Below are 53,774 nucleotides of genomic sequence, written 5' to 3'. Positions count from 1 at the left end.
CGACCATGATCGCGCCGTCGAGATCGGCGCGCGTGAAGACGCGACCGACGCGCGCGACTTCTGCCCTGCGCTCGGCCAGCGCATGGTCGAGGTAGATCAGCATGATCACCCCAGTTTCCGCCGCGACCCCGGCAAGAGCGATGAACCCGACAGCGACCGCCACGGACGTGTTGAAACCCATCCACCACATCAGCCAGACCCCGCCGACCAGCGCGAAGGGCAAGGACAGCATGACGATCAGGGTTTCGGTCAGGCGGCGGAAGTTCAGGAACAACAGCAGGAAGATCACCGCCAATGTCACCGGGACAACGATGGCCAGCCGCGCCTTGGCTCGCTCCAGGTATTCGAACTGTCCGCTCCAGCCCAGCGAATAGCCGGGCGGCAGGGTCACTTCCCCAGCGACGGCGGCCTGCGCCTCGGCGACATAGCCGCCGAGGTCGCGACCGGAGATGTCGACGAAGATGTAAACCGCCAGTTGGCCGTTCTCGGTGCGGATCGAAGTGGCGCCACGTGTCCGTTCCTCGGCAGCAACCTCGCCCAGGGGTACCGTGCCGCCGCCGGGGAGCGCCACCTGCACCTCGCGCGCGATGGCGTCCGGATCCTGCCGCAGCGCCGCCGGGTAGCGCAGCGCCACGTTGTAACGTTCGCGCCCCTCGACCGTCTGGGTGATGGCCTCGGCGCCGAGCGCCATGGCGATCACTTCCTGCACATCCTCGATCGACAGGCCATAACGCGCCAGCCGCTCGCGGTCGGGCTCGATGTCGAGGTAATAGCCGCCGATCACCCGTTCGGCATAGGCGCTGGTCGTGCCGGGAACGGCGCGCAGCACCGCCTCGACCTCGCGGGCGATGCGCTCCATCTCGGTCAGGTCCGTGCCGAAGACTTTCACTCCTACCGGCGTGCGGATGCCGGTCGCTAGCATGTCGATGCGGGCGCGGATCGGTTGGGTCCAGGCGTTGGAGACGCCGGGGAACTGCAGGGCCGCATCCATCTCGGCGCGCAAGCTGTCCATCGTCACGCCGGAGCGCCATTCGTCCTTCGGCTTCAGCTGGATTATGGTCTCAAACATCTCGGTGGGCGCAGGGTCAGTTGGGGTCAGCGCGCGACCGGCCTTGCCGAAGACAGTTGCCACTTCGGGGAACGACCGGATGATGCGGTCCTGCATCTGCATCAGTTCCGCCGCCTTGGTGACCGAGAGGCCTGGCAAGGTGGTGGGCATGTACATCATCGTGCCCTCGTCCAGCGCGGGCATGAACTCGGACCCGAGCTGCCGTGCAGGCCAGGCCGTGGCGACCAGCGCGACCAGGGCCAGGAGGATGGTGAAGACCCGCGCCTTGAGCACCCATTGGATGACCGGGCGGTAGATCGCGATCAGGACCCGGTTCACCGGGTTGCGGTGTTCGGCTACGATCCGCCCGCGCACGAAGATCACCATCAGGGCGGGCACCAGCGTCACCGATAAGAGCGCCGCCGCCGCCATGGCGAAGGTCTTGGTCGCGGCCAAGGGGCCAAAGAGCCGCCCCTCCTGTCCTTCCAGCGCGAAGATCGGCAGGAAGGACACTGTGATGATGAGCAAACTGAAGAACAATGCCGGGCCGACCTCTGACGCGGCTTCAATCAGCACTTCCACCCGCGGCTTGCCGGGTTCGGCTCGCTCCAGGTGCTTGTGGGCGTTTTCGATCATCACGATGGCGGCGTCGATCATCGCGCCGATGGCAATGGCGATGCCTCCAAGACTCATGATGTTGGCCCCGATGCCAAGCAGCCGCATGGCCGTGAAGGCCATGAGCAGCCCGACCGGCAGCATGATGATGGCCACCATAGACGAGCGGACATGCAGCAGGAATACGAACGTGACCAACGCCACGACGATGCTTTCCTCCAGCAAGGTTGTCCGCAGGGTCTCGATGGCCGATAGGATCAGATCGGACCGGTCATAAACGGTGACGATCTCCACCCCTTCGGGCAGGCTTTGCGCGATGGTGTCGATCTCGGCCTTGGCATTGTCGATCACGTCGAGCGCATTGGCACCGACCCGCTGCAGCACGATGCCGCTGGCCACCTCGCCCTCACCATCCAGTTCAGCGATACCCCGGCGTTCATCGGGCACAACCTCGACCCGCGCCACGTCGCGCAAGAGGACTGGCACGCCCCCTTCTGCGCGGATCGGAACCATTTCCAGATCGGCAATGCCGTCGAGATAACCCCGCCCGCGCACCATGAACTCGAACTCGGAAAGTTCGACCGTACGGCCGCCGGTGTCCATGTTGCTGGCGGCAACGGCTTCGCCGATTTCGGACAGCGTGATGCCAAGCGCCCGCATCCACACCGGATCGACGGTGATCGAGTATTGCTTGACAAAGCCGCCGACACTGGCGACCTCGGATACGCCATCGGCGCGACTGATGCCGAAGCGCATCACCCAGTCCTGCAGGGACCGCAGTTCCGCAAGGCTCAGGTTCTCGCCTTTCAGGGCGTATTGATAGACCCAGCCCACACCCGTTGCGTCGGGGCCAAGGGCGGGCGTCACCCCATCCGGCAGGCGTGCGGCGGCGGCGTTGAGGTATTCCAGCACGCGCGAGCGCGCCCAGTAAGGGTCAACGCCATCTTCGAAGATGATGTAGACGAAAGAGATGCCGAAGAACGAGAACCCCCGCACGACCCGCGACTGCGGAACGGTCAGCATGGCCGAGGTCAGGGGATAGGTGACCTGATCCTCGACCACCTGTGGCGCTTGCCCGGGGTATTCGGTCAGCACGATCACCTGCACATCCGACAGGTCGGGGATGGCGTCGATCGGCAGCGTGCGCAGCGACCAGAGGCCCGCCGCCACGGTGAAGACGGTGGCGAAGAGAACGAGTGCCACGTTGCGGGCCGACCAGGCGATGATATTGGCGATCATTGGTCGGCCTCCGGCGCGGCCAGCGCAGCCAGCGCCGCGTTCAGGTTGCTTTCGGCGTCGATCAGGAAGGTGGCGGCACTGACCACCCGGTCGCCCGCTGCCACGCCGGTGACGATCTCGATCATGCCGCCGCCCCGGCGGCCGACCGTCACCGGTTCGGGCCGGAACCGCCCCTCACCCAGATCGAGGATCACCACCTGCCGGTCGCCGGTGTCGATCACCGCCCCTTGCTTCACGCAGGACCCGCCGGGACCGATTGCGCGCGGCAGTGCCGTCTGGGTGCAGATCCCCTACCCCTGGGTTCTGGGCGAGGCGCATCATGTCGCCCTCGTGACCAACACCGGCACCGTCTTTGGGCACGAGATCGCCGTGGCCGTGCCCACCCCGCAGGCGTCAGGGGGGCAGCTTCGATTGCAAGCGCTGGTCGGCGCGCTTGTGGGCCTTCTGCCAGTTGCGCTTGGTCTGATGTTCTACCCGGCCATGCGCGGCTTCGGCACGTCCGGCATGAACTTCGTGCTGGCGCTGACCGTCGGCATGCTGGCCTTCCTGCTCTTGGACATGATGGGCGAGGCCACCGAACTCGCGGCTGAGGCAGCCGCGCTGTTCCAGGGGTCCGTCATGGTCTGGCTGTCGGCGCTGGCGAGTTTCCTTCTCCTCATGGCCATCGGGCGATGGCGCGGACGGCCCGAGGGGCTGGCGCTGGCCTTCTACATCGCGCTCGGTATCGGGCTGCACAACTTCGGCGAGGGGCTGGCCATCGGCGGCGCCTTCGCCGCAGGGGCCGCGGGCTTGGGTACCTTCCTCGTCCTCGGCTTCGCGCTGCACAATGTGACCGAAGGCATCGGCATCGCAGCACCCATGTTGCGCATCCGTCCGCCGCTCTGGAGCTTTGCCGCGCTGACCTTGCTTGCCGGCGGCCCGGCAGTGCTCGGCATCTGGGCCGGCAGCCTCGCCTACGCCCCGCAATGGTCTGCTTTCGCGCTTGCGGTCGGTGCGGGCGCGATCCTGCAGGTGATGGTGGAGGTCACGGCCTACCTGCAACGCCAGAACAGCGACCGGCAGGCGATCCTCTACTCTCCCGCTGTCCTCGGCGGCTTCCTAGGCGGGATCGCCTTCATGTATGTGACGGCGGCATTGATCAAGGTTTGACCGTCGGCGAAGCGGCGCAGCTGAGCATTTTTCGCGCGCTCAGCCAGTTGTGGCAGGACGGTTTTCCGTGGCGGTGCAGATCGGGCGACCTTCCGCCGTGCGCAGCGGCAGCATTGTCGTCTCAACCGGGCCGACGTGCTCGTACCAGTAGCAGCCGTCTTCGGGCAGCAAAACCACCGCGCGAAGGTTCTGGTAGGGTGCAGCTATCGCCATCACACCTTCGGGCAGCTCCTGCAGGAAGCGCGACGGCTCGTCGCCGACCCTGCCGACCGGTGCTGTGCAGGCTGACAGCATCATCAAGGAGACCGCCAGCACAACTGAGCGCCCCGCGACGACGGTGCGCGAGATACTCCCATGCTTCGAAAGTCCCAATGTGATTTGCGTTTTCTTTCCCGGGATCATGTTCAGGCCGTCAGTTCCACGTTGCCTTCCTCGGCCGGATACAGATGCGCCGTCACCCCGGTCTCAACCTGGTCGTAGAGATCGATGATATGCGGCATTACCATGCGCACGCAGCCGGAACTGGCCCGGCTGCCGATGGACCGCGGCAGCGGCGTGCCGTGGATGCGCAGATAGGTGTCACGGCTGCCAAGGAAGAGGTAAAGCGCCCGCGACCCGAGAGCATTGCCGGGACCGGGATCCATGCCGTCGGCATACTGCGCGTAGATCTCGGGTTCGCGCTCGATCATCTGTGGTGTGGGAGTCCACCTTGGCCACTTGGCCTTGCGGCCAACCGTGTAGGTGCCCGGCTCGTAGAGCCCCGACCGCCCGATGGCGACGCCATAGCGCATCGCAGTGCCGTCTGACTGGATGTGGTAGAGATAACGCGCGATCGCATCGACATGGATGTCGCCAGGCGTCAGCCCGGCGCGCGCCTCGACGCGGACCGGAAGCAGCCGCGGATGCAGGCCCCATGGATTGGTCGTTGCCGCGACGTAGCCCGGCGGTGTCACCTGCGCATCCCAAGCTGCCCACTGTCCCTGCAGATCGGAGGCGGCGAAAGCTGGGGTCACAAGTGGCGCGGAGAAGAGGGCGGAAGTCATCTTCAGGAAATGCCGTCGGGTCGACATGTTGTCCGCTTTCGGTTCAATTGAGGGCAGCACGCTTGCCGAGCACGACAAACAATGCACAGAACGTGACAAAGGCCCTTAATGTCCACTCAAGTCTGCGTGAAGAAGCTGCGGCCGGAACAAGAAAAAGACTAAAGACGCCTCCCGCCCGTTTGCCGCGAGAATCGTCACCTTGCTTTGTTGACGTGGATGATCGGTGACGATGGATTGACGGCGGGACTAGCTGGTCTTTGGACGCCGGCGTGTCACTTCAATCGCTCTTCTGCCCGTGTTCGGGCTATGTGCCAAAGGAGCAAAGGGAAAGGCGGTCCTGCCGACTCTTCGTTCTCGTTATGTCACGGTGCTTGGTCCCTTCGCAAAGGAGCTCGCTGGTCGAAAGGAAAAAGCCGCGATGGTGGAAGATCTGACAAGAGCGTGAATGTGAAGAACCGCCATTGCACCTCAACCCACTTGAGCAATTAGCGTCATCGCTCAGGTTCGGAGGGCACGGCTGTTGATCGACCTTGATGGACTTTTGCGCGTCGGATCGGAAGGACCGCGCGCAGCGATCTGGCTACCAAGTGGATTGATCTTTGGTGCCGTCTTTGTCTTGGCGCTGCCCCCCTTCTCGCTCCTGCCCTTCGCGTTTCTGTCCCTTGCGGCACTTTCACTGCTTTTGCGTGGGGCGACTGGCACATCTTCCATCCTCATTGGTTTTGTCTTCGGTCTTGGCCAGTTCGCACCGGGGCTGTTCTGGATCACCGAAAGCTTTCAGGTCGAGGCCGACCGGTTCGGCTGGCTGGCACTGCCTTCGGTTCTCGGACTTGCGGCGGTCCTGTCGGTTTTTCCCGCGCTGGCCTGCGCCCTAGCGGCGCGGCTAGAACGTGCGGGCCTGCCACTAGCCCTGTCGCTAGCAACCTCCTGGACAATCGCTGAATGGCTACGTGGTCATGTGCTGACAGGTTTTCCCTGGAATCTTGCCGCCTATGCGCTGGCCGACTGGACCATTCTTGCCCAAGGAGCCTCGGTCCTGGGCAGCTACGGACTGGGGTTCGTCCTCGTTTTTGCGGCAGCCAGCATTGGACATGCGATTGGCGGACCATCACGAGAAAGCCGTCGGGCAAATCTTGGGCTGGCTGCGGCAACGATGCTGGCCTTGGCAATCTTCGGCAGTCTTCGCGTTGCGCTTCTGTCGGCGGACACCGGCCAAGGACGAGAGGTTCGCATCGTTCAGCCGAACATCCTGCAAAGCGCGAAGTGGGACCCGGCGGCGCGCAACGCCAACATCGCGCGGCTCCTGCTCCTCTCGGCTCGGCCCGGTGCGTTCGACCTGCTCTTATGGCCCGAAACGGCGTGGCCGGGGTTTCTCGCCGAAGACCCGGGGGCGAGAGCGATGATCGGCTGGCTCCTGCCGGATCGCGCTGTGCTTCTGACCGGCAGTCCGGAGCGGGAGGCCGCTGGGATCGACGCAATCTATCGCAACGCGGTCCTGGCCATCGGTCCGGACGGCACCGTCCTGGCACGCTATGCCAAGCATCACCTCGTCCCCTTTGGCGAGTATGTACCCTGGCGCAGCGTGCTGCCGTTCCAGCGGATCGTTCAGTCCCTTGGCGACTTCACGCCCGGCCCCGGACCCCGGACGCTTGCTTTCGGTCCCTTTCCGTTTCCCGGCGTTGCGATCTGCTACGAAATCATCTTTCCCGGGCATGTGGTCGATGACGCGATACGGCCCGACTGGATCTTCAACGCGACCAATGACGCTTGGTTCGGCACCTCGATCGGACCATGGCAGCACTTCGCCTCGGCCCGGATGCGTGCGGTCGAAGAGGGCTTGCCGCTGGTTCGCGCGGCCAACACCGGAATTTCAGCCGTGGTCGACCCGTTCGGGCGCGTCACGGCTCTCCTCGATCTCGGCGAACAGGGGATCATCGACGCACGCCTGCCGAGGCCGCTTCGCGCAACCCTCTACGCCCGTTTCGGGGACTGGATGCTGCTGGAAATGCTGGTCGCAAGCTGGACCGGATATGGCCTTCTGGGGCGGAAAAGCGCCACGAGGCTACGAAAAGGAAACACAACATGATCGGACCCGTTTTCGCCTTGGTAGGCTTCGTCTGGGGCGTATTGGTTGCTCGCAAGCGCTGGGGCACGCGGCTCGACTGCCTGCAGTATGGAGCGGGATACGGAATAGCCTTCGGCCTCGCCGGGACTCTCATAGGTATCGCGCTGGCGCGATTTCTGGTCCCGCACGGATAGGCGAAAGCCCGCCTGCCAGATCTGGACGCGGTAGTTGCGACTTGAACCTCTAGTTGCTCAAGGTTCTAGACCGCCCACGACGAAACCTGGGACTATTGAATGCGCCTTCGGAACCTGCAGATCATCCTCTGGGCCGCAACCATTGTGGCGACCGTCGCGTTTCTCGCGCTGCGCTGGTCATCTGCAGGGATGCAGGACGAAGCCGATGCGGCCTTTTCCCCGTCCTTCTCGCTTGCGGACAGCGAGGGCGCGCAGCGGATATCGGAAGAGTTTCGTGGCAAGTTCCTGCTGGTCTTCTTCGGCTTCACGAGTTGCCCGGACGTGTGCCCCACTACCCTGTCCGAGGTCGCGCAGGTGATGGATGATCTCGGGCCGGATGCGGCGAAGGTGCAACCCATCTTCGTTTCCGTCGACCCGGAGCGGGACCGGCGGCTCGGCCTTCGAGAATACACTGAGGCCTTTCACCCTGCGATCCTCGGGCTTGCGGGCACCGATGCGGACATGGAGGCCGCGGCGGAGAGCTTCAAGATCTACTTCGCCCGCAAGGACGACACAGAGGTCGCGGATGGCTACACCATGTCGCACAGTCCCGGCCTGTTCCTGATCGGCCCGGACGGCGTATGGCTGCGGCAGTTCGCGTACGGCACGCCCGCCGCCGACATCCTTTCCGACCTCAGATCGAGATTCTGACCAATGAAATCCTTGTTCCTTTCCACAGCCCTGCTCCTCGCCGCCCCAGCCGCCTTCGCCTGCGAGGCGTTCACCGTCGGTGACCTGACCATCGAACACGCCTGGTCCAAGGCGACCATCGGTGCGGAGCGCCCGGCTGTGTTCTATGTCGAGATCACGAACGGAGGGAGCACCGACGACGCCCTGATCGGCATTACGACGCCGACCGCGACCATGCCGATGCTTCACGAGACCGTCGTTACCGACGGCATCGCCTCGATGCCCCACGCGATGTCGATCCCGGTTCCGGCGGGCGAGATTGTGGCGCTGTCACCCGGCGGCTACCACGGCATGCTGATGGGGCTCGGCACAGCGCTGAAGGAGGGTGACCGGTTCCCCGTCACCCTGATCTTTGAGAATGCGGGCGAAGTGACCGTCGATGTAGACGTGCTGTCCCTGCGCGCGGCGGGTCCGGATTGCAGCGACGCCGGGCAGTGATCCTGGGCCTCGGGGCCTCAGGCGCGGCTGTCGCCTTTATGCTGGCGTCGGCGCGTGGCGGACACGTGACCGGCAGCGCGGGAACGCCTTGTTGCCCCTGCCTGTCGGCGACATGGACTGGCAGCTCACCGATCACCGCGGACAACCCGTTGGGCCTTCAGACTGGATCGGCCGCCCCGTCATGTTCTTCTTCGGCTTCACCTGGTGCCCGGACGTCTGTCCGACGACACTGAGCGACATCTCGCTCTGGCTCGAGGAACTGGGGCCCGACGCCGACCGGCTCATCGTGGCCCTGGTCACGGTCGATCCCGACCGCGATACGCCAGAGGTCCTTGCCGACTATCTCGGCAACTTCGATCCGCGCATCATCGGGTTGACAGGGTCCGCCGAACAGGTGGCGAAGGCTGCCGCCGATCTTCGGGTGAAATACGCGCGCGTGCCGCGGGACGATGGTGACTACACGATGGACCACACCGCCGGTGTGTTCCTGTTCCACCCGGACGGACGCTTTGCCAGCATCATCGACTTCCACGAGGATCGGCGCTTTGCCGTTCCGAAGATACGCCGAACCCTCAGCTGAAAGGTCATTCTGCCAGATGATCCGCTCTGCCCTCATCGTCCTTGCCGCCGCCTCTCTCGTACCTTTGCAGGCTGCGGCCGACCCGCCGACCGCGCATCTTCCGACCGCGTTCGATGCGACGATTGCCTCCGGCGATACGCTCGACAGTGTGCTTGGTCGCGCAGGTGTCCCTGCGGGGATCCGGGCAGAGGCCGCCTTGGCTCTTGCGGGGGTCTACGACCTCACCGACTTGCGGCCGGGCCATCGCATCGAGTGGACGGCCACATCGGGCGATCCGGCGAGCCTGACACGCCTGTCGCTCTTCGTGGAAGATGGCGTCGAGATTGTACTGAGCTTCGACGGCCCGGTTGCAGCCGAGCGGCTTGAGCCCCCGATCCGTGAGGCGGACCGGCGAGAGACGCTTGTCCTTGACGGCACGCTTTACGAAGCCCTCGTGGCGCGCAACGCGCCGGAGCGCTTCGCCGTGGACCTGACTGCGCTCCTCGCAGGCCAGGTCGATTTCCGGCGAGAACTGCAGGGCGGCGAGACATTCGCGCTGGTCTGGCAGGAAGACCAGCTTCCTGACGGCAGCATCGCGGGCGAGCCTCGGCTGAACTATGCGCGACTGGAACTTGCAGACAGGGTGCTTGAACTCGTCGCCACCGAAGCCGCAGGACCCGTCATCGTGTTCGAGGACGGAGAAGCCGTCCAGCGGTCCGCCGCGCCGATCCTCGGTGCCCGGCTGTCGTCCGTCTTCGGGCGACGCAACCATCCTGTTCTCGGGGGCGTGCGGATGCACACCGGGATCGACTATGCCGCTCCGGTCGGAACCGAAGTCTCGGCCACCGGTGCCGGGCATGTGGTCTTTGCCGGTACGATCCGAGGTTACGGTCTGACCATCGACATCGATCACGGCGGCGGGGTTGTGACGCGCTATGCCCATCTGTCCGAGATTGCCGAGGATGTTCGGGAAGGCACCCGGGTCAAGGCCGGTGACAGCATCGGTGCCGTTGGCGCGACGGGCCTCGTGAGCGGCCCGAACCTGCACTACGAGGTCCGCGTTGACGGTCGGCCGGTCGATCCGACGGACCGGGAAGCCCTGCCGGAACAAGAGATTGCCTCGTCCGAGGATCTTGATGCGCTGACGACATGGCGCCGCGAGACGGGCTTTGAAGCTTTGGTAGTAGGAGATCGGGGATGAGCGGGCAGCACATCGGACGGCGCAACCTGCTGCTTGCGGCAGCGGCCAGCGTCGCGGTCCCAGGGCGCGCCGCCTGGTCGCAAGCGGAACCACCGATCCATGTCGTCAAGGGACGCGGCTGTGAATGCTGCGAAGCCTGGGTGGACTACCTGCGCGAGCAAGGCTTCACCGTGACGGACGAAGTGTCGATGGGAACGCTGCTGATCCGCTTCAAGATGGATCAGGGCGTCCCAGCAAAAGCCTTCTCGTGCCATACGGGCGTGGTCGACGGTTATGCGCTAGAAGGCCATGTTCCCGCCGCCGATATCCGGCGGTTGCTGGCCGAACGCCCCGATGCGGTCGGGCTAGCCGTGCCCGACATGCCCTACGGCTCGCCCGGGATGGGGTCCGAGGATAGCCGCGACGCTTACGACGTGCTGCTTATCCGCCGCGATGGCGAGCTTGAGGTCTATACCAGCTATCCGGCGGCCTGAGATCACATCCGTCTAGGGTCCGATCTTTGGCTGATGGTCTTCGACCAACACCGACTTATCCCTCAGAAGGCACCAACGATCTGGGCAACGGCGTCCTCGCTGTCCCACGCAAACGGGCCTTGAAGACGTCCGATCTCCCGGCTCTGCCGGTCGATCAGAAGAGTTGTCGGCAGGCCGATGAAGGCAAGGGCAAGCTGAACCCGCAGCGGCTCGGCCCAATAGAGCGGCAGATCGACGAGGCCGATCTCGTCGTAGAAGCGCCGCCCCCTTCCGATCCCCGCGTCGTCGATGCAGAGCGGAAGCACCGCGAAATCCGCGCCGCCCAGCCGGGACTGGAGCCGGTCAAGTGTCGGCATTTCTTCCCTGCAGGGCGGGCACCAGGTCGCCCAGATGTTCAAGAGGATCACCCGGCCGGCGAAATCGTCGAGTTTCCGCGTTGTGCCTGCTTCGTCGAGGATCGGCGGGGACAGCAGCGGTTGCGGGTCCTCGCGCAGCCGGAAGGGCGGGCGCGCCTCGGCGGACCCTGCAAGGAAGGGCGCGGCGAGGGCACCAAGGACGGCACGGCGTCCGATGAGTGTTGGCATGGGTCCGCTCTCTCCGGGAAAGGGCCCGGACCCGCAGGCAGGCTGCGGGTCCGGCCGTGCGTCAGGCCGACACCGCGAACTCGGTCATCATGCCGGTCGAAAGGTGCGGCATGTGGTGGCAATGCAGCATCCACCGCGCCGCCTCGCCCGCGTCCACCGCGACCGTCACCATGCCCATCGGCGGCACATGCACGGTGTCGCGGACCGCGCCTGCGATCCGGTCCATGCCGACACCCACTACCTGGAAGGCGTGGCCGTGCAGGTGCATCGGATGCGCCATCATCGACATGTTGTGGAACATGATCTCGACTCGGTCGCCGGATTTCGCAGTCACCGGCACATGGGACCCCCAAGTCTGGCCGTTGATCGTCCAGACATAGGGCATCATGGTGCCGCCCAGCATCAGCATCGGCTGCGAGGCTGGCGCGCGTTCGGGCAGCGGGGTGACGGCGCGCAGAGCACCCTCCTGCGCCAGATCACCGCTGAAGGCCGGATGGTCGGCCTCCGACATCTCGGCGATCCTGGTCACCGCCGCGCCCGGCGTGGCAAGGATGACACCCGTCCTTTCCTTGGCACCTTCGCGCAGGGCAAGGATCGGGAAGGCCCCGCCCTCGCCCGGCACATCCAGTTCGATATCCAGCCGCTGGCCCATTGCGACGCCAAAGCGGCTGCCGGGCAAAGGCCGCACCGGCTCGCCGTCCACCGCGACCAGCCGTCCCGGCAGCGCGCCAGTGTCGATCCAAAACACGGTGGCGGCCGCAGCGTTGATGACGCGGACGAGAACGCGGCCGCCCTTGTCGATCGGAACCACTTCGGGGTCGTCCAGCGTGCGATCATTGGCGAGATAGGCGTCGAAGTTGTAGTCGTTCAGGTCCATCGCCATGCCATCCATCCCCGGCATCGCCATCATGTCCCCCTGACCCATGCCACCCATGTCCATTCCGGAATGGTCCATGCCGCCCTGCCCCATCTGGCCATGATCCATCCCGGCCATCGACGCGCCGCCGGTGATCTCGGCCAGCACCTCGGCAGGTGGCTTGAACGCGAAGTCGTGCAGGAACAGCGTCACCTCCTGCCGGTCGGCAGCAATGTCCTCGGGCCGACGCACCACCAGAGGTGCTGCAAGCAGCATCATCTCATGCGTCGGGATGTGCGCGTGCATCCAGTGCGTACCCGGTCGCGCGGCGAAATCGTAGGCGCGGTTTTCGCCGGCTTGGAGGACCGGCATCGGCAGGTCGGGCACGCCGTCCTGCGCATTGGGCGGAATCTGCCCGTGCCAGTGAATGATCGTCGGCTCGGCCAGTGTGTTTGTCAGATCGACCGCGAAAGCCTGGCCCGGATCGAGGACAAGGCCGGACCGGCCAGCGCCGTCCAGAAGCCCCCAGACGGTTGCGGCTCTCCCCCGCACGTCGATGGTGCGGGTGGTGGCGGTCAGCGACAAACGACCGGACTGGGCCCGGACCCGCGCGGGAAGCATCAGTGAAGCGGCCGTGGCCGCAGAAGCGGCCAGAAAGCCGCGGCGAGAAAAGGGCGACATGCGAATTCTCCTGTATCGCGTCGTGAATTGGACAAACGGTCCCCGGCGAAGGCCGGAACCGCAGGCTCAGATCACGGCGATCTTGGGAGGCGGCCCCGGGGGCGGATTGGCCAGCGAGGCGGCAAGGATGTCGACGCCAGCCTCCACAACGGAGGACCGCGCGAGAGTTTCCGCAACCCGGTCCGGCGCAGGAAAGGTCGCTGCCGCGAACAGGCAGTGCTGCTGACAGATCAGCTGCTGCGTCAGGTCCTTCGGGCCGTCAGTCGCGGGCATGTGCGCCAGGTGGCCGGCCATCGCCATCATCTGCGCATGGTCTGCCTGAGCTTGCTGCCGTTCGCCCAGAGCCAATACGGGAAGGATTGCCGCCAGGACGTAGGCGGCGAGGATCAGGACATGCATGCGAAACGTGAGAAGCGCCATATCTGAGACATCTATCAGGATGGCCCGCTTCCGTCACCTGACAGTTTGGTGTCCCTGATCGGCCCCCCGATTTCTAAAGCTGCGGCATCAAAGCCGAGTTTCCGAATTCCCTGCCCCACTATCGCAGAGTTTACTGGAATCCGTCGCGATTGCGCAGAACCTGCGCAAAACGCGGGACAGTGAATCGATGTGGAAACTTCTGTTCGCCATGGCGGCAATCCTTGGCCTGGCATCCTGCGGTGCCGAACCGATCTGGGCACCCGAGGAGGCCGTGGCCGCCGCCCGCTACGAGCATCCCGGCCCGACCTCGGTCACGCTCTTCACGGTCCTCTCGACACGCAGCGGAGCGGGAGCGCATGCGGGCCTGCTCATCAACGGATCGCAGCGCGTGCTGTTCGATCCGGCAGGCACCTGGCGGCATCCCCGGCTGCCCGAGCGCAACGACGTGCACTTCGGGGTCACCCCGAAGATGGTGGATTTCTACATCGACTACCATGCCCGCGAGACCTACGACGTGGTTGAACAGACTATCGAGGTATCGCCCGAGGTTGCGGCACTGATCATGCAGCGGGCAATGGCCTATGGCGCGGTGCCGAAAGCAAACTGCACCATCGCGCTGTCGCGGGTGCTGGAAGGGGTGCCCGGATTTGAAAGCCTGCCGATGACCTGGTTTCCGAAACGGATGATGGAGGGGTTTGCCGAGTTGCCGGGCGTCTCCGCACGGACGATCACCGACGACGACGCCGACGAGAACCACGGGGTTCTGCTGGTTCAAGCCGGGGACCCGCGGCTGGAGTAGCATTTCGGTGATCAGTCGCCGGGTTCATCAGACTTTGCTCGCCGATCCCTGCACTTGCAGCTATGTTTCCCGTAAAGTTCCAACGAAAGGCCGACATCATGACACTGTCCCGGCGCAAGGTTCTCGCCGCCGTTCCTTGGCTGGCCGCCATTGCGGCTACCCCAGCACTTGCCGAGGGCGACGAAGCCATCCACGTCGTCAAGGACCCCGGCTGCCCCTGCTGCAACGGGTGGATCGGACATCTGCGCGACAGCGGCTTTCGGGTATCCTTCGAGGAACGCAGCATCGAAGAGCTTGCGGCGTTCAAGCGCGAGCGTGGCATTCCGGAAGACCTCGCGTCCTGCCACACCGCCACCATCGGCGACTATACTGTCGAGGGGCACGTTCCCGCCGCCGACATCCGCCGTCTTTTGGCTGAACGACCCGTCGCCGTCGGTCTCTCCGTGCCTGGCATGCCCTACGGGTCACCCGGCATGGGACCCGAGACCGAGCGCGAAGCCTATGACGTCATCCTTGTCGGGTTGGACGGCAGCAGTAGCGTCTTCACGAGCTACCCTGCAGCCTGATCCCGTTCAGTCGTGCAAGGACTGCCCAGAACCAATGACGCCTTGCGCCATTGGTTCCCGGGTCACCAGGACAGACCGGATTCGGTTGACCTCCAGGCGTTTAGCAGTGCTTCCTTGGGTACCACACCGTCCAACGGTCTGACTGCGGCGTCGAGCCTGCGAGCCGAATGATAGGCCGTCCCCGCCATTACGCCGGGCGCTGCGCCATAGGCGAGCCGGTAACGCGACACAAAACCGTCGGTTCCGTCTGCGCTGTCCCACCCATCCGGCAGTACGAACTGCCGCAAGACCGTGCTTGCCGAGGCATACGCGCGCGCGGCGTCGCTGGCCGCGGGTTCGGCGCCAATGACAATGACGACATCGGTCGGCTCGTCGGGCGTACCGAACAGTCCTTCGACCAGCCCCGCCGCATCTCGTGGCAGCGGCAGCAGTTGCACATCAACCCCACCGAGATGTCCGTCCGATGTTTCGTTGGCGTGCCCGTCCCGTTCGTCGGCCGCTAGGAGGAAACCGCGCACCGCTTCTGCCAGACTTGCGTCAACGTCCTCGCCGACGACCAGAAGGCCGACGGTGAATGAATGCGCCGAAGCAATCCCTGTCAAGGCGATCCACAAAGTGGCTGCCACGACGGAATGCCTGATCCGGCCCAAGACCGTCTCGGTGATCGTGAAAGGCCGCTGATGTCGGAAACCGAAAAGACGCGTAAGACGGATACTCATTCGGCGGCCCGCGCGGCGGCCACCACCTCGGCAAGCTGAGCCTTCTCGACAAAGCCCGGAATCAGTTGATCACCCACCACGAATGACGGTGTGCCGTTGAAGCCGAGAGCCTCGGCCAGACGTAGCGACGTGGCGATATGTTCCTCGACTTCGGGCGATTGCATGTCGACCTTGAGCTGCTCGACATCGAGTCCGACCTCGCCCGCGATCCGCAGCACCGACTGCTCGTCCAACTTCGCCCGTGCACCCATCAGCGCATTGTGCAGTTCAGCATACTTGTTCTGCTTCCGTGCAGCCAAAGCGGCCCGCGCCGCGATCGCTGATCCTTCGCTAAGGATTGGCCATTCCCTCAGAACAAGACGGATGTTTCCGTCCTCGGCCAGCAGGGCGTCGATTTCAGGCATCGCGCGTTTGCAATAGGGACAGTTGTAATCGAAGAACTCCACCACCGTCACGTCGCCTTCCGGGTTGCCGAGGACCGGAGCGTTGGGGTCGCGCTCCAGCAGGGCGCGCTCGTCAGCCAGGGTCGCGGCGGCAGCGGCGGCCTGGGCCTCTGCCTGGCGCGCCTCCAGCGTTTGGAGCGCCTCGAGCACAAGCTCCGGGTTCTCGCGCAAGGTTTCGGCGACCAGTTCCCTGATCCGGTCCTCGGTAATCTCCTGCGCCAGGGCGAGCCTGGGAGCGAAAACGAGCGTGATGGCAAGCAGGATTGACGTGACGCGCATGGGAAGAGCCTTTTGTTACGGATGTAGATCTTGAGTTTCAGGCGGTCTGCACCCTCTAGTTCCTAGAGAGGCAAGCGGAAATCGGGAGGTCGGCGGACCTGCTTGCGGCTTCAAGGCGAACCTGCTTCCAACTGGCTACGTTCAGCCTGCGCGGCGCGGATGCGGTCGGGCCAGGTTGACCGGATATAGGCGAGGACGGCTTCGATGTCGTCTTCGGTCAGCTCGTCGCCAAACCCAGGCATGCCGGAGGTGAAGTCGACCCCCATATCGTCCAGCACCGCCTGCCCCCCGCGGCGGATGTAGTCCCGCAGCATCGCGTCCCCATGATGCCAGGTGTGGCCGGTTTCGTCGTGGGGCGGCGCGGGATAGGTGCCGTCCTCCCTCGCCGACTGCCAGTCCGGCTGCCCTTCCAGATTGGCACCGTGGCAGGAGGCGCATCTGGCCGCGTAAATGGCACGCCCACCTTCGATGTCGGGCGTGTCGTGAAAAAACGCACGGGCTGGAACCGACGAAAGTACAAAGGGGGTTGCGGCGACGGCGACTCCGAGAACGCTAAGGGAGCACGCCCTTCTGAGCCAGTGCATCATGTCCGGCTCACCGTAGCCGTCGTGCCGTCCGGCGGCAGGATGCGTTCGGACAAGAGAGCCAGGTCCTCCCGCACGCGCGCCCTCTGCGATGTCGGATAGGCGTCCTCGGGGGGCAAGCCGCCATGCTGCGCAAACAGCATGATGTCGCGCGCAATTGGCGCGGCGGCCGTTGACCCGCCGCCACCGTGCTCTACCACGACCGTGACGGCAAAGCGGGGCGCATCATACGGTGCGAAGGCCACGAACAGCCCGTGATCTCGACGGTTCCACGGCAGCTCGTCCTGCGAACGGACGCCTGCGGCCCGCTCTGCTGCGGTGATAGAGAAGACCTGGCTCGTTCCAGTCTTGCCCGCCATCGCCTGCGCCGGATCGGCGATGCGCGAGGCATAGGCCGTCCCGCGCTCGTGGTTCGAGACCTCGAACATGCCCTGTCGCACGATGGCCAGTGCTTCGGCCGACAGACCGAGTGGGGCCGGATCAGGATTGTCTTGGTCCTGCCCGCCAAACGGCCGCACCAGACGCGGCAGAACGGCGGTCCCCGACGCCAGTCGCGCCGTCATGGTAGCAAGCTGGATCGGCGAGGCGAGCGTGAAGCCCTGGCCGATTGAGGCATTGATGGTGTCCCCTATCAGCCAGTCCTGCCCATACCTTTCCTGCTTCCAAGCGCGCGACGGGTTGTTGCCATGCGCCATGCCGGACAGCGGAAGGTCGTACTTCTGGCCAAGCCCCAGCCGGTCGTTCATCGCGAAGATACCGTCGATGCCGATGCGCTGCGCGACCTCATAGAAGTATACGTCGCAGGACTCGCGAAGCGCGCCGACCATGTTCACTCGGCCATGACCACCGCGCTTCCAGCAGTGGAACCTGCGGCCGGAGATCTCGACATAGCCATTGCAGGCGACAGTCTCTTCCGGGTCCATCAGCCCGGTTTCCAGCGCGGCCAGCGCATTCGACATCTTGATCGTCGATCCCGGCGGATAGGCCCCCTGCACCGTCTTGTCGGAGAGCGGGCGGAATTCGCTGTCGCGGAGCGCGCCGTAGTCGCGGCTGGAAATCCCGCGGACGAAGAGGTTCGGATCGAAGGACGGCGCCGAGGTGCAGCCAAGAAGATCGCCGCTCGTCACGTCCATCACGATCGCGGCGGCACTTTGCCCTTCAAGGCGGACGCGCATGAAGTTCTGAAGGTGGTGGTCGAGGGTGACCTGCATGTCGGGGCCCGAGGTAGCAGGGTCGAGCGCCAGCTCGCGCATCGTGCGACCGGAGACATTGACCTCAACCCGCTGGGTTCCCGGCAGGCCGCGCAGGGCGCGTTCATGGCTGCGCTCGACCCCGGTCTTCCCGATTTCAAAATCGGGAAGGCGGAGCAGTGGCTCATTGTCGGCAGCCTCGTTTTCCAGATCGTTGTCGCTGACCGGTCCCACATAGCCGACCTGATGGGCGAAATCGGGCCCGAAAGGATAAACACGGGACAGGACCATCTCGGGGTGAACGCCCGGAAGCACGGGGGAGTTCAAGGCCACGATGGAAAGCTCGTCCCAGGTGACCCGGTCCTTTACCGTAATCGGAACGAAGGCCCGCACACGGGCCGTCTGCTCGCGGACCTTGGTCAGTGTTTCCTCGTCTAAACCAAGGAGTAGACGCAGCTTCTCGAGGACATCTTCGACATCCCGTGCTTCCTCCCGCACGAGCGTGATGCGGTAGGCCTGTTCGTTATCCGCAATGACCTTCCCAGCACGGTCAAAGATGCGCCCCCTGTCAGGACGTATCAGCCGCAGGCTGATCCGGTTTTCTTCGGCCAGCAGGAAGTATTCTTCGGCATCGCGGACGCCCAGTTGCCACATCCGGAAGGCGAGAACACTGACCACCGAGGACATCGCCCCACCCAGCAGGAGGGACCGCCGGGTCGTCTTCCTTGCCGCATGAGCGAGTTCGCGTTCAGATCGGCGCATGGCTTGCCTCCTCTCCCGGCAGTTCGGACGGGGCCTTGGCGCGGATGGTCTTCAGGTAAGCCGCCGCGCGCAGACCAAGGACTAGAACTACCAACCCGACGAACCAGAGCTGTAGCGGATTCGGCGGTGGCGTTGCCTGGTGGAAGCTCAGGAAATGCATGAAGAGGAAGTAGGCGACGTGGGCGACGGTCAGCCACCACATCGGCAGGACGCCCATCTGCAAGAACTTCCAGCCGGACAGCCCCAGACGCCGCATCGCGAAATCGCTCGACGTAGCGGCAAGCAGAACTGCGAGGACGAGGGCCGCGATCCCGATGACGTTGGCAAGCCCGAAACCATGCTGGAACATGACATAGGCCAAGAGGTCGGGATGCCATTCGAACCCGAACAGCCGCATCAGATCCCATTCGACCCAGCCGACGAGAATGATTGCCGCGTGGACGATCACCAGAAGGCAAGCATGGATACCCATCTCACGCCGGAACGGCAGCAGCGGAACCGCCGCGCGTAGGAAGCGGGTCAGCGGCCCGAAGGCCATCGACAGTGCGATCAGCACCAGCGAAGCATCCCCGAAGGCGCGGTTCCAGCGGTGCATCGGGCTAAATTGGGCATGAACTGCCGCAAAGCCCAGCACGAGCCCCATCGCAAGAATGGCCACGAGCGTGTGCCGGACCAGCGTTTTCCGGGCCAGCCCACGCATCGCTGACCGCAAACCAGTTGACGCTGTCACTGCGGGCCTCCCGTCATGGGAGTTTCAACGCCGCCGACAATGTGAAGGTCAGATCGGGACTCGCGAAACGCGCGCCAGGTGCGAAAGGCAGCATAGCCCATGACGATGACCCCGGCTGCCGCGAGCCAGGGCCGGACCGGATCGAACCATGCGAGCAGCGCAGGCCCACCGAAAATCAGCATCAGCACCTTGTTGCAGGTCGGACAGGCGATCCCGAGGAAGCTCGCAAGACCGCCTGCCCCGGATGTGCGCAGCCGGCATCGGGGAACCCAAAGCGCGACGGTAACTCCGGCCAAGAGTGCCGTCAGGACAGTGGCCCCGAACTCCCACGGACCAACCGGGGTCATGCGGACGAACAGGGGGTTCGACCAGACTGCGGTAACCGTCCCGAGGACGGCGAACAGCGCGACACCTACGGCGGTGCCGTGAAGCCCCCTGCGCAGGGTATCGTCCTCTTTTACCTGTTGTGTGGGTCCGTCACTTCGCATCGAATTCGACCTCGGCAAAATCTTCGGCGAAACCGACGTTGACCACCCAACGCCCGGCCATCGGCAATTTCAGGTTCGCCCTCCAGGCCCCGGCCTCGATCAGTTGAAGCGGCGGATCAAAGCCGTCCATGTGCATCTCGACCATCGCGAAGTTCACGTCGGGTCGCATGGCCGCCGTTTCGAAAGCATCGGCATCCGGTGTGAACTGGATCTCGAGGCGGACGTCTAGGTTGCCGAGCGCATAGACCTGGACGTCGATCCGACCATCCGGAAGGACTTCCGACACTTCGGCCGTCGGCACGTTTCGATCCGCAACGGTGTCTCGCGGATCGAGCGTGCCCACCGTCGCCCAGATGAACGCGCCCACAAGGGCAAAGACGCCCAGAGCAAGCGCCACTGCGAGCACTCTAGTTCTCATTGCCCATCTCCATTTGCGAGTGGTCCATCCCCGCCATCGGGATCTCCGTGACAGAAGGAGCGGGTTCCGGGATGTCCCCGCTGCCGTCGGGGTCGAGCAGGTAGGTCGCGATGGCCTCGCGGTCGGCGTCGGTCAGGTACGAGGTGCCCTCGGCCACGACCTCGGCCATGCTGCCGCCGAAGGCATCCCCGTTGGGCAGCAGCCCCGACTGGAGCGCATAGGCCAGGTTCGCCACCGTCCAGCCGCCTTGAAGGAGATCGGCCGTCAGGATCGACGGTGCCTTGCTGCCACCGGGAAGGCTGTCGTTTCCAGCGAACCGGGCGGATTCGTCAAGGCCGCCAGCTAGCGTCCGGCCCGTATGGCAGGCCGCGCAATGGGCCGCCCCTTCGACCAGCAAACGCCCGCGGTTCCATGGCGATGATGTGCCCATCAGCGAATCCGTCTCCGGCGCGTCGAGGTAGGCAGCGCGCCAGAGCTTCAGGCCCGAGCGGAAGCTGAACGGAAAACCGACATCATGCGCAGGGGCAGCATCCGCAACCGGCGGAACAGTGCGGAACGCTTCCCACAGGTCGGCGACCTCCTGATCGGTAAAGCCTGCGTAGAACGAATAGGTAAACACCGGATAGTAGGGGTCGCCTTCCGGCGAGACGCCCTGGCGGACGGCCCTGGCGAAATCCTGAATGGTCCAGTCGCCGATCCCTGCAGTTGTGTGCGGGGTGATGTTCGGGGGCACAAAGGTACCGAAGGGCGTGTCGAGCGGCGCGCCTCCGGCGAGCGCCAGTCCCTTGGCAGCCGCGTTGGTGTGACAGGACACGCAGCCGCTGGCGCGGGCCAGATAGGCGCCGCGTTCTGCATCCCCGGGCGGGAACGCGGCGGGCTCGGGCGCGCCTACAGGCCATAGCGCCAGTACCCCGGCACCGAACCCGGCGACAACGACCGGGACAATGACCGAAAAGCGGATCAAGCCCCGCATCGTCAGTTCCGACCGGCGCGAAATTGCGAATGGCAGGACGAACAGGTAGCGCTGATCCGGGTGAAGAGGTCGTCTGCCGCCAGCGTCGTCAGATCAAACGCCAGCGTCGCCGGGTCCGATGTGCCGCGCGAAACCTGGACATCCGGGGGCCTTTCGCCGTAGCCCATCAATTCCGCTATCGTGAAGCCCCCATCTCCCTGTGGTGCCGGGGTCATGGCCATCGCCGAGTGATCCATCCCAGCCATATCTCCGGGCGGCGGCAGCGCCGGCTCAAGACCGTTCGGAGCTGCCACGGCGAGCGCGTCAGCGTAAGTCTTCAATTCCTCGGCAAGTGCTGCGAAGTCCTGCCAGTCGGACCAGATCTCCGGCCTGGCGTAGGTAACCCCTTCGAGGCTGCCTTCCGGGAACAGCGACAGCATCGTCTCGCCCGCGTGACCGGCAATGACGCTCGCACCCTCTGACACGATGAATGTGTCGTAGGGGACCGTGCCCTGCATCATCGGTGCCAGCTCAGCCACCGTGTCCCGCATCGCCGTCATTCCGTTCATCCGTTCCAGGACGACACCCGTCGCCCCGTTATGTGCCAGCGCCACTGCCGCGACTGCGGAAGCGGCAAGCGCCAAAGCGCCTGTCCATTGTGGTTTCATCTGCCTGACTGCCCTTGGTTTCTTGTTGTTGACCGATCCCGCGACCCGCCCTTCCGGCGGATCGTGAGGCTTGCACAACTGTCTGGTGTCAGGCTGACAGAGATTGAACTGTCGACAGAGCTGCGGAGAGCCTATCGAACCGTCAGACGCACGTCCGGCCTGACTGTCAGATACGGGTTCGGGGGGGAGGCAGGGTCACAGACGGGCCGCCGAAGCGGCGTTGCGACTGCGTCAGGTCCGATCGCAGAGTGATCACGATTGACAACGACAGTGCTGTGACCGGCCCCTCGGGCAGCACGAAAACAGTACAGGCGAGGCCCGGGTGGCATGCAGGTGCCTGCGCGGTCTCTTGCCCTAAGTTGCTCGCGATCTCGATTGAAGTCTCGGGATGATGATCTTCGACCGAGCCCGCCTCCGCAGCCTGTCCGAGTACCAGGCCAAGCGTCAGGACCAAGGACAATAGCCACATCGATACGAACCGCAACAACCTGTGCGAAAACAGGTCTTTGAGTGCGTTCGGTGAGGTCGAAGAACGTTTCATCTAGCTAGATCAGCTTCACTTGCGTCCCGACCGGCGTCCGGTCGAAAACTTCCTCGATATGGTCGTTGTAGAGCCCGATGCAGCCGTTCGACGAGCGGCGGCCGATCTTGCGCGTGTCGTGTGTACCATGGATGCGGTAGTATTGCCACGACAGGTAAAGGGCACGGGTGCCGAGCGGGTTGGTCGGGTCGCCGCCAGGCACGAACGCCGGCCATTCCGGGTTGCGTTCCCGCATCGACGGTGTCGGCGCCCAGCTCGGGTTCACCCGTTTCTCGACGACCTCGGTATAGCCCCGGCGGGTCAGCTCGTCCGATAGCGGGACCGAGCTTGGGTAGAGATACATCTGACCGTCGCTCGTCCAATGCTGGAGGACCTTGGCTGTCGTGTCGGAGATGATGATCCCGACCCCCAGAGCATCGAAGTGATCCCTCCACTCGTGGGTGCGGAAAGCCGAGATGTTGTTGCGGACCGGGCCCTGCGTGTCTTCCGACGCGATGGCGGCGCGACCGGTCACGAAAGGCGCGGCAAGTGCTCCGGCAACAAAAAGCCGTCGAGTGAATCGCATGTTCTGCTCCTTTTTGCAGAAGGCTTGCTTCCTTCCAACGTGGGAAGGTCAAACGGCTTTGCATCGCGGCCGGGTCACAAACAGGTGAATGCGTTGCGTTTTCGCCAATCCTGCAAGGAATTTAACCCCTCACTCCGATGTGATCAGTAGGTGCTTACGTGAGAGGGGCTATGCTCCTGCCATGCGATTGATCACCGCTCTTCTGTGCAGCTTCTTCCTGCTCGCCATCCTTTTCGGACTGGCGCATTCAGAACGATCGCCGCACGGAACGCATGCTGACGCACTTCACGCCCAGCCCCTGATACAGGATGCGCTCTGCGGCGAGGGGTCAGGACACGGGACGTGTCATCTTGTTTTCCCCGGCGAGCCATTGCTTGTCACTCTGATGGCGGTGGCCGGATCGTCGCATTTCGAGATCACGCCGGTCATGGGCTCCAGCCGCAGTTTGGACCCCCATACCCCTCCGCCGCGACGCGTCTCCTGAACGAACCCGATCCTTCTCGTTCCTCTCAGGAGACAGCATGATTTCCCGACGCTTCCTCATTGGCGGGGCCGCACTTGCGGCGCTGTCCTCGCCCACCATCCTTCGGGCCCATACCGCAGAGCCATTCGTGCTGGCCGACGAGTTCCAGCCGCGCGAGGTGCGCGTCCGCGAGCAGCACGCGCCCGGACAGATCCTCGTGTTCCCGCGAAGCTTCTTTCTCTACCATGTCTTCGACACCGAGCGTGCGATCCGTTACGGAGTCGGTGTCGGCAAGGCCGGACTTGCCTTCAGGGGGTCCGCGATCATCGAGCGCAAGGCCGAATGGCCTGCTTGGCGTCCGACGAACGACATGATCCGCCGCAATCCTGACCGTTATGCCCAGTTCGCCGATGGTGTCCCAGGCGGGCCGAACAACCCCCTTGGGGCGCGCGCGCTCTACCTTTACCGGGAAGGGCGCGATACCTACTACCGTATCCATGGCACGACCGAGCCGTGGTCCATCGGCCAGTCCGTGTCGAACGGTTGTATCCGGATGCTAAACGAGCATGTGATCCAGCTCTACGAACAGGTGCCGGTTGGAACACCGGTGACTGTGGTGTGAACGTGAGACGCCGCGACTTTCTTGTCTTCGGCGGGATCGTTGCCCTTATCTATGGTCTGCGTGCCCTTCCCTGGGACCGGCTCCCGGGCCGAGGGCCGCGCTATGCCGACATTGCGGATCTGCCGCCGTTTCGCCGCCATGAAGGGAGTGGCCAAACGTCCGGAGCAACGCCGGCATTCATTGGCCTCGATCCGCCGTCAGAAGATGCAGACCAGCGCCTCGCGCGTGCTGAAGTTGTGCGTGTCGACCCCTGCCCTGCCCTCTTTGGCACCGACGGGACACCGGGAGTCGTGCCGATTGCCTATTTCAGCGAGTTCCGCTGCCCCTACTGCCGGGCGCTGGAGCGGGACCTCGACACATTGCTGGCCGAATTTCCTGCCTCCTTCCGCCTTGTCCAACATGAACTCCCCATCTTCGGACCTCCCTCCGAGCTTGCCGCGCGCGCTTCGGTCGCGGCTGCACGGCAAGGCAAGCAGCAGGAGCTTCGCCGCCGCTTCATGCGAACACCGCTCGTGGCCGAGGAGGCCTCAGTCCTGCGCGTGGCGGCCGACGTCGGTCTCGACGCCGACCGGCTGGCCCGCGACATGACATCCCCGGAAGTGCAGGCAGACCTCGACCGGACGCGGGCACTTGCCGACATATTCGGGTTTGTCGGCACTCCGGGCTTGGTGGTGGGACGGACCGTCCTGAACGGCGCGATCCCCTATGCGCTGCTGCGCCGGATTGCAGAGGACGAAGCATCCATGCCGGACCCGGTCTGCTGAGGTCATGAACACGCCGTCGCACATGCTGATCGGGGCTGCCGTCTGCACGCGGCCACTAGCACCGGCAACCTTGATCGCAGCGCTCGCAGGAGGGCTAGCCCCGGACCTGCCGATGTTTGCGATGGTGCTCTGGGCGACCCGGGTTGTTGGCGTGCCAGAACATGAGGTCTTCAGCACGCTTTTCTTCTCAGAGACCTGGCAGTCGGTCTTTGCGATTGACCACAGCTTCTTTTTCTGGGGAGGGCTGCTCGGGTTGGCTGTCTGGCGCAGACAGATCATCCTGCGCGCCTTTGCGGGTGCCGGTCTCCTGCATGCCCTTGCGGATTTCCTGACCCATCACGATGACGCCCGCCGCCAATTCTGGCCTGTTTCCGACTGGGTGTTCCAAAGTCCAGTCAGCTACTGGGACAGTCGCTTCTACGGAGATATCTTCGGCGTGTTCGAAGCAACTTTGGCGGTCACGCTAACCGCCCTTTTGTGCGCGCGGCTGCGGCAATGGTGGGAGCGCGCGCTGGTTCTTGTCGTTGCCGGGCCTATGGTGATTCCAATCCTTCTGACGGGCAGTCTGCACAGTTTGCATGGGATGGGTTGAACAGGAAACAGCACCATGATGATCGCATTCCAAGACTCCCACCGATACCCCTATTTTCTGCGTGAGAGGGCAAGCGCGATCCCGATGAGCGTCAGGGCCATTCCTGCTATTGTTGATGGCGCGAGGCTCTCGCCCACGAACACGACACTGATCGCAACACCGATCGGCGGGGCGAGGAAGTTGAAGGCGTTCGCGGCGTTCAGCGGACAGTCCTTCAGAACTGCGATCCACAGTGTGAATGTGACCGCCGTGCCACCGATGCCAAGGACTGCCACCAGCGCAAAAAAGCTGGGGTTCAGGATCTGCGACGACCATGATTCGGTCAGAAAAGCCAGAAGCGCGAGAGGAACTGCGCCAAGCAGAAGCTGAACCGCCGCAGCCGCGACCGGATCCACATCCGAGGCAAACCGCTTGGTAAGAGCATTGCCGAAAGCGGTGCCAAGAGTTGCCGCCATGACCAACACAACACCCAAGGCCGCCGTTGAGCCGCCTGCCCAGATGTCCTGAAGTGTCATCGTCGCGATCCCCGCCAGCGCGATGGACATACCGGCGGCTTGCCTCGCTTTGAAGGGCTGGCCGAACATCGCCAAGGCGAGCAGGGCTGCGACGATAGGCTGTGTTCCTGCCACCACGGTCGCGATGCCAGGCGCTACCAAGCCTGCAGCGCCGAACATTGCGGCGAACCCGATAGTCGTCGCCGACAGGCCGGACAGCGCCACGCGAAGCCATAACCCACGGGTCTGGGGAAAGGGACGGCGCAGCATGAGGGCCAGCATCAGCAGCGCAAGCCCCGCGGTCCCGGCGCGCAATACTGCGAACTGGAACGGCGGCGCATAGGTCAGACCGACCGAGAGGAGCGGGTAGCACAGCGCCGTCAGCGTCGCGACCGCAAGCAGACTGGCGACCGTGCCGCGACCAAGCCGGCCGGGCCGGTCACCCGGCGACGGTGATGGCGGGTGCGCCGGTCCAGTAGTCGATGGCATAGGCGATTTCCCCGGTGCTGGCCGCATGAAGATGAAACAGCGGCTGGCCCTTTGCGACCGTGTCGCCGACATGAACCGCAAGGACAAGTCCGGCGGCGGGGTTTCCCGGCGCCCCGGCCAGTTTGGCCAGCCGGGCCAGACGCCGGTTGTCGATGGCGGTGATCTGCCCGGCGAAGTGTGCCGTCACCGCGCGGATCTGGGCCGCCTCGGGCGGCTGGCGCAGGCCACCCTGCACCTCGCAGATGGCGGCGAACTTGGCCCAGGCGCGACCGTCGGACAGAACCGCCCGCGCAAGATCGGCACCGGTGCCGGGCGCCGCCGCCCCGCCGGTTTCAAGCAGAACCGCCGACAAGGCCAGAGCGCGCTCGGCCAGGTCCAGCGGCGCTTCGGGCTCGCCGCGCAGGACGGCAAGAACGTCCCGCGCCTCCGGGGCTGGGCCGATGCCGCGCCCGACCGGCTGGCTTCCGTCGGTCAGTAGGCAAGCAACCTTCAGGCCCAGCCTTGCGCCCACCAGCGACAGCCGGGTCGCGAGCCCACGCGCCGCCTCGGCGGTCCGCACTTTGGCGGTCGGGCCGACGGGAATGTCGATGACGACATGGGTTGATCCGGCGGCGACCTTCTTCGACAGGACAGAGGCGATAAGCTGACCTTCGGCGTCGATGTCGATCTCGCGCTCGATCCGCACGAAGGCGTCGTCGGCCGGGCTGAGCCGGACCGCGCCGCCCCAGACAATGCACCCGCCCTCGGCTTCCACCACGCGGCGGATCGCGGGCAGGTCGAGATCGACCGGCGCCAGCGTCTCCATCGTGTCGGCCGTTCCGGCGGGCGAGGTGATGGCGCGCGACGAGGTCTTGGGGATCACCAGACCGCAGGCCGCGGCGATCGCCACCACGATCGGCGTCGTACGGTTGCCCGGCAGCCCGCCGACGCAATGCTTGTCCATGACGCGCGGCGCGTCCCAGGACAACCGGTCGCCGACCACGACCATGGCGCGCGTCAGCGCAGTGGTTTCCTCGTCATCCAGCGGCAGCGCAGCCCCGGCTGAAAGGAAGGTGGCAAGCTGGACGTCGCTCAGAAGCCCAGCCTGCACATCGCCCAGGATCGCCGTGAAATCTTTCTGCGCCAGCGCGCCGCCGTAGAGCTTGTGCCGCACCAGCGACATCGACGCTGCCGGCGGGGCGGGGCGGACCGTCGCCACCGCGCCCTCGGTCGCACCAAGGCGCATCCAGGCGTCCTCCGACAGGCCGATCTCGTGCGGGTTCAGAAGCCCCGCCTCGACCTGAAGCAGCCGTGCCGTCACGCGCCGCCCGCCGGTCGCGATCTCGACCTTGGCGCGGGCGTGAAGCCCCTCGGAGCGGCAGACATGGCAATCGGTCCGCATCAGGGCCAATGGCTCGCCCTGGCTGTGCAGCCCGACCCGGACCAGCCGCATCGGCGCCGGGGCCGGATCGCCGCCGTCCCGAAGGGTCAAAGCGTGAACTCCTGCCCCTGTCGCGCCGCATCCGCGCGCCAGCCCAGTTCGCGGCTGATCTTCACCCGCAGCGCCTCGGCCGCGTCGGGCTCGCCGTGGACAATGGTGACATGCTTCGGCGCGGCGCGGAAGCCGCCCAGCCAGCGCAAGAGCTCGCCCGCATCCGCATGGGCCGACAGCATCGGCAGGTTGGCGACCTCGGCCCGCACCGGCACCCATTCGCCGAACATCTTCACTTCGGAAGCGCCGTCGACCATCGAGCGCCCGCGCGTCCCCGCCGCCTGGAAGCCCGAGAACAGGATCAGGTTGCGCCGGTCGGGCGCGAAGGCGCGGATATGGTGCAGGACGCGGCCGCCGGTGGCCATGCCGCTGGCCGAAATCACGATCTTCGGGTAGGCATTGGCGGTGATCGCCTTCGACCCTTCGACATCGCGGACATAGGTGGCGATGGCGCAGGCGTCGCGGCAGATGCCGGGCGACAGCCGGTGGTCGTCGGGATAGGTGCACAGCAGTTCGCTGGCGTTGATCGCCATCGGACTGTCGAGATAGACCGGCAGGTCGCGGAACCGCCCGCCCTGCTTCAGCTTCCAGATGTAGTAGAGCAGGCTCTGCGCCCGCCCGACCGCGAAGGCCGGGATCACCACCGTGCCGCCGCGTGCGGCGGTGCGCGAGATCAGTGCCGCAAGCGCCTCGGCCGGGTCGGTCTGGTCGTGGCTGCGGTTGCCGTAGGTGGATTCGATGACGATATGGTCGGCCTCCTCCACCGCTTCGGGATCGACCATCACCTCGTCGCCGTAGCGGCCAAGATCGCCCGAGAACACCACCTTGCGCCCGCCCCAGTCGATGCCGGCGGTCGCCGCGCCAAGGATGTGGCCCGCGTGCCGGTAGGTCAGTTCCGCATCGCCGAGGATCGTCGTCGGCGCATGGAAATCGACATCGACAAAGGCCTTCAGCGCCTGTTCGGCCTCCTTGACGCCGTAGAGTGGCTTGGCGGGCTTGTGCTTGGCAAAACCCTTGCGATTGGCGTATTCGGCGTCCTTTTCCTGCAGGTGGCCGCTGTCGCGCAGGATGAGTTCGGCCACCGCCCGGGTGGAGGGCGTGGCGTAGATCGGGCCGCGAAAGCCGTCGGCCACCAGCTTCGGCAGATAGCCGGAATGGTCGAGATGGGCATGGGTCAAGACCACCGCGCCGATCGACCGCGGTTCGACCGGAAACGGCTCCCAGTTCAGGTCGCGCAGGTTCTTCAGGCCCTGGAACATGCCGCAGTCGACCAGGATGCGCTGGTTACCGCGGGTCAGAAGATGACGCGATCCGGTGACGGTTCCAGCGGCGCCGTGGGTGGTGAGGGTCAGCATGGGCATTCTCCTGTCAGGTTCCGGACCGCTCGGGCAGCGCCGCCAGTGCCGCCGCGACAAGCGGGGCAAGCGGGATCGCGTTCGACGGATGGGGCACGCTGTCGCAGGAGACCACCCGCGCCGCGACCGCCTGAAGCCGCGGATAGGCGTCGCCGGCAAACAGCGCGTGGACCACGGCGCAGACCGGCCGCGCCATGCCGCGCGCCGCCAGAAGCCCCGCCGCCGCGATCAGCGTGCGCCCCGAAGAGGCAATGTCGTCGACCAGCACCGGCGTGCAGGCCGCGTGGCCGGAAAGGTCCGGCAACTCGACCGACACGTCATAGTCGCCGCGCCGCGTCTTTTCCATCACCCTCCAGGGTGCACTGATACGTTCGGCGATGGCTTCCACCCATTGCGCGCTCTCCGAATCCGGCCCGATCAAGAGCGGGCGTTCGACCTCTGCCGCGATCCAGTCGGCCAGCGCGGGAGCAGCTTGCACCGTCGCCGCTGGAATGCTGTAAAGGTCGGACAGCGACGCCCGGCGGTGCAGGTGCGGATCGACCGTCACCAGCCCGTCGAACAGCGACGACACTATCCGGGCGAAAGTGTCCGATGTCACCGCCTCGCCGGGGTGGAATGCCTTGTCCTGGCGCATGTAGGCGAGATAGGGCGCGACGAGCCGGACCAGCGCAGCGCCCTGTGCCCGGGCGGCATCGGCGGCAAAGGCAAGGCGCAGGAAGTCGGGATCCGGCCCGGCGAGCGTGGCAACGATATCGACCGCGCGCCCAGCCACCGGCGACAGCAACCGCAGGTAGGTCTCGCCGTCCGGGAAGCGCCGGGTCTCGACCGCGCCAATGTCGCCGCCCCCGGCTGCGGCGAGGTCGCGTGCAAAGCTCTCGTTGCCGGGCAGCGGGAGGATCAGGGGAAGCGGCGTCATGCTGGTTGCTCCGGCCTCTTTCGTCAGGCGAACCGCCGGAAGGCGTAGTTGCGGATCGGCACGAAGAGGACGGCGATGTACCAGCCGATGAAGACCACCCAAAGCAGCCCCAGGACCGCGCTGGTGGCGGTCAGCCAGACAAAGCCCGGTATGACCGCCTCGAAGACGATGCGCATCCCCTGCGGCGGCAGGACGAGGGCTGCGAGCAGGCAAAGGACGTAGGTCGCCGCAGGAAAGCCGGACAGGGTGACGCCCATCGGCACGATGTACAGCGGCCTGAAGTCGGGACGAGTCATTTCGGATCCTCCGGTCGGTTGTGTTTCATATGTCAATGGACGCGCACGGCAGCCTGCGATTACATCCTTGCCTTCAAGCACCGATCAGACCCGGCCCGGCGCGGCGTGTCCGAAGAGTTCCGGACACTCTTCGGCGCATTTGTTGGTCAGGATGATCCAGGCGAGATGAATCGTCGCCAGACCTGCCAAGAGGCAGAAGAAGGAGATGTAGGCATAGCGCAAGAGCGTCACGTCAAAGATCACCACCACCGCCACCGTCAGCGCAAAATGCCGCATGTGCCGGTAGCGCGACAGGGCGGGCGGCGCGATGATCAGGAAGACATAGAGCGCGTAGCTGACCCAGCGCGGCAGGAACTGGTCCAGCAGCATCGAGTTTTCGTAGGCCAGCGAGTCGCGGTTGACCGTGACCACCAGCCAGTCGGTGCCGAAGCCGTGCGGAATGTAGAGCAGCAGGCCAAGCAGCAGCCCCACGCCGGTCATCGCCAGGAACCACGGACGGCGGCGGCTGTCCGGCGGCTCCAGCACCCAGACCGAGAAGGGAATCCAGAACGGCCACATGAACCAGGTGAAGAAGATGAAGCCCATCGCGCCCCAGACCATCGTGGCATGGTCGCCGCCGTTGACGCCAACCCAGACGAAGCCTTCGGTGAACTGCTGGATGCCTGCAAAAAGCGGCATCAACCCAATGGGCAGGTAGCGCCAGTTGCTGCGCGCGGCCTTGACGATGATGGCCGCCCCGCCCGCCGTGAGCAGTGCGCTGGCGGTAAAACTGACCGTTGCCGAAAGACACATGGACTTGTCCTTTCCCTATCCCGAGATCACTGTTCCGGCCGCGCCGAGCAGGATCGCACCCGCGTCCTCCATCCGGCCGATGCCCGCCAGCCTGCCGCCGGCCGCGACAAAGGCCAGCCCGGCAGCGACCTTCGGCCCCATCGACCCGGCGGGTAGCGTCAATCGTGCAGCCTCGGCGGCGGTCAGGCGCGGGATGCGCCGCGCGGCGGGCGTGCCGAAGCCTTCCTGCACGCCGTCGACATCGGTCAGCATCAGCAGGGCATCGGCCCCGAGGTTTCGGGCCAGAAGCGCGCTGGCGTGGTCCTTGTCGATCACCGCCTCGATGCCTGAAAGGCTGCCGTCGACCCGCCGCACCACCGGAATGCCACCGCCGCCCGCGCAGATCACCACCACGCCCTGCGCCAGAAGCAGGCGGATCACCTGCAGGTCGGGGATTTCGACCGGCTTCGGCGAAGGCACGACCCGCCGCCACGACGCACCATCCGGGGCGACGGTCCAGCCGCGCGCGGTCGCCAGCCGCTTTGCCTCGGCCTCGGCATAGACCGGGCCGACGGGCTTGGTCGGGCGGGCAAAGGCGGGATCGGCGGGATCGACCACCACCTGCGTCAGCAGCGCTGCGACCGGGCGGTCGTGGCCAACGGCGTTTTCCAGCTCCTGCTCGATCAGATAGCCGATCATGCCTTCGGTTTCGGCACCCAGCAGGTCCAGCGGATCGGGCGCATCGGGCCGGTAGGCCGCACCCTGCAAGGCCAAGAGGCCGACCTGCGGGCCGTTGCCATGGGTCACCACCAGATCATGCCCGGCCCGCACCAGCCCGGCCAATGCCACCGCCGCCCGCGCCGCATTGGCGCGCTGTGCTTCCGCCGTCATCGGCTCGCCCCGGCGCAAAAGCGCGTTGCCGCCAAGCGCCGCGACCACCAGCATCGCCTCAGCCCCCCAGCGTGGCGACCAGCACCGCCTTAATCGTGTGCAGCCGGTTCTCGGCCTGGTCGAATACCACCGAGGCCGGGCTTTCGAACACCTCGTCGCTGACCTCCATCTCGGTCAGGCCGAACTTTTCGGCGATCTCGCGGCCTACCGCCGTTTCGGTGTTGTGGAAGGCCGGCAGGCAGTGCATGAACCGCGCCCGCGGGTTTCCGGTGCGGGCCATCATCGCAGCGTCGATCCGCCAGGGGGTCAGCAGCTTGATGCGTTCGGCCCATTTTTCCTTGGCCTCGCCCATCGACAGCCAGACATCGGTATACAGGAAATCCGCGCCCTTCACCGCTTCGTCCGGGTCCTTGGTCACGGTGATCCGCGCGCCGGTCTCCTTCGCGATGGCCTCGGCCTCGTCGATCACCGGTTTCTTCGGCCAGCAGGCCTTGGGCCCGCCCAACCGCACGTCCATGCCCATCTTGGCCCCGCCGATCAACAGGCTTTCGCCGACGTTGTTGCCCGCATCGCCAAGGAAGGCGAAGGCGATCTTCCTCAGCGGCTTTTCGGCATGTTCCTGCATAGTAAGGAAATCGGCCAGCACCTGGGTCGGGTGGAACTGGTCGGTCAGGCCGTTGTAGACCGGCACGCCCGCGTGCCGGGCCAGCGTCTCGACGATCTCCTGGCCGAAACCGCGATATTCGATCGCGTCATAGACCCGGCCCAGGACACGGGCAGTGTCCTTCACGCTCTCCTTGTGGCCGATGTGGCTGCCCGTGGGGCCGAGATAGGTGACATGTGCGCCCTGGTCATGGGCGGCGACCTCGAAGCCGACGCGAGTGCGGGTGGAATCCTTCTCGAAGATCAGCGCGATCTCGCGGCCCTTCAGCAGCGGCTGTTCGGTCCCGGCGTATTTGGCGGCCTTGAGGTCGGCGGAGAGTTTCAGCAGGAAGCCGACTTCCGCCGGGGTATAGTCCCGCAGGGTCAGGAAATGACGGTTGCGCAGGTTGAAGCTCATGGTTCTTTTCCTTCGGTGTCAGGCCGGGTCGCGGATCGTCGGACATGTCATGCAATGGCCGCCACCCCGGCCCCGGCCAAGCTCGGCCCCCGGCATCTCGCGCACGTCGATGCCTTCGGCGCGCAGCATGGCGTTGGTGTCGTCGTTGCGGTCGTAGCCGACGATCACGCCGGGGCGGAGCGCCACCACGTTGTTGCCGTCGTTCCACTGTTCGCGGGCGCGCTCGGCCGGGTCGCTGCCGCCGGTGGGCACGATCCTGAGCTTCTTGTAACCGATGATCTCGGCCACGACCTCGAAGATCGGGCGGCGGTCCTCGGTGACGCGGAACGGCTTGCCCGGCCCGTCGGGGCGCAGGTCGAAGCAGGTGATGCCGTCGGCGACCTCCTTGAACGTTGTCACCACATCGCCGCCGCAGAAGGTGAACACGGTGTCGAGATGCATCGCCGAGCGGGTGCGCGGCAGGCGACAGGCGACGACGCGGGACGCCGCGCCCTGGTCGAACAAAGCCTGCGCGAAAAGCCCGATGCCCTGGGCCGAGGATCGCTCGCCCATGCCGACCAGCACGGTGTCGCGGCCCACCGGCATGATGTCGCCGCCCTCAAGGCTCGCCGGGCCGAAATCGCGGGTGGGATCGCCGAACAACTCGCGCACCCGGCCGGCGAATTTCGGATGGTGGCGGTAGATCGCGGTGGTGAGCAGCGTCTCGGGCTTCCGCGCTGCCCAGAACATCGGGTTCAGCGACACGCCGCCGTGGACGAAGGCGCTGTTGTCGCGGGTGAAGATCATGTTGGGCAAGGGTGGCAGAATGAAGCCCGCCTTGCCAAGCCAGGCCCCGAACAACCCCTCTGGGGCAAAGGGCAGGTCGCCCACCGTCAGCCCGCCGATCAGCCAGCGCGCAAGATCGGCCCCCGGCAGTGCCTCCATCCACAGGCGCAGGGGTTCCACCATGCCCGCGCCCACGGTGGTCAGCGTGATCCGGTGGTCAAGGACGAAGGCGCGGCCCGCCGGGATGTCCAGCGTTTCCGCCAGAAGGTCGTTCGCGTCCAGCACATCGATGCCTTCGGCGCGCATCAGGTCGGTGAAGACCGCGTGGTCCCTGATCGCCTGCTTGACCCAGAACACGTCGTCGAACAGAAGATCGTCGCAGTTTTCCGGCGTCAGGCGGCGGTGGGCGAGGCCGGGGCGACAGACGATCACCTGGCGCAGTCGGCCGGACTCGGAATGGACGCCGAGGGTTGGTTCGGACATGGGGAGTCTCCGGTCAGAGATAGGTGGCGACGCTGAGCGCGGCCATGATGAAGACAGTCAGGATCAGCAGGAGCGGCCAGACAAACCCCAGCCAGCGCTCGTAAGGCACCCGCGCGATGGCCAGCCCGCCGATCACCACCGCGAAGGTCGGGTTGATCAGGTTCACCAGCCCGTTGGCCGACTGATAGGCGGTGACGGCCAGTGACCGGTCGACCCCGGCAAAGTCCGACAAGGGCGCCAGGATCGGCATCGACAGCACCGCAAGGCCCGAGGAGGACGGAACGAAGAAACTCATCCCCACCTGGATCCAGTAGAGAAGGTTGATGAACGCGAGGTCCGAGAGGCCCGAGACGGCCCCGGCGGCGGCGTTCAGGATGGTGTCGGCGATCAGCCCCTGTTCCATCACCACCACGATGCCGCGCGCCAGCCCGATTACCAGCGCCACGCCCAGCAGGTCGCGCGCCCCGTCGATGAAGGCGCCGGTCAGCCGCTTTTCGCCCAGCCGTCCGACCAGCCCGACGACGATGGCGGCGGCGAAGAACAGCGCGCTCATCTGCGCCATCCACCAGCCCTGCGAGGATACCCCCCAGATCAGCGCGACGAAGGTCAGCGCAAAGAGGACAAGGACGACCGACTGGGTGCCGGTCAGCATGTCACCCGCACTTTTCCCACTGGCATCGGTAAAGGCGGCGCGGTGGTCGGCGGCAAGGTCGGCCACCCGCGACCGCGACGGATCGCGCTGGACGCGGGCCGCATAGCGCATGACATAGGCGATGCAGATGACCAGCCCGCCCAGCAGGATCACCAGCCGCAGCGCCAGCCCCTCGGTGAAGGCCACGCCCGCGGCGTTCGAGGCGATCACCGTGGCGAAGGGGTTGATCGTCGAGCCGAGCGTGCCGATCCCGGCCCCCAGCAGGATGATCGCCGCACCGGTCACCGAGTCATAGCCCGCCGCGATCATCACCGGCACCAGAAGCCCGTAGAAGGCCAGCGTTTCCTCGGCCATGCCATAGGTCGTGCCGCCAAGCGCGAAGAGGCTCATCAGGAAGGGGATCATCCAGATCTCGCGCCCCTTCAGCCCGGACATCGCCCGGCGGATGCCGGTGTCGATGGCGCCGGTGGCGTTCACGACCCCCAGGAACCCGCCCAACAGCAGGACGAACAGCGCCACGTCGATGGCGTTGGCGGCATAGCTGTCGGGATCGTAGAAGCCCGCGACCGGCGCCATCACGATGTCGATGACCCCCTGCGGGTTGGCCTCGACCGTCTTGTAGGTGCCCGCGACCGCGATCTCGCGGCCGACGGCCTCGTTCTCCACCCGGTCGAAGCGGCCGGCGGGGATGAGCCAGGTCAGGCCCGCGACCAGCACGATCAGCGCGAAGAGGATCGTGTAGGCGGTCGGAAAGCGGTCGGCCAGCCGGTCGGTTCCCGAGTTGGTGTCGATGTCGCTCATTCTGTGTTCCATTCTGCTCGGGCGGGAATAGAGCCTCTGCGCCGCCGCCCTTGTTGGGAGAGGCCGACGATCAGGAAGTCGCCCCGCTTTCGGGACGGCTTGTCGGCAAGTAGGCAGGCACCCGGCTTGCCCAGGCGTCATATTCCGCGCCAAACCGCTCGCGCGCCTCGGCCTCCTCGCTGCGGGCAAGGCGGAGGTACATCCAGACAAGCACCGGATACATCGCCAAGGTCAGGATGGTTGGCCACTGCACCAGAAAGCCGGTCAGGATCAGCACAAAGCCCACATACTGCGGATGCCGGATGCGGGCGTAGGGCCCGGTCGTGGCCAGCCGCCCGGCGCGCTGCGCCTTGTAAAGCACCGGCCACGCGACCGAGAGCAGCCAGAAACCTCCACCGATCAGCAAGTAGCTCAGAAGGTGGAACGGTCCAAAATGCGGACTGCCTCGCCAGCCGAACATCATCTCGGGCAGGTGGCCAGCATCGTGCGAGAACCAGTCGATGCCAGGGTAGGTGGTGCCAAGCCAGCCAGAAAGCAGATAGATGGTCAGCGGAAAGCCGTACATCTCGGCAAAGAGAGCGACCAGAAAAGCGCTGAACGCGCCAAAGCTGCGCCAATCCCTCGGCGTCTGCGGCTTGCTAAAACTCAAGGCAAACATGATGAAGACGGCCGCATTTACAAACGCGAGAAGCCATAGCCCGTAGGCAGGTGCGGTATCCGGGGTCATCGCGGGCCTCCCTCGCTGTTTTCGGGAGGCTTCTCCGTCGCCGGGCCGGTGATATCGCCTGACCGACCGCCAAGACCGCTGTGGCCTCCGCGCCCGCCATGGCTGCCGTGCCCGCCGTGCATCAGGGAATGCAGGCCGATACAGGCGAACAGCGGCAAGATCACCAGCAGATTTCCAAAGGGAATGTGCAGCCGGTGCTCGTAAAGGAGGAGCAGCGCGCTCAGCGCAACCAACCCAACCAATGCCAATCCCCAACGTGTCTTGTACCACGCTGCGGGGTCATCCGGCTTCTGTGTTTGATCATGCTGATGCATTGCTTGCCTCCAAGGTCACGCATTTGCTGGCCGTGCATGGAAGGAGACGCTCAAGCTGCCGAGATATTACAGGCTATTGTTGCTCTCGTCCACGCGACGTAGAGTGACTACATGACATCCAACGCCCCATCAGATTTCCGCCGGGAAGCGCATGCAATCTGCATGGCGTTCCTCGTCGCAATACTGGGCTTGGCGATAATGCTCGGTTCCGTGGCCCCGATGGAGCCGCATCAGGCAAAGCAGAGCGACCAACACAGATCTGCCATCGTGAATGTAGCAGCAATGTCTCCGCATGAATGCCCCACTTCGTCTGGCAGTCTCGGTAGTCATTGCCATCTTCAATATGCCGTTCCGGCCAGCGGATCAGGCAACGCGCCTGTGCCGATCGTCGCTCTCGGAAGCCACTGGGTGCGTCTGGAACTCTCGTGCCGAACTCAGCATCGGCCAAGCGGACTGCTTCGTCCACCAAACGCCGTTTCGCAACTCGCCTGAAACCGGAATTCCGTCTGCCGTTGGCTGATCATCGTCGATCGTCATTGTCATGACCGGGTTCCATTCACGAGACTTTGCGAACGGAAACCGCCATGCTTTACACCGAGATCTTTCGGTCCGACCTCCGGCGTCCGCAGCCGGTTGAGCCCGACCCGTGCACAAGAATTGTCGCCAGACGCGGTAACTATCTGAGCTATCTGCGCCGCCGAGTGAGCGACCCGGACACTGCGGAAGATCTTCTGCAGGACTTCAACCTGAAGGTCATTCGGGCTTCCCGCCGCGCCGGCACGATTCACAACACCGAAGCTTGGCTATCCCGCGTGTTGCGCAATACACTTTTTGATCATTACCGTCGGTGTGATGCGCGCCGCCGGGCCGATGCCACCTACGCAATCCATGCTACCGCGCTTTCCGCATCTGACGGCATGGAGCCAGACTTGGCAGAAGCCGACTCGGCTGACGGGCAGTTGACGGACATTGAGCAGGCCCTTGCGCGCATCCGTCCCGACCAGGCAGAGCTGATCCGTGGCCTCTATTTGCGTGATCAGACCAGAGACGCTCTTGCGCGCCAGTTGAACGTCTCGATCGGAACGCTGAACGTCCGTATCCTGCGCGCCCGTCGCGCCTTGCGCGACGCGCTGACGGGCCCGTCCGGCCACACTGGCGCAATCGGGACAGCTGCGGGCTCCAATCCCGATTTTTCCGGCTTCTCTGTCCGGGTGCCGGGTCCGCACGTTACCCGAACAGGAGAAGAAGGTTTCGCATGACGGGTACTATCAGGACGGCCAAGGTCAGTGACGATCAGGATCAGCACCCAAATCCCGGAGTCAGCGCGCAGCGCGCAGCGGTCGAAGCAGCCTTAGTCGAGGGCCATCGCCGGATCTTCGGATTCCTCGTCAATCGGTTGAGGAATGCCGATGAAGCACGCGACGTCATGCAGGAATTTTCTTTGCGAGCGATCAGGCGCGCCGACGATCTGCGCGACGCGCAAAATGTGCGTGGCTGGCTCAGCCGCCTGCTCTCGACTGCTATCGCGGACCATCATAGGCGTTCCAGTCGACGGCGCAGTCAGGAAGTGCCCGCCACTCCGTCAGAGGAAGCAGATCCCGCGGCCGGTCCCGACGGTGAGGTCGATGTCGCCGTCTGCGCGTGCCTGCGGGATGTGATCAGCCTTCTTCCCCCGGCGGCGGCCGACATTGTCTGGCGGATTGATCTTGACGAGCAGCCGCGAGCGGAAGTCGCCCGCGCCCTGAACATCAGCGAAGCGACACTTGCGGTCCGTTTGCATCGCGCGCGCGCAAAGCTGCGGGACCTGCTGGTCGCCATGTGCCTGACCTGCCCGGAGCACGGCTTTCTTGACTGTGCCTGCGACAGGGCGCGAACGCTCAGGCTGACTTCCGGAGGATCTGCAGAGGGTTCGCCGGTGTAATGGTCGCGGACGCGCCGCGTCCTTACCACGGCGAGTCCCCTGAGCGGGACAGTCCGCCGAAAGATCAACCCCTGACCCTGGAGATCCAGAATGACCAAACCGGAAACCAGACTGCAAGCAGAGACGAAATCTGCCGCAGGCGGCTGCTGTGGGTCGCACGGAGAGCATGGCCTTGACGCCACATCGTCCGAACGCGCATCAAACGACAAGCATGTCGAGCGGGCCAAGGCGACAGGCGCCGACGCGTCCGCAGACAGGCCGAAAGCGAAGCACGGCTCAGGTTGCTGCTGCTCCTGACGGAACGCCACTGCGACGCGCCGCAATGCCCGGCGCGCCGCAGCCCAGATCAGCCAACGAGGGACGACGTACAATGACAACCACGGCCACACTCGACTTCAACGCTTCGGCGGATCGGCTGGGCCATCTCGGCATCGAAAAGCAGCTTGCCGCACTGCCGGGTGTGCTGTCTGCCTCTGCCAGCCCGGTCGGCCTGTCGATCAGCGTCACCTTCGACGACAGCCGGACCAGCGTGGAAGCGCTGCGCCGGGCGGTTGAGGACTGCGGCTACCACTGCGCGGGCGAAGTGCTGCCGCGGCACGTCTGCGCTGAACACGGGAGCCATGAGGGCCAGGCGGCCGCCGGGACTTCGGCGCATGCCGGGCATGACATGGCGTCGATGCCCGGAATGGCGAAATCCACCACAGCCCGCGACGAGATGGCGCATGAGATGGGCCATGGGGCGGGCGACATGCAGTCGATGGTGCGCGACATGCGCAACCGCTTCTGGGTGGCGCTGATCTTCACAGTTCCGATCTTTATCTATTCCCCGATGGGCGGCATGTTCACGCCCCCCGCCCCGCCTTTCGGGCTGCGGCTTGACCAATGGCTGTTCATCCTGGCAACGATCGCGGTGATCTGGCCGGTCTGGCCCTTTGTCGTCGCCGCCTGGCGGGCGTTACGGAACGGCATCCTGAACATGGCGGTGCTGGTCGTGCTGTCGGTTGGCACTGGATATGCCTTCAGCGTCGGCTCGACCTTCTTTTTTCCCGGCGTGCAGTTCTACGAGGCGGTTGCCGTCCTTCTGGTGTTCATCCTGCTCGGCCACTGGCTCGAGATGCGGGCCCGCGCCGGGGCGTCCGAGGCGATCAGGGCGCTCCTCGACCTCGCCCCGCCGATGGCGACGGTGATCCGCGACGGCCGCGAGGTCGACGTGCCGACAGCCGAGGTCCTCCAAGGCGACACTGTGGTGATCCGGCCCGGCAACAAGATCCCCGTTGATGGCGAAGTGATCGAGGGTACGTCTCTGGTCGACGAGTCGATGCTGACTGGGGAGTCGATGCCGGTGCAAAAGGGTGTCGGCAGCACGGTGATCGGGGCCACGATCAACAAGTCTGGCACCTTCCGCTACACCGCCACCAAGGTCGGCGCCGACACGGCACTCGCCCAGATCGTGAAGCTGGTGCAGGAGGCACAGAACTCCAAGGCTCCGGCGCAGCTTCTGGCCGACCGGGCGTCGCAGTGGCTGGTGCTGGTCGCCATCGTCATTGGCGTCGCCACCTTTGCCGTCTGGTATGGCTGGATCGGGGCCGAACTCCTGTTCGCGCTGACGCTGACGATCACTGTCTTCGTCATCGCCTGCCCCGATGCCCTGGGGCTGGCGACGCCGATGGCGGTCATGGTCGGCACCGGCCTTGGCGCGATGAACGGCATCCTGTTCAAGAATGCCAGCGCCCTGGAGGATGCCACGAAACTTGACGTGGTGATCTTCGACAAGACCGGCACCCTGACCATGGGCCAGCCCAAGGTCGTCGAAGTGGTGGCCACCGAAGGCCGGACCGAGGACGAGGTTCTGGCGGCGGCGGCGGCGGTGGACAAGGGCTCAGACCATCCGCTTGCCGTTGCCATCGTCGAACGCGCCGAGAACCTGACGCTTGGCGCGATGACGGCATTCGAGACCCTCGACGGTCGCGGTGCCAAGGCCGAGGTCGCCGGCAAGGCGGTCCTGGTCGGCAACAGGCGGCTGATGGACGAGGAGAAGGTGTCGCTCGGCACGCTGGCTGAACGCGCCGACACGCTGAAGGGCGCGGGCCGGACCGTGGTGCATGTCGCCGAGGACGGTCGCATCCTTGGCCTGATCGCAATTGCCGACGCTCTTCGCCCCAGTGCCAAGGAAGCCGTGGCCAAGCTGCGCGAACGCGGAGTCCAGGTCGCCATGCTGACCGGCGACAACGCCGGAACGGCGGCGCGCATCGCGGGCGAACTGGGCATCGACATCGTGCTCGCGGATGTTCTGCCGGGGCAGAAGGCCGACAAGGTCAAGGAATTGCAGGCGCAGGGCAAGAAGGTCGGCATGGTGGGGGACGGAGTCAACGACGCCCCGGCGCTGACACAGGCCGATGTCGGCTTCGCCATTGGCGCGGGCACCGATGTGGCGATGGAAAGCGCCGACGTGGTGCTGATGAAGAGCGATCCCTATGACGTGCTGGGCGCGATCGTGCTGTCACGCGCGACCCTGCGAAAGATGCACCAGAACCTGTTCTGGGCGGTCGCCTACAACGTCGTGGCGTTTCCAGTGGCGGCGGGCGTGTTCTACCCCTTCACGATCAGCCCCGAGGTTGCCGCGATCTCGATGTCGGGCAGTTCGGCCCTGGTCGCGGTCAACGCCCTGCTGCTAAAACGGACCAGGCTCGAAGGCGTGGTGCGCCGCTCCCCGAACGCACCGCTGCCCCAAGGCCTGCGGGAAGCCACGGCATGACCCTCGCGCTGCCTCAGATGTCGCGACGCAGTCTTCTGGCGCTTTCCTGCGCAGGAATCGCCGCTCTTGCCTTGCCCATGTCTGCGCCAGCACAGGATGCCGCCGACGCCAATTCCCTGGTCGTTGACGGCGTACTCGCCTATCTCGGCGTCTTGCCCGCCGCGATCGTCCGGGGTCATCCAAGCTCCCATCCCGAAGGCACGATGCATGGCGGCGTACCCGAAGGTCGCCATCAATACCATCTCGTCCTCGCCCTGTTCGATGCCACAACCGGCGCGCGGATCGAAGCGGCGCGCGTGTCGGTCAAGCTCATGGAACTTGGCCACATCGGGACCACCCGGCTGAACCTCGAACCGATGTTGATCGCCGGGACTGTGACCTGGGGAGCCTTCGCGGAACTTCCCAGCCGACAAGCCGTTGAACTTTCTTTCGATGTCATTCTTCCCGGACGGGCGAAGGGTATCGTGTTCCCATTCACCTATACCCCCACCGGGGACTAACCGGTTGCTCCGGCAATCGTTTCTGCACCCTGGCATCTCTTCAAGACTGCGCGAAACGCAGGAAGGAACCGAAGTGAATGACCTGTTCGAACGCGTTTGAAGAAACGGTTGCGATCGGGCCTCGGGCATGGGCGACCCGCACAGGACCAAAGGCGGCCAAAGCAGCTGCAGCGGTGCTGCAGGCTTTCGCGGCGGCCGGACAATGGTGGTCCAAAAGAAGCTTGCGCATCTGCGGGACGTCGCGCCGCTGACGCCGGCCAACATCGAAAGCACGAGACGGTGGCAACAGTCGACCGTCCCGGTTTGAAAGAGGAGAAATCGGCATGAACATCACACAAAAGGTCCGCGTCGCGGTCAACGGCTATGGCGTCATCGGCAAGCGAGTGGCCGATGCGGTGGTGCTGCAGCCCGACATGGTGCTTGCCGGGGTATGCGACGTATCCGCCGACTGGCGCCCCCGGATGGCTTTGGCCAAGGGCTTTGCACTGTTCGGGGCTACTGCGGATCACGCGGCGGCGATGCGCGCCGTCGGTCTTGCCGTCTCGGGCACGCTCGACGATCTGCTCGCGCAGGCGGATGTGGTGGTGGACTGCACGCCAAAGCGGATCGCGGCAGCAAATGTCGAGGCCTACCGCAAACGTGGCATCCGCTTCATCCTCCAGGGAGGAGAGAAGCATTCGGTCACCGGCCATTCCTTCGTCGCCGAGGCCAGCTTTGCCAGTGCCATCGGCCGCGACAGCACCCGGGTCGTGTCCTGCAACACCACGTCCATCGTTCGCACGCTCAACGCTCTGAAACGCGCGAGCCTGCTGGCACGGGCGCGTGGTACGCTGCTCCGTCGGGCGACTGATCCCTGGGAAAGCCATCTCGGCGGCATCATGAACACGCTGGTCCCGGAACCCGGGATTCCCAGCCACCAGGGTCCCGACGCGCAAAGCGTCGATCCCGATCTGGACGTGGTGACGATGGCGGTGAAGGTGCCCGAGACGCTGGCGCATCTGCATTACTGGTCGGTGCAGCTGACCCGCGCCGCGACCAAGGCGGAGGTTCTAGACGCCTTCCGCGCCTCGTCGCGCATCGCGCTGATCCGCATGGACGACGGGCTCGACGCGCTGAATGCGGTGAAGGAGATGATGGCCGATCTGGGCCGCCCGCACGACAACCTCTACGAAGTCGCGCTCTGGGAGGACATGCTGACCGTGCAGGGGGACGAATTGTTCTACGCCTACATGGTGGACAACCAGGCCATCGTGATCCCCGAGACGATCGACGCCATCCGGGCGCTGACCGGATTGGCGACCGAGGCGCATGCGTCGATTGCACTGACCGATGCGGCGCTTGGCATCGGTGCGCCCGGCCGCCGGTGATCCGGCGGCCGGGTGGGCGTCGGTGTCAAGTGCGACGGCGCGCAGCGAAAAGTTGCCGCGTGCCGTCGACGATACGCGTCACACACCAGCGTGCATAAAGCGGCCCGGCCAAGAGCCCGAGCAGGCGGCCGACCACACCCTGCGGCAGCGTGTAGTCGATGAAACCGCGCAATTCGGTTCCGCCCGGGGCCGGATGGGTCTCAAACCCCATCCGATAGTCCTGAATGACGATCATCTTCTGGTATCCGGCGGTTTGCCAGATCTTGCGGACAGGCGGAACGCGCTCGGCAATCACTTCTTCCACATGCAGTGCAAGACCCAACATCCGGCCATCAATGCGGATGACCGATCCGACCTCCCTGCCCCTGCCTTCATCCAGGCGATACCGCATGGCGCCGCCCAGCATCATCGGTGACCCCCCGGACATGTGAGCGCCGATGCGCTCCGGGTCGTCGAGGAAGTCGAACACGTCCTGCGGCGGCGCAACGATCGTCGCTGAATGTTCGAAACGATGGGGGGTTTCCTTGCATCTCTGCTTCTCCATCGCCGCCGTCCGGCGCTCAGTCGATCTGGCGTACTAAGCCCGGAAAGCGGTTGAACGCCAGCTTTTGCACCAGCGCACCATCAACCGTACGGATTTCCGCAATGATGCTGCCATCGGGAGCCTCGCCGATGGCGCCAAGCACCAGGCGCGGATTGCCCAGACGGTCAAGCTGAGCCTGAAGCAAGGATTGCACCTTGTCCGGCGTCATCTCCGGGGCTGCGGAGGCTGCCTTGCCGAAGATCACTTCCAGGCTCAATCCGCTTTCCATACCGGACTGCATTCCGTCGGCCATTCCCGCCGTGGGCATCTGACCGGCTGGATGGTGCTGCGCCATCATCTGCATCATCATCTGCATCATTTCGGGAGACATCATTGCCCCCATTCCGGCTTCGCCGCTCGGAGGCTGTGGTTGCGGAGCGACCTCCGCCTCGACCGTGGCGGTCGTTTCTTCATCGACTGCCGGGTGATGCGGGTCGTCCGCCGGCGGAGGGGTCTGCCCGCTGGCCGCGCCGATAGTCAGAAAACCTGCCAGCAGGATGGACGATACACTACAAACCCTCATCTCAATGCTCCTAGCCATTTCGTGTGCAGGTTTCATCGTCTCGGCAACTGGGGCGGACGCCGCACCACTTTCGGCAGCGGGAAGCCGAATGGTTGCGAACATCTCAATCCCCCTATGCCGCAGCGTCCTGTTACGCGCTGCACTTCGCCGTGTCATACAGGCCACCTCTATCGACGCACGAACCCGCTGGAGATTACCGAGCCGCTCGGCTCTCTCTCGACCGCAGCAAGCAGACCTGCGGAACGCGCTTTCGAGAGCGGATGGCGCCATGACCGCTGCACTGCTGCATCAAACGCATTCGGGATGTGTTGCTGCCCCCGGAAGCACCGAAGAAAGAAACCGAAGGCTTCCATCCCGTGCTCCCGCCCGTCGGGCGGCGGGATGGCCGGGAGCAAGCCACCCCGCACGCCGCGGAAGTGCCCTACAGGCCGCGAGCGGCGAGCCAGGCCTTCAGCTGGGTAATCTCGGCCTCCTGAGCCGCGATCACCGCTTCCGCGAGCTTGCGGATTTCCGGATCCTTGCCGTGCTCAAGCTGGATCTGCGCCATGGCGACCGCCGCTTCGTGATGCGGGATCATGCCGCGCACGAAGTCCACATCCGCGTCCCCGGTATAGGGCACCATCATGTCGGCCATCATCTTGTCCATCGCGGCGGCATAGGCCTGTGCGGACGGATTGTCGGCCAGTTCCGGCGGGATCAGCGACATGTGGCTCATCATGCCCATGTCTCCCATTCCGCCCATGTTGGAATGGTCCATCCCCTCCATGGTCTGGGCAATGGCAAGGCCGCCAAAGAGAGCAATGGCCGCTGCCGATAGCACAAGTCTGCGCTTTTTCATTTCTGTTTTCCTTTTCTCCTTGGATTACGTCAGGCCGGCGCGTACCCGACCTCGGTCAGAGCTGCGGCCAGCCGCTCGCGGGGAGTCTCCGATCTGACTTCAACCTTGTGGGTGCTGGGATCGGCGCTGACTTCGGCTGCCGGATCGACCGACTGGATGGCCTTGGTCACGCTGCGCACGCAGCCGCCGCAGGTCATGTTCTCGATATGGAACTGCATGAGTGCCTCCTTCAGGTTTTTGCCTCATGCATTGTGAGATAGGGCTTCCCACGGTTGTAAGGTCAAGCCCACAAAGCCGTGAAGACGGAATAGAAGCTAGCCCTTGACCTTCCCATGATGGGAAGCCCTATCTATGTTCGCGGAAGCACCTTGGAAGGAGTCCCGCAATGAACATGCAGGCAAGGCAACCATCCGTATCCGCCACGGACCGGATGGTGATCGAAGTCGAGGGCATGACCTGCGCCTCCTGCGTGGCACATGTCGAACGGGCGCTGAAAGCGGTGCCGGGGGTGGCTGCGGCATCGGTCAACCTGGCGACCGAGCGCGCCGAAGTGACCGGCCCGGCGCTGGACCGTGCGGCGCTGGTGCAGGCGGTGGAGGGGGCAGGCTACGCCGTTCCCGTGCGTCCCGTCGATCTGGAGATCGAGGGGATGACCTGCGCCTCGTGCGTTGCGCGCGTGGAACGGGCGTTGAAAACGGTGCCGGGTGTGACCTCAGCCGTCGTCAACCTCGCGACCGAGCGGGCGACGGTGACGGGGTCGGCCGATCCGGCGGCGCTGGTGCGCGCGGTGGCCGATGCGGGCTACGACGCCCGTCCCGCCGCCCCGGCGATGGCTGTGTCGGACGAGACGGCGGCGAAGAAGGCCGCCGAAGAGGCTGGCCTCAAGCGCGACGTGCTGATTGCCGCCGCCCTGACCGCGCCGGTCTTCGTGCTGGAGATGGGTCGGCATCTGTTCATGCCGATTCACATGGCGATCGTGAACAGCATCGGCCTCCAGGCAAGCTGGTATGTCCAGTTCGCCCTGGCCAGCGCCGTGCTTTTCGGCCCCGGCCTGCGCTTCTTCCGCAAGGGTTTCCCGGCGCTGGCGCGGCTGGCACCCGACATGAACAGCCTGGTCGCGGTCGGCACTTCCGCCGCCTACGCCTATTCGCTGGTGGCGACCTTTGCCCCCGGTCTGCTGCCCCCTGGCACCATCAACGTCTACTACGAGGCGGCCGCAGTGATCGTGACGCTGATCCTGCTCGGCCGCTACCTTGAAGCCCGCGCCAAGGGCCGCACATCGGAGGCAATCAAGCGGCTGGTGGGGTTGCAGGCCAAGACCGCCCGCGTCGTCAGGGGCGGTGTCGCGGTAGAACTGCCCGTTGCCGAGGTCCGCCCCGGCGATGTGGTCGAGGTCCGACCGGGCGAGAAGGTGCCGGTCGACGGCGAAGTCACCGACGGGAATAGCTGGATCGACGAAAGCATGATCTCGGGCGAACCTCTGCCGGTGGAAAAGATCGCAGGCAGCGCCGTCACTGGCGGCACGGTCAACCAGACCGGCGCCTTCAGCTTCCGTGCCACGGCGGTTGGCGAGGCGACGATGCTCGCCCAGATCATCCGCATGGTCGAGGCGGCGCAGGGCGGGAAACTCCCGATTCAGGCGCTGGTCGATCAGGTGACGATGTGGTTCGTGCCCGCCGTGATGGTGCTGGCCGCACTGACCTTCGCAGTCTGGCTGGTCTTCGGCCCCGATCCAGCGCTGACCTTCGGCCTTGTCAACGCGGTGGCCGTGCTGATCATCGCCTGCCCCTGCGCCATGGGGCTGGCCACGCCGACCTCGATCATGGTCGGCACCGGGCGCGGCGCGGAACTCGGTGTCCTGTTCCGCAAGGGCGAGGCGCTGCAATCGCTGCAAGGCGTCAAGGTGGTGGCGCTGGATAAGACCGGCACCCTCACCGAGGGCAAGCCGAAGCTGACCGACCTCGTGCTCGCGCCGGGCTTCGACCGTGCCGCCGTCCTCGCCGCCGTCGCGGCGGTCGAGGCGAAATCGGAACACCCGATCGCCCGCGCCATCGTCGCGGCGGCGGGTGTGGACGGGCTGACCCTGGCCGAAGTCACCTCTTTCGACTCCGTCACCGGCTTTGGCGTCACCGCCACGGCAGGCGGGCAAAGGATCGAGGTCGGCGCCGACCGCTACATGACCAAGCTCGGCCTTGACGTGGCCCAATTCGCCGACGCCGCCGCGCAGATGGGTGATCAGGGCAAGTCGCCGCTCTATGCCACCATCGACGGGAAGCTGGCAGCGATCCTCGCCGTCGCCGACCCAATCAAGGAAACCACGCCACAGGCGATCCGCGCGCTGCACGCCCTTGGTCTGAAGGTCGCGATGATAACCGGCGACAACGCCCGCACCGGGAACGCCATCGCCCGCCAGCTTGGCATCGACGAGGTGGTGGCCGAGGTGCTGCCCGACGGCAAGGTCGATGCGGTGAAGCGGCTGAAAGGTATCGGCCAGCTTGCCTATGTCGGCGACGGCATCAACGACGCCCCGGCGCTGGCCGAGGCGGATGTGGGCCTCGCCGTCGGCACCGGCACCGACATCGCCATCGAGGCGGCGGATGTGGTGCTGATGACCGGCCGGCTGACCGCCGTGTCCGACGCCATCGCGCTGTCGAAAGCGACGATGCGCAACATCCGGCAGAACCTGTTCTGGGCCTTCATCTACAACGCGCTGCTGATCCCGGTAGCTGCGGGGGTGCTGTGGCCCGCCTTCGGCCTCCTTCTGTCGCCGATCATCGCCGCCGCCGCCATGGCCCTCTCATCCGTCTTCGTGCTCAGCAACGCACTTCGGCTGCGGCGCTTTGCGCCCGCAACATTGAATTGAAGGAGGAATGGTCATGAATATCGGTGAAGCTGCAAAGGCCTCGGGCGTGTCGGCCAAGATGATCCGCTACTATGAGTCCGTCGGTCTCATCCCGGCAGCGGGGCGAACAACGTCAGGATACCGCCTCTACACAATGACCGACGTGCAGGTTCTGCGCTTCATTCGCAGGGCGCGCGACCTTGGTTTCCCGGTCGAAAAAATCGAGGAACTGTTGGCACTTTGGCAGGACCGGTCCCGGCAGAGCGCCGACGTGAAGCGGATCGCCCTGGAGCAGATCGCCGGTCTTGAGACTCGTATTCGCGAGATGCAGGCGATGATGGACACGCTCCGTCACCTGGCTAACGCATGCTGCGGCGACCACCGTCCCGACTGTCCGATCCTTGCCGATCTGCTGGAGGGTCCGCAACAAGTCGACGCCCACAGCGAAGGCGGCCGGTCTGCGGCAATCCGTTCCGGTCCGGCGACCATACTTCAAACACATTGACTTCGTGCAGACCGCTGTTCCTTGGATCCGACAAGCCGGGCGGGCCGTTACCGCTGTCGTGGCAACCAGTGGGATTTTCTGGCGGCAGGTGCCGCTTGCTCCGTTCCCACCATCCCGCCTGACATCGCCGCGCTCTACGTCGGGCGCGTTCCGGACGCGAGCTTGATCGGATGGTTGGGTCTTGCCCTGACGCTGGCACGCCTGCCCCCTTCGGTCCGTGACAAATCAGAATGCGCCGCATCACCCGACGACGCGCCTTAGAAAACAGGGATGCGGGTCTGATCACGCTTGATTGTTGCAAAAACCGGGGCACTTGACTTGTGTCAAGGCGAGGTCAGGTCTCGCCTGAGAGCATTGGCCATTGCTGACTGGTCAGGCGCAGAATGCAACACCAAGGGAACGTCCGCGCAAAAAGAAATGCCCCAGCCGGGCATGGCATCTTTCTCCGGATGCTTCTTACCCTTGCCGTAGCCGTACTGGGCTTTGTCGGGCAGCCGTCCTTGGCTTCCGATGCCACGACTGCAACTGGATGCACCACCATCGCGTCGCACTTTGACTCCTCGGTGCACATCGGTACTGGCGAGACGGAAGGCGTCGCATCCAGAATACATGCGTCGCACCTTCAGGCCTGTCCGCTTCTCGGATGCATTTCGATAAGTCTTGGCGAGAGCAATCCTCTGACGCCTCTGGTGTCGATCGCGACTGCCGTGATCCTGGGCCTCGACCGAGCAGACCATTCCGGCGTTGCCGTGTCTCCAGGATATCGTCCGCCGATTGCGATCTAGGGCGCTGTTTTCCACGTCCGGCCGCTGCAGCTGAGCGGAGCATTGGCACCTCTGACCTGTGCCCGTCCGCGAACCCGCTGCACCTCAATGATCCGATACGCCAAGACGCCGGCTGCACGCGTCTGCGATCATCCACATGATGGATTGAACCATGAAACCCGACAAACACTTCACCACAAGACGTGGGTTCATCGCCACGTTGGGCTTTGGCGGCGTAAGCCTCTACGGCCTCTGGGCCGCTTACGGCGCAGCCCCAAACCCCTTCGCATTCTTGCGCAACGCAGAAACCTCAGCTGCGGATGCTGATCCCATGGCCGCGATGGCAATGGAGGGTCACGGCGGAATGGCTTCGACATCGAATGTCGAAGCCTTCCGGACAGAGCTTGCCGATTTCGTCGCCCGCTTCAGCGAGCCGGATGGATCCGTCTATCCCAGGCCGGTCGCCAATCCGGAAGCCATGTCCGGCATGAACATGGACGGGATGGAGATGGCTTCTGATGTGGAAGCAGCACACACCGAGCCGGATCATGCAGGAATGGACACGCCCGTCGAAGTGCTCATGCTGGCCGAACGTTTCTACTTTGACCCCTCGGACATCCGGCTGGAGGTCGACCGGCCCTATCGCTTCCGAATGCTGGCCGCCGACGTCACCCACGGCGCGTCGATCCAGTTCGGAGAAGGCGCCAGGATGATCCGCCTCGGCCCCGGGGTCGAGACGGAACTGCAAATGACGTTCACCCGACCGGGCAGTTTTCTCGTCTATTGCACATCCTACTGCGGACCCGGCCATGATGGCATGCAAGCCCGCATTACCGTCGTCTGAAGGGGAGGTTCCAATGTCTGACACAATCGTTTCCCGGTTGCGCTCGCTTCCTCGTCAGGATCGGCGCATTGTCATCTTTCTGGCTGTCGCTGCACTTGTGGCGCTGATCATCGGCCTTGCGGGCGGTCTGCTGACCGCCCTTGTCCGGGCCGGGTTCCTGCCGGTCCTGCCCGAGTCCGGCTACCGTTTCCTTTCGGTGCACGGACTCAGTGCCTTCTTCTACTGGCTCTACTTCGCCCAGGCGGCCCTGCTGCTCGGGTTTTCTGCCGCCGAGCGCGGGAACGGCGGGGGGAAGACCGGACTGGTCAAGCATCCATTGGCCCTTTCCGGATCCATTGCGATGGTGCTGGGGTTCGGCCTTGGGCTTCTGGCCTCGGTGATGGGTTCGCCCCCGCTATACGACGGCAAGGCCGACCTACTGGTTGATGAACCGATGACCGCTCTGGTCTGCAGCCTTGGCTATGTCTTGCTGGGACTTGGTCTGATCCTGGTCCCGGCATCCGCCATTGCCACGCTTCTGCCCTCTCTCGGGCGCAGCCGCCGCCGGTCTCTGGACGCACTTGGCTTTGCCCTTCTGGCATGGGCCGGCTTTCTGATCGTCACCGGCTTTGCGGCAATTCACGCCTTCCTGCCGGCCTTGCTCTGGGCCGCCGGACTGGGCGCCTTTCCGGCAAGCCAGGAGACAGGCTGGCACATCCTGTTCCACAATCTGCATTACTTGCCGCTCATGGCGACGGTGGTTGTCTGGTACATCCTGATGCAGGTGCTGACCGGCGCAAAGTCGGTGTTTGGTGCCAGATTCTCGAAGCTGGTCTTCAGCCTGTATCTCGTCTTCGTGCCGCCAACCTCGCTATACCACATGTTCCTCGACCCCGGCCTGCCGGAGTATGTCAAGGTGGCGGGTTCGGCGCTCTCGCTGTTCGTTTCGGTACCGACGCTGACCGCCTTCCTGGTGATCGTCGCAACGCTGGAGGTTCACGCGCGAGCCTCGGGTGCAACGGGTCTGTTCGGCTGGTTGCGCAAGCTGCCGTGGGAGCATCCCGCGACAAACGCGGCAAGCATGGCCGTGGTCAACATGATCTTCGGCATCTCGCTGGCATTCGTGCTGATCCAGGAGAAGCTGGCACCGCTGCTGTCGGATACGTTCTTCGTTCCGGGGTACTTCCATTTCTTCACGGTGGGAACCGTCAGCCTGTCGCTGCTCGCGGGACTCACGGCGTTGTTGCCAGAGTTGACTGGCCGCCCGCTTCGTGCGCCGGGGCTGCTGCGGTCGCTGCCGTGGGTGGCATCGGCAGGGCTTCTGGTATTTGGCAGCGCGGGCGTGGCTGCGGGTTACATGGGCGTGCCGCGGCGGGTGATGGATGTCACATACGGCGGCGAAGCGCCTGCGGTCTGGTCGACACTCATGGGATTTGTCGGCTTGGGCGGAACCGTCATGGCGCTCTCCCTCCTTGCCTATGCAGCGATCGCTCTGGCTTCGGTGTTCGGCCGGTCGGAAACAGCGGAGGCATCCTACCGGGCTCCGGTCCAATGGGAGGCCTTGCCCGTCGGGCGCAACGCTGCTTGGACAGGGCCGGTGTCCATCCTCGTGATTGCGGTCGCCATGTATGGCTTCAGCACCCTTGGGTTCGAGTTGCTGCAAGCGGTTCCCCTCATCGCCACTGGCGAGATGGGTCACTGACAGGAAATTCCACAGGAGATCTGACATGAATGAAGATATCTGGCTGTTGATTGGCGTGGCGTGCATCTGGACCGCCTTGGCGATCGGCTATGCCTTGGCCCCATGGGGCGACATGATTGGCTATGCCCGCGTGTGGGGCTTCGGGGCCGCCCTGTTCTTTGCCATCGCCGCAGTTGTCTGGAGGGCGGCAAGAAGCTGAAACCAGCTTCTCTTTGCAAGCGGGCTCCTGCCTGCAGGCAGGTAGTCTTGATTTGACGGAGATAGTCATCGGGGCAAGGACGCGCGCCACATCCGAAATCGTCCTTGCCCCGTCACTTCGCGGATCAAACCTCTTTCATCTGTCCAGCTGAGGTTTCGCTGGACTGCCGCGCGGCTCGTGCGCGTCACGACATCGGCGATCAGAGCCGAGATCACCGGCCATTCGATACACGCGTTGCGCAAGGCTGCGGCGTACGGCCGGGCTGACGCCCCTTGGTGCAGTACGACATTTGCGATCCGCGCCCTGCTTTCCTCACATTTTTGTCGCCCAGATGCGGAATCGGCCCTGCCCGGTGACCTCGCGCACCAGGCCGCGAGCGACCAGTAGATCCAGGTTGCGCAGCACCGCCGCGCGGCTGGCACCCGTCTCGGCCTCGGCCTCGGCCGCCCCCAGCATCGGCCGGGCGGCCAGCGCCGCGATTAGCAGGGCGGGCGTGCGCCCGCTCAGGTCCGCCGTCGCCGCCGCTGCCCGCTCCCGCCACCCGGCCAGCCGCTCCAGCGACATGAGCGCCGGCCAGCACCGCCCCATGCGCGCCCTGCGCCCAGGCCCGCAACCGCGGCTCCGGCCTGCCACTGGCCGTGAGTGCCCGGAACCCCGTTAGCGCCAGCGGCAGGAACGGAAGGCGTCCCTGCCCCGCCACCCTGGACCCCAGAACCGCCGCCTCCAGCCCGCGGAGGTGCTCCTGCCGTTCGTCCAGGCTGCGCCACAGGTGAAACAGCGCACAGCCCTGCGTGACGGCGGACATATCCTCGACCCCCCGGATTGCCGCCGCCACCTCCTCGGCCAGGTCGAGGTCCCCACGCCCCTCGGCCCCTAGCAGGTCGGCCACTGCGGCCCGCACCCCGCGCGGCGAGGCCGCCGCCAGCCGCCGCGCCGCCCAGGCCGTTCGGATCACCGCGCCGCCGTCCTCCTCCGCCGCCCCGATCCGGTACGAGGTCCACAGCGCCAGCCGCTCCGCCCCGATCCGGTCCCCTGTCCACCAGCTGAGCGCCGCCGCCTCGTCCTGCGCCAGCCGCTGCACCGCACCGGGGCCGGACCCTGCCAGCCGCTCGGCCAGCCGCCCGGCATCGAAGGCCAGCGCCGCAAGGTTTGCCGCCAGCGCAGCCTCCGCAAGGCGCCATTCCCCGGCCTCGATCAGCCCCCCCGCAGGGGCGCGCGGCAGAGGGGACGCTTCTTCCGGCTCGGCGTGCAGGAACCACGGGGCCTCCTCCGGCCCAACGTCATACGGGCCGGGCAGGTCCAGCGGCATGTCCACCGTTAAAGGCTTTGACGAGCTCATACGCGCAGAATGTCAGGGTTTTGCGACTTACCCAAGCACTTTGCGATTCTTCCCATTAGACATGATAGGTCTGCCGTATCGCCCCCCTGCCCTACTGACCCTCCGTACCGTTTGATGCGGTTTTCTTGAGCTTTAGACGCCTTAGCGACAGCCAGAGCTCCATTGCAATCGTTTACAAACGGTCGTTTA

58 protein-coding genes (1 of these 58 running past the window's edge) are annotated in these 53,774 nt (G+C 65.1%); 22 read left to right on the top strand and 36 right to left on the bottom strand.

The features are described from left to right. On the bottom strand, window positions 1-2,902 hold the 5' portion of the coding sequence (locus ACO2Q5_RS18205) for an efflux RND transporter permease subunit (RefSeq protein WP_423293683.1). Its footprint begins 272 nt before the window's first position; the window shows 2,902 of its 3,174 coding nt (coding positions 1-2,902); the start codon lies at window positions 2,900-2,902; the stop codon falls past the left edge of the window. Continuing rightward, window positions 2,899-3,123, bottom strand: a complete 225-nt coding sequence (locus tag ACO2Q5_RS18200; protein WP_423293681.1) for a hypothetical protein — start codon at window positions 3,121-3,123, stop codon at window positions 2,899-2,901. The genes ACO2Q5_RS18205 and ACO2Q5_RS18200 overlap by 4 nt, the downstream gene beginning before the upstream one ends. Before the next feature lie 58 nt (window positions 3,124-3,181). Between ACO2Q5_RS18200 and ACO2Q5_RS18195 the strand changes: the two genes are divergently transcribed. Then, complete coding sequence (locus ACO2Q5_RS18195) at window positions 3,182-4,051, top strand: metal transporter (RefSeq protein ID WP_423293679.1); 870 nt, start codon at window positions 3,182-3,184, stop codon at window positions 4,049-4,051. A 39-nt stretch (window positions 4,052-4,090) separates the two neighbouring features. On the opposite strand, the gene ACO2Q5_RS18190 is transcribed toward ACO2Q5_RS18195, so the two are convergent. Continuing rightward, window positions 4,091-4,453 carry a hypothetical protein gene (locus ACO2Q5_RS18190; RefSeq protein ID WP_423293677.1) on the bottom strand — a complete coding sequence of 121 codons (363 nt, stop codon included), beginning with the start codon at window positions 4,451-4,453 and terminating at the stop codon, window positions 4,091-4,093. Window positions 4,454-4,455: 2 nt separating this feature from the next. Beyond that, window positions 4,456-5,121, bottom strand: coding sequence for a L,D-transpeptidase (locus tag ACO2Q5_RS18185; RefSeq protein WP_423293675.1), 666 nt, complete (start codon window positions 5,119-5,121; stop codon window positions 4,456-4,458). A gap of 493 nt (window positions 5,122-5,614) precedes the next feature. On the opposite strand from ACO2Q5_RS18185, the gene lnt reads away from it, so the two are divergent. From lnt to ACO2Q5_RS18155, 6 genes are all read left to right on the top strand, one after another. Continuing rightward, window positions 5,615-7,180 (top strand): apolipoprotein N-acyltransferase, encoded by a 1,566-nt coding sequence (gene lnt / locus ACO2Q5_RS18180; RefSeq protein ID WP_423293673.1) that lies wholly within the window; start codon window positions 5,615-5,617, stop codon window positions 7,178-7,180. A gap of 272 nt (window positions 7,181-7,452) precedes the next feature. Further along, window positions 7,453-8,043 carry an SCO family protein gene (locus ACO2Q5_RS18175; protein ID WP_423293671.1) on the top strand — a complete coding sequence of 197 codons (591 nt, stop codon included), beginning with the start codon at window positions 7,453-7,455 and terminating at the stop codon, window positions 8,041-8,043. Between the two features lie 3 nt (window positions 8,044-8,046). Then, a complete protein-coding gene (locus ACO2Q5_RS18170; protein ID WP_423293669.1) occupies window positions 8,047-8,520 on the top strand; it encodes a copper chaperone PCu(A)C in 474 nt (157 codons plus the stop codon). Between the two features lie 112 nt (window positions 8,521-8,632). Beyond that, window positions 8,633-9,100 (top strand): SCO family protein, encoded by a 468-nt coding sequence (locus tag ACO2Q5_RS18165; RefSeq protein ID WP_423293667.1) that lies wholly within the window; start codon window positions 8,633-8,635, stop codon window positions 9,098-9,100. 16 nt (window positions 9,101-9,116) lie between these two features. Continuing rightward, window positions 9,117-10,280, top strand: coding sequence for a M23 family metallopeptidase (locus ACO2Q5_RS18160; protein ID WP_423293665.1), 1,164 nt, complete (start codon window positions 9,117-9,119; stop codon window positions 10,278-10,280). Next, window positions 10,277-10,753, top strand: a complete 477-nt coding sequence (locus ACO2Q5_RS18155) for a DUF411 domain-containing protein (protein ID WP_423293663.1) — start codon at window positions 10,277-10,279, stop codon at window positions 10,751-10,753. The genes ACO2Q5_RS18160 and ACO2Q5_RS18155 overlap by 4 nt, the downstream gene beginning before the upstream one ends. A gap of 62 nt (window positions 10,754-10,815) precedes the next feature. Here the strand turns inward: ACO2Q5_RS18155 and ACO2Q5_RS18150 are convergent, their stop codons facing one another. The 3 genes from ACO2Q5_RS18150 to ACO2Q5_RS18140 form a co-directional block, all read right to left on the bottom strand. Then, the gene (locus ACO2Q5_RS18150) at window positions 10,816-11,337 is read right to left on the bottom strand and encodes a TlpA family protein disulfide reductase (protein WP_423293661.1); all 522 of its coding nucleotides are present in this window, start codon (window positions 11,335-11,337) and stop codon (window positions 10,816-10,818) included. A 61-nt stretch (window positions 11,338-11,398) separates the two neighbouring features. After that, window positions 11,399-12,874 carry a multicopper oxidase family protein gene (locus tag ACO2Q5_RS18145; protein WP_423293659.1) on the bottom strand — a complete coding sequence of 492 codons (1,476 nt, stop codon included), beginning with the start codon at window positions 12,872-12,874 and terminating at the stop codon, window positions 11,399-11,401. Window positions 12,875-12,940: 66 nt separating this feature from the next. Then, window positions 12,941-13,294 carry a hypothetical protein gene (locus tag ACO2Q5_RS18140; protein WP_089258471.1) on the bottom strand — a complete coding sequence of 118 codons (354 nt, stop codon included), beginning with the start codon at window positions 13,292-13,294 and terminating at the stop codon, window positions 12,941-12,943. 187 nt (window positions 13,295-13,481) lie between these two features. On the opposite strand from ACO2Q5_RS18140, the gene ACO2Q5_RS18135 reads away from it, so the two are divergent. Together ACO2Q5_RS18135 and ACO2Q5_RS18130 are read left to right on the top strand one after the other, a co-directional pair. Beyond that, the gene (locus tag ACO2Q5_RS18135) at window positions 13,482-14,093 is read left to right on the top strand and encodes a hypothetical protein (RefSeq protein WP_100196065.1); all 612 of its coding nucleotides are present in this window, start codon (window positions 13,482-13,484) and stop codon (window positions 14,091-14,093) included. A 98-nt stretch (window positions 14,094-14,191) separates the two neighbouring features. Beyond that, window positions 14,192-14,659, top strand: a complete 468-nt coding sequence (locus ACO2Q5_RS18130) for a DUF411 domain-containing protein (protein ID WP_149143152.1) — start codon at window positions 14,192-14,194, stop codon at window positions 14,657-14,659. Between the two features lie 62 nt (window positions 14,660-14,721). On the opposite strand, the gene ACO2Q5_RS18125 is transcribed toward ACO2Q5_RS18130, so the two are convergent. The 11 genes from ACO2Q5_RS18125 to ACO2Q5_RS18075 all read right to left on the bottom strand — a co-directional run bounded on the left by ACO2Q5_RS18125 (window position 14,722) and on the right by ACO2Q5_RS18075 (window position 22,998). Further along, complete coding sequence (locus tag ACO2Q5_RS18125; protein ID WP_423293656.1) at window positions 14,722-15,378, bottom strand: hypothetical protein; 657 nt, start codon at window positions 15,376-15,378, stop codon at window positions 14,722-14,724. Continuing rightward, window positions 15,375-16,100, bottom strand: coding sequence for a DsbA family protein (locus ACO2Q5_RS18120; protein ID WP_423293654.1), 726 nt, complete (start codon window positions 16,098-16,100; stop codon window positions 15,375-15,377). Before ACO2Q5_RS18120 ends, ACO2Q5_RS18125 begins: the two co-directional genes overlap by 4 nt. A gap of 110 nt (window positions 16,101-16,210) precedes the next feature. Further along, on the bottom strand, window positions 16,211-16,687 hold the full coding sequence (locus tag ACO2Q5_RS18115; protein ID WP_165053279.1) for a c-type cytochrome: 477 nt from the start codon (window positions 16,685-16,687) through the stop codon (window positions 16,211-16,213). After that, entirely contained in the window at window positions 16,684-18,636 is a 1,953-nt protein-coding gene (gene mrdA, locus ACO2Q5_RS18110; RefSeq protein WP_423293652.1) for a penicillin-binding protein 2, read from the bottom strand. Before mrdA ends, ACO2Q5_RS18115 begins: the two co-directional genes overlap by 4 nt. After that, the gene (locus ACO2Q5_RS18105) at window positions 18,623-19,336 is read right to left on the bottom strand and encodes a ferric reductase-like transmembrane domain-containing protein (protein ID WP_084684243.1); all 714 of its coding nucleotides are present in this window, start codon (window positions 19,334-19,336) and stop codon (window positions 18,623-18,625) included. Before ACO2Q5_RS18105 ends, mrdA begins: the two co-directional genes overlap by 14 nt. A gap of 26 nt (window positions 19,337-19,362) precedes the next feature. Then, window positions 19,363-19,854: a hypothetical protein gene (locus tag ACO2Q5_RS18100; RefSeq protein WP_288998207.1), complete on the bottom strand. Its 492-nt coding sequence runs from the start codon at window positions 19,852-19,854 to the stop codon at window positions 19,363-19,365. Continuing rightward, window positions 19,844-20,260 (bottom strand): hypothetical protein, encoded by a 417-nt coding sequence (locus ACO2Q5_RS18095; RefSeq protein ID WP_288998209.1) that lies wholly within the window; start codon window positions 20,258-20,260, stop codon window positions 19,844-19,846. The genes ACO2Q5_RS18100 and ACO2Q5_RS18095 overlap by 11 nt, the downstream gene beginning before the upstream one ends. 1 nt (window position 20,261) lies before the next feature. Then, window positions 20,262-21,245 (bottom strand): c-type cytochrome, encoded by a 984-nt coding sequence (locus ACO2Q5_RS18090; protein WP_423293648.1) that lies wholly within the window; start codon window positions 21,243-21,245, stop codon window positions 20,262-20,264. A gap of 2 nt (window positions 21,246-21,247) precedes the next feature. Further along, a complete protein-coding gene (locus tag ACO2Q5_RS18085; RefSeq protein WP_423293646.1) occupies window positions 21,248-21,892 on the bottom strand; it encodes a c-type cytochrome in 645 nt (214 codons plus the stop codon). A gap of 166 nt (window positions 21,893-22,058) precedes the next feature. Continuing rightward, complete coding sequence (locus ACO2Q5_RS18080) at window positions 22,059-22,433, bottom strand: hypothetical protein (protein ID WP_140418217.1); 375 nt, start codon at window positions 22,431-22,433, stop codon at window positions 22,059-22,061. Window positions 22,434-22,437: 4 nt separating this feature from the next. Beyond that, window positions 22,438-22,998 carry a L,D-transpeptidase gene (locus tag ACO2Q5_RS18075; RefSeq protein WP_288998214.1) on the bottom strand — a complete coding sequence of 187 codons (561 nt, stop codon included), beginning with the start codon at window positions 22,996-22,998 and terminating at the stop codon, window positions 22,438-22,440. Window positions 22,999-23,519: 521 nt separating this feature from the next. On the opposite strand from ACO2Q5_RS18075, the gene ACO2Q5_RS18070 reads away from it, so the two are divergent. From ACO2Q5_RS18070 to ACO2Q5_RS18060, 3 genes are all read left to right on the top strand, one after another. Beyond that, window positions 23,520-24,083, top strand: coding sequence for a L,D-transpeptidase (locus ACO2Q5_RS18070; RefSeq protein ID WP_035714035.1), 564 nt, complete (start codon window positions 23,520-23,522; stop codon window positions 24,081-24,083). Then, the gene (locus ACO2Q5_RS18065) at window positions 24,080-24,847 is read left to right on the top strand and encodes a DsbA family protein (protein ID WP_051911385.1); all 768 of its coding nucleotides are present in this window, start codon (window positions 24,080-24,082) and stop codon (window positions 24,845-24,847) included. The genes ACO2Q5_RS18070 and ACO2Q5_RS18065 overlap by 4 nt, the downstream gene beginning before the upstream one ends. 112 nt (window positions 24,848-24,959) lie before the next feature. Further along, window positions 24,960-25,439 (top strand): cobalamin biosynthesis protein CobQ, encoded by a 480-nt coding sequence (locus ACO2Q5_RS18060; protein ID WP_423293640.1) that lies wholly within the window; start codon window positions 24,960-24,962, stop codon window positions 25,437-25,439. Between the two features lie 50 nt (window positions 25,440-25,489). Here ACO2Q5_RS18060 and ACO2Q5_RS18055 read toward each other — a convergent pair whose 3' ends face one another. The 12 genes from ACO2Q5_RS18055 to ACO2Q5_RS18000 form a co-directional block, all read right to left on the bottom strand. Next, window positions 25,490-26,422, bottom strand: coding sequence for a DMT family transporter (locus tag ACO2Q5_RS18055; protein WP_197646678.1), 933 nt, complete (start codon window positions 26,420-26,422; stop codon window positions 25,490-25,492). Further along, complete coding sequence (locus ACO2Q5_RS18050) at window positions 26,373-27,854, bottom strand: thymidine phosphorylase family protein (protein ID WP_423293769.1); 1,482 nt, start codon at window positions 27,852-27,854, stop codon at window positions 26,373-26,375. Before ACO2Q5_RS18050 ends, ACO2Q5_RS18055 begins: the two co-directional genes overlap by 50 nt. 35 nt (window positions 27,855-27,889) lie before the next feature. After that, on the bottom strand, window positions 27,890-29,248 hold the full coding sequence (locus ACO2Q5_RS18045) for an MBL fold metallo-hydrolase RNA specificity domain-containing protein (protein ID WP_197646677.1): 1,359 nt from the start codon (window positions 29,246-29,248) through the stop codon (window positions 27,890-27,892). Between the two features lie 13 nt (window positions 29,249-29,261). Beyond that, window positions 29,262-30,164 (bottom strand): ribose-phosphate diphosphokinase, encoded by a 903-nt coding sequence (locus ACO2Q5_RS18040; RefSeq protein ID WP_423293638.1) that lies wholly within the window; start codon window positions 30,162-30,164, stop codon window positions 29,262-29,264. A 23-nt stretch (window positions 30,165-30,187) separates the two neighbouring features. Beyond that, complete coding sequence (locus tag ACO2Q5_RS18035; protein WP_423293636.1) at window positions 30,188-30,460, bottom strand: hypothetical protein; 273 nt, start codon at window positions 30,458-30,460, stop codon at window positions 30,188-30,190. Window positions 30,461-30,544: 84 nt separating this feature from the next. After that, window positions 30,545-31,252 (bottom strand): DUF6629 family protein, encoded by a 708-nt coding sequence (locus ACO2Q5_RS18030; RefSeq protein ID WP_423293634.1) that lies wholly within the window; start codon window positions 31,250-31,252, stop codon window positions 30,545-30,547. Window positions 31,253-31,267: 15 nt separating this feature from the next. After that, window positions 31,268-32,176, bottom strand: a complete 909-nt coding sequence (arcC, locus tag ACO2Q5_RS18025) for a carbamate kinase (RefSeq protein WP_423293632.1) — start codon at window positions 32,174-32,176, stop codon at window positions 31,268-31,270. A 4-nt stretch (window positions 32,177-32,180) separates the two neighbouring features. Next, window positions 32,181-33,182, bottom strand: a complete 1,002-nt coding sequence (gene argF / locus ACO2Q5_RS18020) for an ornithine carbamoyltransferase (RefSeq protein ID WP_423293630.1) — start codon at window positions 33,180-33,182, stop codon at window positions 32,181-32,183. 18 nt (window positions 33,183-33,200) lie between these two features. After that, window positions 33,201-34,430 carry an arginine deiminase gene (locus ACO2Q5_RS18015; protein ID WP_197646671.1) on the bottom strand — a complete coding sequence of 410 codons (1,230 nt, stop codon included), beginning with the start codon at window positions 34,428-34,430 and terminating at the stop codon, window positions 33,201-33,203. Window positions 34,431-34,443: 13 nt separating this feature from the next. Continuing rightward, window positions 34,444-35,883 (bottom strand): YfcC family protein, encoded by a 1,440-nt coding sequence (locus tag ACO2Q5_RS18010; protein WP_423293627.1) that lies wholly within the window; start codon window positions 35,881-35,883, stop codon window positions 34,444-34,446. A 70-nt stretch (window positions 35,884-35,953) separates the two neighbouring features. After that, the gene (locus ACO2Q5_RS18005; protein ID WP_197646667.1) at window positions 35,954-36,610 is read right to left on the bottom strand and encodes a methyltransferase family protein; all 657 of its coding nucleotides are present in this window, start codon (window positions 36,608-36,610) and stop codon (window positions 35,954-35,956) included. Continuing rightward, window positions 36,607-36,924: a DUF2933 domain-containing protein gene (locus ACO2Q5_RS18000; protein WP_423293625.1), complete on the bottom strand. Its 318-nt coding sequence runs from the start codon at window positions 36,922-36,924 to the stop codon at window positions 36,607-36,609. The genes ACO2Q5_RS18005 and ACO2Q5_RS18000 overlap by 4 nt, the downstream gene beginning before the upstream one ends. A gap of 584 nt (window positions 36,925-37,508) precedes the next feature. Between ACO2Q5_RS18000 and ACO2Q5_RS17995 the strand changes: the two genes are divergently transcribed. The 4 genes from ACO2Q5_RS17995 (at window position 37,509) to ACO2Q5_RS17980 (ending at window position 42,100) form a co-directional block, all read left to right on the top strand. Beyond that, window positions 37,509-38,183: an RNA polymerase sigma factor gene (locus tag ACO2Q5_RS17995; RefSeq protein ID WP_423293623.1), complete on the top strand. Its 675-nt coding sequence runs from the start codon at window positions 37,509-37,511 to the stop codon at window positions 38,181-38,183. Then, on the top strand, window positions 38,180-38,845 hold the full coding sequence (locus ACO2Q5_RS17990) for an RNA polymerase sigma factor (RefSeq protein WP_174212419.1): 666 nt from the start codon (window positions 38,180-38,182) through the stop codon (window positions 38,843-38,845). Before ACO2Q5_RS17995 ends, ACO2Q5_RS17990 begins: the two co-directional genes overlap by 4 nt. A gap of 370 nt (window positions 38,846-39,215) precedes the next feature. Further along, complete coding sequence (locus ACO2Q5_RS17985; protein WP_423293620.1) at window positions 39,216-41,600, top strand: heavy metal translocating P-type ATPase; 2,385 nt, start codon at window positions 39,216-39,218, stop codon at window positions 41,598-41,600. Then, window positions 41,597-42,100, top strand: coding sequence for a hypothetical protein (locus tag ACO2Q5_RS17980; protein ID WP_423293619.1), 504 nt, complete (start codon window positions 41,597-41,599; stop codon window positions 42,098-42,100). The genes ACO2Q5_RS17985 and ACO2Q5_RS17980 overlap by 4 nt, the downstream gene beginning before the upstream one ends. 40 nt (window positions 42,101-42,140) lie before the next feature. Here ACO2Q5_RS17980 and ACO2Q5_RS17975 read toward each other — a convergent pair whose 3' ends face one another. Continuing rightward, window positions 42,141-42,431 (bottom strand): hypothetical protein, encoded by a 291-nt coding sequence (locus tag ACO2Q5_RS17975; protein WP_423293617.1) that lies wholly within the window; start codon window positions 42,429-42,431, stop codon window positions 42,141-42,143. Here ACO2Q5_RS17975 and ACO2Q5_RS17970 point away from each other — a divergent pair. Continuing rightward, a complete protein-coding gene (locus ACO2Q5_RS17970; RefSeq protein ID WP_423293615.1) occupies window positions 42,424-43,467 on the top strand; it encodes a type II glyceraldehyde-3-phosphate dehydrogenase in 1,044 nt (347 codons plus the stop codon). The genes ACO2Q5_RS17975 and ACO2Q5_RS17970 overlap by 8 nt on opposite strands. Window positions 43,468-43,492: 25 nt before the next feature. On the opposite strand, the gene ACO2Q5_RS17965 is transcribed toward ACO2Q5_RS17970, so the two are convergent. From ACO2Q5_RS17965 to ACO2Q5_RS17950, 4 genes are all read right to left on the bottom strand, one after another. Continuing rightward, window positions 43,493-44,011, bottom strand: a complete 519-nt coding sequence (locus ACO2Q5_RS17965; RefSeq protein ID WP_423293613.1) for an SRPBCC family protein — start codon at window positions 44,009-44,011, stop codon at window positions 43,493-43,495. Between the two features lie 16 nt (window positions 44,012-44,027). Then, complete coding sequence (locus ACO2Q5_RS17960) at window positions 44,028-44,675, bottom strand: hypothetical protein (protein WP_174212413.1); 648 nt, start codon at window positions 44,673-44,675, stop codon at window positions 44,028-44,030. 319 nt (window positions 44,676-44,994) lie between these two features. Continuing rightward, window positions 44,995-45,411, bottom strand: coding sequence for a CopM family metallochaperone (gene copM / locus ACO2Q5_RS17955; protein ID WP_174212412.1), 417 nt, complete (start codon window positions 45,409-45,411; stop codon window positions 44,995-44,997). Between the two features lie 29 nt (window positions 45,412-45,440). After that, a complete protein-coding gene (locus tag ACO2Q5_RS17950; RefSeq protein ID WP_174212411.1) occupies window positions 45,441-45,629 on the bottom strand; it encodes a heavy-metal-associated domain-containing protein in 189 nt (62 codons plus the stop codon). A gap of 167 nt (window positions 45,630-45,796) precedes the next feature. Here ACO2Q5_RS17950 and ACO2Q5_RS17945 point away from each other — a divergent pair, with 167 nt between their 5' ends. The 5 genes from ACO2Q5_RS17945 to ACO2Q5_RS17925 all read left to right on the top strand — a co-directional run bounded on the left by ACO2Q5_RS17945 (window position 45,797) and on the right by ACO2Q5_RS17925 (window position 52,246). Further along, a complete protein-coding gene (locus ACO2Q5_RS17945; protein ID WP_423293610.1) occupies window positions 45,797-48,274 on the top strand; it encodes a heavy metal translocating P-type ATPase in 2,478 nt (825 codons plus the stop codon). A 13-nt stretch (window positions 48,275-48,287) separates the two neighbouring features. After that, a complete protein-coding gene (gene cueR, locus ACO2Q5_RS17940) occupies window positions 48,288-48,758 on the top strand; it encodes a Cu(I)-responsive transcriptional regulator (RefSeq protein ID WP_174212409.1) in 471 nt (156 codons plus the stop codon). A gap of 936 nt (window positions 48,759-49,694) precedes the next feature. Continuing rightward, the gene (locus ACO2Q5_RS17935; protein WP_423293607.1) at window positions 49,695-50,366 is read left to right on the top strand and encodes a hypothetical protein; all 672 of its coding nucleotides are present in this window, start codon (window positions 49,695-49,697) and stop codon (window positions 50,364-50,366) included. Window positions 50,367-50,379: 13 nt separating this feature from the next. Beyond that, the gene (locus ACO2Q5_RS17930; RefSeq protein ID WP_423293605.1) at window positions 50,380-52,047 is read left to right on the top strand and encodes a cbb3-type cytochrome c oxidase subunit I; all 1,668 of its coding nucleotides are present in this window, start codon (window positions 50,380-50,382) and stop codon (window positions 52,045-52,047) included. A 25-nt stretch (window positions 52,048-52,072) separates the two neighbouring features. Continuing rightward, window positions 52,073-52,246 (top strand): hypothetical protein, encoded by a 174-nt coding sequence (locus ACO2Q5_RS17925; RefSeq protein ID WP_423293603.1) that lies wholly within the window; start codon window positions 52,073-52,075, stop codon window positions 52,244-52,246. Between the two features lie 211 nt (window positions 52,247-52,457). Here the strand turns inward: ACO2Q5_RS17925 and ACO2Q5_RS17920 are convergent, their stop codons facing one another. Then, the gene (locus ACO2Q5_RS17920) at window positions 52,458-53,561 is read right to left on the bottom strand and encodes a hypothetical protein (protein WP_423293601.1); all 1,104 of its coding nucleotides are present in this window, start codon (window positions 53,559-53,561) and stop codon (window positions 52,458-52,460) included. Window positions 53,562-53,774 lie beyond the last annotated feature (213 nt).

The sequence above is a fragment of the Neotabrizicola sp. VNH66 genome (assembly GCF_049445895.1).
Lineage (GTDB): Bacteria > Pseudomonadota > Alphaproteobacteria > Rhodobacterales > Rhodobacteraceae > Pseudogemmobacter.
The sequence above is the reverse complement of the archived record's forward strand: the minus strand, read 5'-3'. Positions and strand labels throughout refer to the sequence as shown.

Excerpts from the sequence above, each read along its gene's own strand:
- ACO2Q5_RS17985 (WP_423293620.1), top strand. The coding sequence starts at position 39,216 with ATGACAACCACGGCCACACTCGACTTCAACGCTTCGGCGGATCGGCTG.
- ACO2Q5_RS17930 (WP_423293605.1), top strand. The coding sequence starts at position 50,380 with ATGTCTGACACAATCGTTTCCCGGTTGCGCTCGCTTCCTCGTCAGGAT.
- ACO2Q5_RS18120 (WP_423293654.1), bottom strand. The coding sequence starts at position 16,100 with ATGCGCGTCACGTCAATCCTGCTTGCCATCACGCTCGTTTTCGCTCCC.
- ACO2Q5_RS17975 (WP_423293617.1), bottom strand. The coding sequence starts at position 42,431 with ATGTTCATGCCGATTTCTCCTCTTTCAAACCGGGACGGTCGACTGTTG.
- ACO2Q5_RS18145 (WP_423293659.1), bottom strand. The coding sequence starts at position 12,874 with ATGTCGCCCTTTTCTCGCCGCGGCTTTCTGGCCGCTTCTGCGGCCACG.
- ACO2Q5_RS17950 (WP_174212411.1), bottom strand. The coding sequence starts at position 45,629 with ATGCAGTTCCATATCGAGAACATGACCTGCGGCGGCTGCGTGCGCAGC.
- ACO2Q5_RS18165 (WP_423293667.1), top strand. The coding sequence starts at position 8,633 with ATGGACTGGCAGCTCACCGATCACCGCGGACAACCCGTTGGGCCTTCA.
- ACO2Q5_RS18090 (WP_423293648.1), bottom strand. The coding sequence starts at position 21,245 with ATGCGGGGCTTGATCCGCTTTTCGGTCATTGTCCCGGTCGTTGTCGCC.
- ACO2Q5_RS18170 (WP_423293669.1), top strand. The coding sequence starts at position 8,047 with ATGAAATCCTTGTTCCTTTCCACAGCCCTGCTCCTCGCCGCCCCAGCC.
- ACO2Q5_RS18100 (WP_288998207.1), bottom strand. The coding sequence starts at position 19,854 with ATGCGAAGTGACGGACCCACACAACAGGTAAAAGAGGACGATACCCTG.
- ACO2Q5_RS18015 (WP_197646671.1), bottom strand. The coding sequence starts at position 34,430 with ATGTCCGAACCAACCCTCGGCGTCCATTCCGAGTCCGGCCGACTGCGC.
- ACO2Q5_RS18035 (WP_423293636.1), bottom strand. The coding sequence starts at position 30,460 with ATGACTCGTCCCGACTTCAGGCCGCTGTACATCGTGCCGATGGGCGTC.
- ACO2Q5_RS18030 (WP_423293634.1), bottom strand. The coding sequence starts at position 31,252 with ATGTGTCTTTCGGCAACGGTCAGTTTTACCGCCAGCGCACTGCTCACG.
- cueR (WP_174212409.1), top strand. The coding sequence starts at position 48,288 with ATGAATATCGGTGAAGCTGCAAAGGCCTCGGGCGTGTCGGCCAAGATG.
- ACO2Q5_RS18010 (WP_423293627.1), bottom strand. The coding sequence starts at position 35,883 with ATGAGCGACATCGACACCAACTCGGGAACCGACCGGCTGGCCGACCGC.
- ACO2Q5_RS17980 (WP_423293619.1), top strand. The coding sequence starts at position 41,597 with ATGACCCTCGCGCTGCCTCAGATGTCGCGACGCAGTCTTCTGGCGCTT.
- ACO2Q5_RS18045 (WP_197646677.1), bottom strand. The coding sequence starts at position 29,248 with ATGCTGACCCTCACCACCCACGGCGCCGCTGGAACCGTCACCGGATCG.
- ACO2Q5_RS18175 (WP_423293671.1), top strand. The coding sequence starts at position 7,453 with ATGCGCCTTCGGAACCTGCAGATCATCCTCTGGGCCGCAACCATTGTG.
- ACO2Q5_RS18070 (WP_035714035.1), top strand. The coding sequence starts at position 23,520 with ATGATTTCCCGACGCTTCCTCATTGGCGGGGCCGCACTTGCGGCGCTG.
- ACO2Q5_RS17925 (WP_423293603.1), top strand. The coding sequence starts at position 52,073 with ATGAATGAAGATATCTGGCTGTTGATTGGCGTGGCGTGCATCTGGACC.
- ACO2Q5_RS17990 (WP_174212419.1), top strand. The coding sequence starts at position 38,180 with ATGACGGGTACTATCAGGACGGCCAAGGTCAGTGACGATCAGGATCAG.
- ACO2Q5_RS18075 (WP_288998214.1), bottom strand. The coding sequence starts at position 22,998 with ATGCGATTCACTCGACGGCTTTTTGTTGCCGGAGCACTTGCCGCGCCT.
- mrdA (WP_423293652.1), bottom strand. The coding sequence starts at position 18,636 with ATGCGCCGATCTGAACGCGAACTCGCTCATGCGGCAAGGAAGACGACC.
- ACO2Q5_RS18185 (WP_423293675.1), bottom strand. The coding sequence starts at position 5,121 with ATGTCGACCCGACGGCATTTCCTGAAGATGACTTCCGCCCTCTTCTCC.
- ACO2Q5_RS17995 (WP_423293623.1), top strand. The coding sequence starts at position 37,509 with ATGCTTTACACCGAGATCTTTCGGTCCGACCTCCGGCGTCCGCAGCCG.
- ACO2Q5_RS18160 (WP_423293665.1), top strand. The coding sequence starts at position 9,117 with ATGATCCGCTCTGCCCTCATCGTCCTTGCCGCCGCCTCTCTCGTACCT.
- arcC (WP_423293632.1), bottom strand. The coding sequence starts at position 32,176 with ATGCTGGTGGTCGCGGCGCTTGGCGGCAACGCGCTTTTGCGCCGGGGC.
- ACO2Q5_RS17935 (WP_423293607.1), top strand. The coding sequence starts at position 49,695 with ATGAAACCCGACAAACACTTCACCACAAGACGTGGGTTCATCGCCACG.
- ACO2Q5_RS18050 (WP_423293769.1), bottom strand. The coding sequence starts at position 27,854 with ATGCGGCTGGTCCGGGTCGGGCTGCACAGCCAGGGCGAGCCATTGGCC.
- ACO2Q5_RS18140 (WP_089258471.1), bottom strand. The coding sequence starts at position 13,294 with ATGGCGCTTCTCACGTTTCGCATGCATGTCCTGATCCTCGCCGCCTAC.
- ACO2Q5_RS17945 (WP_423293610.1), top strand. The coding sequence starts at position 45,797 with ATGAACATGCAGGCAAGGCAACCATCCGTATCCGCCACGGACCGGATG.
- ACO2Q5_RS17970 (WP_423293615.1), top strand. The coding sequence starts at position 42,424 with ATGAACATCACACAAAAGGTCCGCGTCGCGGTCAACGGCTATGGCGTC.
- ACO2Q5_RS18000 (WP_423293625.1), bottom strand. The coding sequence starts at position 36,924 with ATGCATCAGCATGATCAAACACAGAAGCCGGATGACCCCGCAGCGTGG.
- ACO2Q5_RS18060 (WP_423293640.1), top strand. The coding sequence starts at position 24,960 with ATGTTTGCGATGGTGCTCTGGGCGACCCGGGTTGTTGGCGTGCCAGAA.
- ACO2Q5_RS18135 (WP_100196065.1), top strand. The coding sequence starts at position 13,482 with ATGTGGAAACTTCTGTTCGCCATGGCGGCAATCCTTGGCCTGGCATCC.
- ACO2Q5_RS18190 (WP_423293677.1), bottom strand. The coding sequence starts at position 4,453 with ATGATCCCGGGAAAGAAAACGCAAATCACATTGGGACTTTCGAAGCAT.
- ACO2Q5_RS18115 (WP_165053279.1), bottom strand. The coding sequence starts at position 16,687 with ATGATGCACTGGCTCAGAAGGGCGTGCTCCCTTAGCGTTCTCGGAGTC.
- ACO2Q5_RS18125 (WP_423293656.1), bottom strand. The coding sequence starts at position 15,378 with ATGAGTATCCGTCTTACGCGTCTTTTCGGTTTCCGACATCAGCGGCCT.
- ACO2Q5_RS18055 (WP_197646678.1), bottom strand. The coding sequence starts at position 26,422 with ATGCCATCGACTACTGGACCGGCGCACCCGCCATCACCGTCGCCGGGT.
- ACO2Q5_RS18130 (WP_149143152.1), top strand. The coding sequence starts at position 14,192 with ATGACACTGTCCCGGCGCAAGGTTCTCGCCGCCGTTCCTTGGCTGGCC.
- argF (WP_423293630.1), bottom strand. The coding sequence starts at position 33,182 with ATGAGCTTCAACCTGCGCAACCGTCATTTCCTGACCCTGCGGGACTAT.
- ACO2Q5_RS18040 (WP_423293638.1), bottom strand. The coding sequence starts at position 30,164 with ATGACGCCGCTTCCCCTGATCCTCCCGCTGCCCGGCAACGAGAGCTTT.
- ACO2Q5_RS18085 (WP_423293646.1), bottom strand. The coding sequence starts at position 21,892 with ATGAAACCACAATGGACAGGCGCTTTGGCGCTTGCCGCTTCCGCAGTC.
- ACO2Q5_RS17965 (WP_423293613.1), bottom strand. The coding sequence starts at position 44,011 with ATGGAGAAGCAGAGATGCAAGGAAACCCCCCATCGTTTCGAACATTCA.
- ACO2Q5_RS18080 (WP_140418217.1), bottom strand. The coding sequence starts at position 22,433 with ATGAAACGTTCTTCGACCTCACCGAACGCACTCAAAGACCTGTTTTCG.
- ACO2Q5_RS18150 (WP_423293661.1), bottom strand. The coding sequence starts at position 11,337 with ATGCCAACACTCATCGGACGCCGTGCCGTCCTTGGTGCCCTCGCCGCG.
- ACO2Q5_RS18105 (WP_084684243.1), bottom strand. The coding sequence starts at position 19,336 with ATGCGTGGGCTGGCCCGGAAAACGCTGGTCCGGCACACGCTCGTGGCC.
- ACO2Q5_RS18005 (WP_197646667.1), bottom strand. The coding sequence starts at position 36,610 with ATGACCCCGGATACCGCACCTGCCTACGGGCTATGGCTTCTCGCGTTT.
- ACO2Q5_RS17960 (WP_174212413.1), bottom strand. The coding sequence starts at position 44,675 with ATGTTCGCAACCATTCGGCTTCCCGCTGCCGAAAGTGGTGCGGCGTCC.
- copM (WP_174212412.1), bottom strand. The coding sequence starts at position 45,411 with ATGAAAAAGCGCAGACTTGTGCTATCGGCAGCGGCCATTGCTCTCTTT.
- ACO2Q5_RS18155 (WP_423293663.1), top strand. The coding sequence starts at position 10,277 with ATGAGCGGGCAGCACATCGGACGGCGCAACCTGCTGCTTGCGGCAGCG.